The organism is Croceibacter sp., from assembly GCF_002716225.1.
GTDB classification, from domain to species: Bacteria; Bacteroidota; Bacteroidia; order Flavobacteriales; family Flavobacteriaceae; genus Croceibacter; species Croceibacter atlanticus.
Genome location: NZ_PAZX01000004.1, coordinates 115,343 through 173,013, shown reverse-complemented (window position 1 = coordinate 173,013; position 57,671 = coordinate 115,343). Strand labels below are relative to the sequence as shown.

Annotated in this window: 55 protein-coding genes and 1 pseudogene (2 of these 56 running past the window's edge); 32 read left to right on the top strand and 24 right to left on the bottom strand. The window is 33.6% G+C overall.

What is annotated here, in order from left to right:
- The 5 genes from CL818_RS01845 to CL818_RS01825 all read left to right on the top strand — a co-directional run.
- A protein-coding gene (locus tag CL818_RS01845; protein WP_013187600.1) for a stage II sporulation protein M crosses the window boundary here: on the top strand, positions 1-267 show its 3' portion. The gene continues 708 nt to the left of window position 1, outside the view; 267 of the gene's 975 nt are visible here — the last part of the coding sequence; its start codon lies beyond the left edge, outside the window; its stop codon occupies positions 265-267.
- Positions 242-1,132 carry a hypothetical protein gene (locus tag CL818_RS01840; protein WP_272974221.1) on the top strand — a complete coding sequence of 297 codons (891 nt, stop codon included), beginning with the start codon at positions 242-244 and terminating at the stop codon, positions 1,130-1,132. The genes CL818_RS01845 and CL818_RS01840 overlap by 26 nt, the downstream gene beginning before the upstream one ends.
- Positions 1,133-1,218: 86 nt before the next feature.
- Positions 1,219-1,866: a DUF4129 domain-containing protein gene (locus CL818_RS01835; protein ID WP_272974222.1), complete on the top strand. Its 648-nt coding sequence runs from the start codon at positions 1,219-1,221 to the stop codon at positions 1,864-1,866.
- Complete coding sequence (locus tag CL818_RS01830; protein ID WP_286971277.1) at positions 1,863-3,065, top strand: DUF4350 domain-containing protein; 1,203 nt, start codon at positions 1,863-1,865, stop codon at positions 3,063-3,065. The genes CL818_RS01835 and CL818_RS01830 overlap by 4 nt, the downstream gene beginning before the upstream one ends.
- Positions 3,066-3,075: 10 nt before the next feature.
- The gene (locus tag CL818_RS01825) at positions 3,076-3,732 is read left to right on the top strand and encodes an endonuclease III domain-containing protein (protein WP_013187596.1); all 657 of its coding nucleotides are present in this window, start codon (positions 3,076-3,078) and stop codon (positions 3,730-3,732) included.
- Between the two features lie 263 nt (positions 3,733-3,995).
- On the opposite strand, the gene CL818_RS01820 is transcribed toward CL818_RS01825, so the two are convergent.
- Positions 3,996-4,583, bottom strand: coding sequence for an RNA polymerase sigma factor (locus CL818_RS01820; protein ID WP_013187594.1), 588 nt, complete (start codon positions 4,581-4,583; stop codon positions 3,996-3,998).
- Between the two features lie 224 nt (positions 4,584-4,807).
- Here CL818_RS01820 and uvrA point away from each other — a divergent pair, with 224 nt between their 5' ends.
- On the top strand, positions 4,808-7,591 hold the full coding sequence (gene uvrA / locus CL818_RS01815) for an excinuclease ABC subunit UvrA (RefSeq protein ID WP_286971274.1): 2,784 nt from the start codon (positions 4,808-4,810) through the stop codon (positions 7,589-7,591).
- Between the two features lie 77 nt (positions 7,592-7,668).
- Here uvrA and CL818_RS01810 read toward each other — a convergent pair whose 3' ends face one another.
- Both CL818_RS01810 and fahA read right to left on the bottom strand, forming a co-directional pair.
- Positions 7,669-10,764, bottom strand: coding sequence for a T9SS type A sorting domain-containing protein (locus tag CL818_RS01810; protein WP_272974225.1), 3,096 nt, complete (start codon positions 10,762-10,764; stop codon positions 7,669-7,671).
- A 157-nt stretch (positions 10,765-10,921) separates the two neighbouring features.
- Complete coding sequence (fahA, locus tag CL818_RS01805) at positions 10,922-12,205, bottom strand: fumarylacetoacetase (RefSeq protein WP_219359531.1); 1,284 nt, start codon at positions 12,203-12,205, stop codon at positions 10,922-10,924.
- Between the two features lie 112 nt (positions 12,206-12,317).
- Here fahA and glyA point away from each other — a divergent pair, with 112 nt between their 5' ends.
- Both glyA and CL818_RS01795 read left to right on the top strand, forming a co-directional pair.
- Positions 12,318-13,592 (top strand): serine hydroxymethyltransferase, encoded by a 1,275-nt coding sequence (glyA, locus tag CL818_RS01800; RefSeq protein WP_219359532.1) that lies wholly within the window; start codon positions 12,318-12,320, stop codon positions 13,590-13,592.
- A 172-nt stretch (positions 13,593-13,764) separates the two neighbouring features.
- On the top strand, positions 13,765-13,941 hold the full coding sequence (locus CL818_RS01795) for a hypothetical protein (protein ID WP_013187589.1): 177 nt from the start codon (positions 13,765-13,767) through the stop codon (positions 13,939-13,941).
- 81 nt (positions 13,942-14,022) lie between these two features.
- Here the strand turns inward: CL818_RS01795 and CL818_RS01790 are convergent, their stop codons facing one another.
- The 5 genes from CL818_RS01790 to prfB all read right to left on the bottom strand — a co-directional run bounded on the left by CL818_RS01790 (position 14,023) and on the right by prfB (position 18,929).
- Entirely contained in the window at positions 14,023-16,470 is a 2,448-nt protein-coding gene (locus tag CL818_RS01790) for a TonB-dependent receptor (RefSeq protein WP_013187588.1), read from the bottom strand.
- A gap of 125 nt (positions 16,471-16,595) precedes the next feature.
- Positions 16,596-16,943, bottom strand: coding sequence for a hypothetical protein (locus CL818_RS01785; RefSeq protein WP_013187587.1), 348 nt, complete (start codon positions 16,941-16,943; stop codon positions 16,596-16,598).
- Positions 16,944-16,995: 52 nt separating this feature from the next.
- The gene (arsC, locus tag CL818_RS01780) at positions 16,996-17,361 is read right to left on the bottom strand and encodes an arsenate reductase (glutaredoxin) (protein ID WP_219359533.1); all 366 of its coding nucleotides are present in this window, start codon (positions 17,359-17,361) and stop codon (positions 16,996-16,998) included.
- Positions 17,362-17,381: 20 nt separating this feature from the next.
- Positions 17,382-17,744, bottom strand: a complete 363-nt coding sequence (locus tag CL818_RS01775; RefSeq protein ID WP_272974227.1) for a hypothetical protein — start codon at positions 17,742-17,744, stop codon at positions 17,382-17,384.
- Between the two features lie 77 nt (positions 17,745-17,821).
- A protein-coding gene (prfB, locus tag CL818_RS01770; RefSeq protein ID WP_286971264.1) for a peptide chain release factor 2 occupies positions 17,822-18,929 on the bottom strand; the annotation gives its coding sequence in 2 pieces (ribosomal slippage) (positions 17,822-18,865 and positions 18,867-18,929; 1,107 coding nt in all).
- 160 nt (positions 18,930-19,089) lie between these two features.
- On the opposite strand from prfB, the gene CL818_RS01765 reads away from it, so the two are divergent.
- From CL818_RS01765 to CL818_RS01755, 3 genes are all read left to right on the top strand, one after another.
- A complete protein-coding gene (locus tag CL818_RS01765) occupies positions 19,090-20,931 on the top strand; it encodes a cytochrome-c peroxidase (RefSeq protein ID WP_286971262.1) in 1,842 nt (613 codons plus the stop codon).
- A gap of 118 nt (positions 20,932-21,049) precedes the next feature.
- Entirely contained in the window at positions 21,050-22,732 is a 1,683-nt protein-coding gene (locus tag CL818_RS01760; protein ID WP_286971260.1) for an alkaline phosphatase PhoX, read from the top strand.
- A 70-nt stretch (positions 22,733-22,802) separates the two neighbouring features.
- Positions 22,803-23,726: a leucine-rich repeat domain-containing protein gene (locus tag CL818_RS01755; RefSeq protein ID WP_272974231.1), complete on the top strand. Its 924-nt coding sequence runs from the start codon at positions 22,803-22,805 to the stop codon at positions 23,724-23,726.
- Between the two features lie 5 nt (positions 23,727-23,731).
- Here the strand turns inward: CL818_RS01755 and CL818_RS01750 are convergent, their stop codons facing one another.
- Together CL818_RS01750 and CL818_RS01745 are read right to left on the bottom strand one after the other, a co-directional pair.
- Positions 23,732-24,544: an MBL fold metallo-hydrolase gene (locus CL818_RS01750; RefSeq protein WP_272974232.1), complete on the bottom strand. Its 813-nt coding sequence runs from the start codon at positions 24,542-24,544 to the stop codon at positions 23,732-23,734.
- Positions 24,545-24,554: 10 nt separating this feature from the next.
- Positions 24,555-25,136 carry a hypothetical protein gene (locus tag CL818_RS01745; RefSeq protein ID WP_272974370.1) on the bottom strand — a complete coding sequence of 194 codons (582 nt, stop codon included), beginning with the start codon at positions 25,134-25,136 and terminating at the stop codon, positions 24,555-24,557.
- A 218-nt stretch (positions 25,137-25,354) separates the two neighbouring features.
- On the opposite strand from CL818_RS01745, the gene CL818_RS01740 reads away from it, so the two are divergent.
- The 3 genes from CL818_RS01740 to CL818_RS01730 are packed head-to-tail and all read left to right on the top strand — an operon-like array spanning position 25,355 to position 27,550.
- Positions 25,355-26,728: an MATE family efflux transporter gene (locus CL818_RS01740; RefSeq protein ID WP_272974233.1), complete on the top strand. Its 1,374-nt coding sequence runs from the start codon at positions 25,355-25,357 to the stop codon at positions 26,726-26,728.
- Positions 26,729-26,759: 31 nt separating this feature from the next.
- A complete protein-coding gene (locus tag CL818_RS01735) occupies positions 26,760-26,987 on the top strand; it encodes a DUF8828 family protein (RefSeq protein ID WP_013187577.1) in 228 nt (75 codons plus the stop codon).
- Positions 26,987-27,550 (top strand): phosphatase PAP2 family protein, encoded by a 564-nt coding sequence (locus CL818_RS01730; protein WP_272974234.1) that lies wholly within the window; start codon positions 26,987-26,989, stop codon positions 27,548-27,550. Before CL818_RS01735 ends, CL818_RS01730 begins: the two co-directional genes overlap by 1 nt.
- A gap of 1 nt (position 27,551) precedes the next feature.
- Here the strand turns inward: CL818_RS01730 and meaB are convergent, their stop codons facing one another.
- Positions 27,552-28,631, bottom strand: coding sequence for a methylmalonyl Co-A mutase-associated GTPase MeaB (gene meaB / locus CL818_RS01725; protein WP_272974235.1), 1,080 nt, complete (start codon positions 28,629-28,631; stop codon positions 27,552-27,554).
- 93 nt (positions 28,632-28,724) lie between these two features.
- Here meaB and CL818_RS01720 point away from each other — a divergent pair, with 93 nt between their 5' ends.
- Positions 28,725-29,150 (top strand): organic hydroperoxide resistance protein, encoded by a 426-nt coding sequence (locus CL818_RS01720; protein WP_272974236.1) that lies wholly within the window; start codon positions 28,725-28,727, stop codon positions 29,148-29,150.
- A 70-nt stretch (positions 29,151-29,220) separates the two neighbouring features.
- On the opposite strand, the gene CL818_RS01715 is transcribed toward CL818_RS01720, so the two are convergent.
- A complete protein-coding gene (locus tag CL818_RS01715; protein ID WP_013187573.1) occupies positions 29,221-29,784 on the bottom strand; it encodes a DUF2911 domain-containing protein in 564 nt (187 codons plus the stop codon).
- A 172-nt stretch (positions 29,785-29,956) separates the two neighbouring features.
- On the opposite strand from CL818_RS01715, the gene CL818_RS01710 reads away from it, so the two are divergent.
- Genes CL818_RS01710 through CL818_RS01695 form a run of 4 tightly spaced genes read left to right on the top strand, consistent with a single transcriptional unit; the run spans position 29,957 to position 33,229 of the window.
- A complete protein-coding gene (locus CL818_RS01710; RefSeq protein WP_272974371.1) occupies positions 29,957-30,451 on the top strand; it encodes an RNA polymerase sigma factor in 495 nt (164 codons plus the stop codon).
- Positions 30,432-31,067 (top strand): hypothetical protein, encoded by a 636-nt coding sequence (locus CL818_RS01705; RefSeq protein WP_272974237.1) that lies wholly within the window; start codon positions 30,432-30,434, stop codon positions 31,065-31,067. The genes CL818_RS01710 and CL818_RS01705 overlap by 20 nt, the downstream gene beginning before the upstream one ends.
- Positions 31,039-32,481, top strand: a complete 1,443-nt coding sequence (locus tag CL818_RS01700) for a hypothetical protein (RefSeq protein ID WP_272974238.1) — start codon at positions 31,039-31,041, stop codon at positions 32,479-32,481. The genes CL818_RS01705 and CL818_RS01700 overlap by 29 nt, the downstream gene beginning before the upstream one ends.
- A 52-nt stretch (positions 32,482-32,533) precedes the next feature.
- The gene (locus CL818_RS01695; protein WP_272974239.1) at positions 32,534-33,229 is read left to right on the top strand and encodes a peptidoglycan DD-metalloendopeptidase family protein; all 696 of its coding nucleotides are present in this window, start codon (positions 32,534-32,536) and stop codon (positions 33,227-33,229) included.
- Here CL818_RS01695 and CL818_RS01690 read toward each other — a convergent pair.
- The 6 genes from CL818_RS01690 to CL818_RS01665 all read right to left on the bottom strand — a co-directional run bounded on the left by CL818_RS01690 (position 33,213) and on the right by CL818_RS01665 (position 39,875).
- The gene (locus tag CL818_RS01690; RefSeq protein ID WP_013187568.1) at positions 33,213-33,698 is read right to left on the bottom strand and encodes a DUF4199 domain-containing protein; all 486 of its coding nucleotides are present in this window, start codon (positions 33,696-33,698) and stop codon (positions 33,213-33,215) included. The two genes, CL818_RS01695 and CL818_RS01690, sit on opposite strands and share 17 nt — an antisense overlap.
- A 34-nt stretch (positions 33,699-33,732) precedes the next feature.
- Positions 33,733-34,416 carry a DUF2490 domain-containing protein gene (locus CL818_RS01685; RefSeq protein ID WP_041240975.1) on the bottom strand — a complete coding sequence of 228 codons (684 nt, stop codon included), beginning with the start codon at positions 34,414-34,416 and terminating at the stop codon, positions 33,733-33,735.
- A gap of 68 nt (positions 34,417-34,484) precedes the next feature.
- The gene (locus CL818_RS01680) at positions 34,485-35,357 is read right to left on the bottom strand and encodes a cation diffusion facilitator family transporter (RefSeq protein ID WP_272974240.1); all 873 of its coding nucleotides are present in this window, start codon (positions 35,355-35,357) and stop codon (positions 34,485-34,487) included.
- Between the two features lie 108 nt (positions 35,358-35,465).
- Positions 35,466-38,819 carry a preprotein translocase subunit SecA gene (gene secA, locus CL818_RS01675; protein WP_013187565.1) on the bottom strand — a complete coding sequence of 1,118 codons (3,354 nt, stop codon included), beginning with the start codon at positions 38,817-38,819 and terminating at the stop codon, positions 35,466-35,468.
- A gap of 78 nt (positions 38,820-38,897) precedes the next feature.
- Positions 38,898-39,119 (bottom strand): DUF2795 domain-containing protein, encoded by a 222-nt coding sequence (locus CL818_RS01670; RefSeq protein ID WP_013187564.1) that lies wholly within the window; start codon positions 39,117-39,119, stop codon positions 38,898-38,900.
- Between the two features lie 183 nt (positions 39,120-39,302).
- Positions 39,303-39,875, bottom strand: a complete 573-nt coding sequence (locus tag CL818_RS01665) for a cob(I)yrinic acid a,c-diamide adenosyltransferase (protein ID WP_013187563.1) — start codon at positions 39,873-39,875, stop codon at positions 39,303-39,305.
- Positions 39,876-39,967: 92 nt separating this feature from the next.
- On the opposite strand from CL818_RS01665, the gene smpB reads away from it, so the two are divergent.
- Positions 39,968-40,426 carry an SsrA-binding protein SmpB gene (gene smpB / locus CL818_RS01660; RefSeq protein WP_013187562.1) on the top strand — a complete coding sequence of 153 codons (459 nt, stop codon included), beginning with the start codon at positions 39,968-39,970 and terminating at the stop codon, positions 40,424-40,426.
- Between the two features lies 1 nt (position 40,427).
- Here the strand turns inward: smpB and CL818_RS01655 are convergent, their stop codons facing one another.
- Positions 40,428-41,120 carry an alpha/beta hydrolase gene (locus tag CL818_RS01655; protein ID WP_272974242.1) on the bottom strand — a complete coding sequence of 231 codons (693 nt, stop codon included), beginning with the start codon at positions 41,118-41,120 and terminating at the stop codon, positions 40,428-40,430.
- A gap of 112 nt (positions 41,121-41,232) precedes the next feature.
- On the opposite strand from CL818_RS01655, the gene CL818_RS13515 reads away from it, so the two are divergent.
- From CL818_RS13515 to CL818_RS01645, 4 genes and pseudogenes are all read left to right on the top strand, one after another.
- Positions 41,233-41,400 carry a cupin domain-containing protein gene (locus CL818_RS13515; RefSeq protein ID WP_336380117.1) on the top strand — a complete coding sequence of 56 codons (168 nt, stop codon included), beginning with the start codon at positions 41,233-41,235 and terminating at the stop codon, positions 41,398-41,400.
- Between the two features lie 12 nt (positions 41,401-41,412).
- Positions 41,413-41,580, top strand: a pseudogene (locus CL818_RS13510) (pirin family protein); the annotation flags it as partial.
- Between the two features lie 93 nt (positions 41,581-41,673).
- On the top strand, positions 41,674-41,949 hold the full coding sequence (locus CL818_RS13505) for a pirin family protein (RefSeq protein WP_336380118.1): 276 nt from the start codon (positions 41,674-41,676) through the stop codon (positions 41,947-41,949).
- 14 nt (positions 41,950-41,963) lie between these two features.
- Positions 41,964-42,266, top strand: a complete 303-nt coding sequence (locus CL818_RS01645; protein ID WP_013187559.1) for a GNAT family N-acetyltransferase — start codon at positions 41,964-41,966, stop codon at positions 42,264-42,266.
- 55 nt (positions 42,267-42,321) lie between these two features.
- Here CL818_RS01645 and mtaB read toward each other — a convergent pair whose 3' ends face one another.
- Complete coding sequence (gene mtaB, locus CL818_RS01640; protein ID WP_272974243.1) at positions 42,322-43,698, bottom strand: tRNA (N(6)-L-threonylcarbamoyladenosine(37)-C(2))-methylthiotransferase MtaB; 1,377 nt, start codon at positions 43,696-43,698, stop codon at positions 42,322-42,324.
- Positions 43,699-43,806: 108 nt separating this feature from the next.
- Here mtaB and CL818_RS01635 point away from each other — a divergent pair, with 108 nt between their 5' ends.
- Positions 43,807-45,423, top strand: a complete 1,617-nt coding sequence (locus CL818_RS01635; protein WP_272974244.1) for an ABC transporter substrate-binding protein — start codon at positions 43,807-43,809, stop codon at positions 45,421-45,423.
- On the top strand, positions 45,420-46,058 hold the full coding sequence (locus tag CL818_RS01630) for a CPBP family glutamic-type intramembrane protease (RefSeq protein WP_286971248.1): 639 nt from the start codon (positions 45,420-45,422) through the stop codon (positions 46,056-46,058). The genes CL818_RS01635 and CL818_RS01630 overlap by 4 nt, the downstream gene beginning before the upstream one ends.
- A 50-nt stretch (positions 46,059-46,108) precedes the next feature.
- Here CL818_RS01630 and CL818_RS01625 read toward each other — a convergent pair whose 3' ends face one another.
- On the bottom strand, positions 46,109-48,958 hold the full coding sequence (locus CL818_RS01625; RefSeq protein WP_502692188.1) for a M4 family metallopeptidase: 2,850 nt from the start codon (positions 48,956-48,958) through the stop codon (positions 46,109-46,111).
- Positions 48,959-49,212: 254 nt separating this feature from the next.
- Positions 49,213-50,385 carry a trans-sulfuration enzyme family protein gene (locus CL818_RS01620; RefSeq protein WP_286971244.1) on the bottom strand — a complete coding sequence of 391 codons (1,173 nt, stop codon included), beginning with the start codon at positions 50,383-50,385 and terminating at the stop codon, positions 49,213-49,215.
- A gap of 96 nt (positions 50,386-50,481) precedes the next feature.
- On the opposite strand from CL818_RS01620, the gene hutI reads away from it, so the two are divergent.
- From hutI to CL818_RS01605, 3 genes are all read left to right on the top strand, one after another.
- Complete coding sequence (gene hutI / locus CL818_RS01615; protein ID WP_286971241.1) at positions 50,482-51,717, top strand: imidazolonepropionase; 1,236 nt, start codon at positions 50,482-50,484, stop codon at positions 51,715-51,717.
- Positions 51,717-52,706: a formimidoylglutamase gene (locus tag CL818_RS01610; protein ID WP_286971239.1), complete on the top strand. Its 990-nt coding sequence runs from the start codon at positions 51,717-51,719 to the stop codon at positions 52,704-52,706. Before hutI ends, CL818_RS01610 begins: the two co-directional genes overlap by 1 nt.
- Positions 52,703-53,158, top strand: a complete 456-nt coding sequence (locus CL818_RS01605) for a GNAT family N-acetyltransferase (protein ID WP_272974250.1) — start codon at positions 52,703-52,705, stop codon at positions 53,156-53,158. The genes CL818_RS01610 and CL818_RS01605 overlap by 4 nt, the downstream gene beginning before the upstream one ends.
- On the opposite strand, the gene CL818_RS01600 is transcribed toward CL818_RS01605, so the two are convergent.
- Positions 53,155-53,703, bottom strand: a complete 549-nt coding sequence (locus CL818_RS01600; RefSeq protein ID WP_272974251.1) for a helix-hairpin-helix domain-containing protein — start codon at positions 53,701-53,703, stop codon at positions 53,155-53,157. The two genes, CL818_RS01605 and CL818_RS01600, sit on opposite strands and share 4 nt — an antisense overlap.
- A 12-nt stretch (positions 53,704-53,715) precedes the next feature.
- Entirely contained in the window at positions 53,716-54,714 is a 999-nt protein-coding gene (locus CL818_RS01595) for an OmpA family protein (protein WP_286971236.1), read from the bottom strand.
- Between the two features lie 323 nt (positions 54,715-55,037).
- Between CL818_RS01595 and hisG the strand changes: the two genes are divergently transcribed.
- The 3 genes in view from hisG to hisC are tightly spaced (at most 2 nt apart) and all read left to right on the top strand, a layout consistent with a single transcriptional unit that may run on beyond the window.
- Positions 55,038-55,895 carry an ATP phosphoribosyltransferase gene (gene hisG, locus CL818_RS01590; RefSeq protein WP_272974253.1) on the top strand — a complete coding sequence of 286 codons (858 nt, stop codon included), beginning with the start codon at positions 55,038-55,040 and terminating at the stop codon, positions 55,893-55,895.
- A gap of 2 nt (positions 55,896-55,897) precedes the next feature.
- Positions 55,898-57,187 carry a histidinol dehydrogenase gene (gene hisD, locus CL818_RS01585; RefSeq protein ID WP_272974254.1) on the top strand — a complete coding sequence of 430 codons (1,290 nt, stop codon included), beginning with the start codon at positions 55,898-55,900 and terminating at the stop codon, positions 57,185-57,187.
- Positions 57,180-57,671 carry the start of a histidinol-phosphate transaminase gene (gene hisC, locus CL818_RS01580; RefSeq protein ID WP_272974255.1) on the top strand. It continues 558 nt past the right edge of the window, so 492 of the gene's 1,050 nt are visible here — the first part of the coding sequence; it begins with the start codon at positions 57,180-57,182; its stop codon lies off the right edge, out of view. The genes hisD and hisC overlap by 8 nt, the downstream gene beginning before the upstream one ends.

Here is a 57,671-nt window from a genome sequence, read left to right as displayed (position 1 = left end):
GGACAAGGTATTTTGTTTCCAAATACGTTTACCAGACTTACATCTTTTGTAAATGGAATTAAAGCAGGTTTAAAAATTGTAATTAGTACAATACCTTTTTTTATAATTGCTGGTTTTTTAGAAGGTTTTGTAACCCGACATACAGAAATGCCAGACTGGTTAGCTATATGCATAATAGTTATATCCTTAGCTCTAATTTTATTTTATTACGTTATTTATCCAATACAACTTCACAAAAAACATGAAAGACAACTCAATACAATTTAAGCGCCAGCGTGAGCTAGGAGAGATTATAACAGATACTTTTAAATTCTTCAGAGAAAACTATAAAGCTTTGTTTAAAGCATTAATAAAAAATGTGGGCCCTTTTTTCCTCATATTGGTAGCTGCTACAATTTATTACAACTACTCTACTCTAGGCTCTTTAGCTAGTGGCGAGTTGTTTAAAACATTTGATACCGGTATGGGCTTAGGAAATTTATTTGCCTCTATGGCATTTCTTATCGTTTCAATCCTTATTTATTATGCTTTACTCTACGGTACCATTTTAAATTTTATAAAAGATTATATACAAAATGACGGTACTATATCTCAAAGTAACATCTCGCATCAAGTAAAGTATACCTTTTGGGAACTAATTGGTCTTGGTGTAGTGTCTTCAATAATTTTATTTTTAGGTTTAGCGTTATGTGTAATTCCTGGCATTTATGTAATGGTTCCCCTAACGTTAGTTTTTGCCATACTTATTTTTGAAAAGAAAGACATATTAGGTAGCATAAGCCATAGCTTTCAACTCATTAAAAGTAATTGGTGGATGTCTTTTATTACGATTTTCATTTTTGGTATTCTGCTTTATATTATTGGTTTAGTGGTTCAAATACCAATGTTTATGTACACATTTGTGAAAGCCTTTACTATATCATCAGAAATTTCTCAAGGCGATCCTAGCTCAATGTTCGATTGGGTTTATGTTACATTAAGTGTTATAAGTAATGTGTTTCAATATCTACTATATATTTTTTATGCAATTATGACAGCATTTCTTTACTTCAACCTAAATGAACGCAAAAATTACACTGGTACTATTGAAACTATAGATAATTTAGGAAACCGCTCTAATTCAGAATTATAAAAACATTTCTTTACATATTAATATTCTGCTTTAGCTTAGTTACTAATGCCCAAGTAGACACTATTGCTAAACCCGATAGGCAAATCTTGATTGATGATACTGATGTAAATCCATTACAAATAAACAGGTCATTTATTAAAGACTTAAAAAAAGATTCAGACTTCAATTATGTAGAAATAGTTGAAGAAGTAACTTGGTGGCAAAAAATCAAACGCTGGCTTAATACAAAATGGATTCAATTTATGAATTGGCTATTTGGTGATTATGAAGGCAATGCAATTCTTCTATTTCTAGTAAATTATTTACCATATCTAATTCTTGTTGGCATAGTAGGGTTTATAGTCTGGCTTTTTATAAAATTAAATATTGGTAATCGTTTTTTAAAATCACCAGATTCTGGAGAGGTTTTAATGAGTGAAGATGAAGATATCATAAAGAGACAACACATACCATCTTTAATTGAAGATGCATTAAATAATAAACAGTATAGGTTAGCTATAAGGTACCATTACTTATTTGTTCTTAAGCAGTTGACAGATGCTGAACAGATAGACTATGAATTTGATAAGACTAATACAGATTACCTTAACGAGATCACCAATAAAAATCTTAAAAATGGGTTTACAAACATTACCAGAATCTATGATTTTATATGGTATGGTAACTTTAGTATTACTCAAAAAGACTATGTAAAAGCCAAGGCGCAGTTTAATGAAATTGAAACACTACTATGAGTAAGTCTTACAAAATAATGTTTGGCATTTTCATAGCATTTTTAGCGGGATTAGTTATCCTAGAGTCGCTAGAAAAAGAGCCCGTAAATTGGTTTGAGAGTTATATAAACCAAGATAAAATACCGTTTGGAAGCTATGTCTTATTCGAAAGTTTATCGCAAAATAAAAGTACCGATATAACCTTAGTTGATGTACCACCTTATGAATTTTTACAAGATACAGTTCACCAAGGCACCTACTTTTTTCTTAATAACAACGTCTATTTTGACAAAGATGAATTAAACACAATATTAAATTGGGTTTCAAAAGGCAACAACGTATTCTTATCTGCTAATAGCATAAGTAAACCTACGAAAGATTCACTAGGATTACAGACAGAAACGTTGCTGTCTACTAAGGATATGAGGCAAAGACCTCTTTTAAATCTTTCGAATCCTAAATTTAAGCAAGACAGCGCATACGACTTTGGGAGAACTAGTTATGTATCATATTTCAACGAAATAGACACGCTTAAAACTACAATTTTAGGTTATGCAGACTATCTTAATGAAAATAGAGCGATAAAGGAAAACTACGTGAATTTTATAAAATTACCATATGGTAAAGGCTCGCTTACTTTACATCTTTTTCCTAAAGCATTCACCAATTACTTTATGTTAATGGAAGACAACATAAGCTACACAGAACACGCTTTAGCTTATTTAAATACTAATGACAAAATATATTGGGATAGGCATTATAAAAGCGGTCAAACATTTCAAACCTCATTAATGTATGTGTTGTTTAGTAATAAGTATTTTAAATGGTCTTATTATTTATTGTTAATAACAGGAGTCTTATTTGTAATTTTTGAAGGCAAGCGAAAACAAAGAGCCATTAAAGTAATTACACCACTAAGCAACAAAACTTACGATTATACCAAAACTATTGCAGGCCTATATCTAGATAAAAAAGACCATAAAAGTATTATTAATAAACAAATTTCTTTGTTTATGGAATATATAAGGAATGAGTTAAGGTTACAAACCACTACTTTAAATGATAATTTTTACAGACAAGTAAGTGCAAGAAGTAATAATACTTTTGAAGACACTAAAGCATTATTTAATTTTTTAAAACAGATGGAAGCAACTAAACATCCTAAAAAAGAAGATGTTTTAAATGTTAATCTACACATTCAGAAGTTTAAATTGAAATAAACCTACAATTATGACCAAAGCTGAAAAAGTTCAATTTGTAATAGATAAACTCCAGGAATTATACCCAACCATACCTATACCATTAGATCATAAAGATCCTTATACGTTATTAATAGCAGTACTTATGTCTGCACAGAGCACAGATGTTAGGGTAAATAAAATTACACCACTCTTATTTGAGGTTGCAGACAATCCTTATAAAATGGTAAAATTATCTGTTGAAGAAATTAGAGATATAATTAAACCTGTAGGTCTTTCTCCTATGAAAGCCAAAGGTATACATGGTTTGAGTGAAATCTTAATAGATAAATATGATGGCAAAGTTCCTGCAGATTTTGAAGCTTTAGAAAGCTTACCAGCTGTAGGGCATAAAACAGCAAGTGTTGTAATGAGCCAAGCTTTTGGCATTCCAGCTTTCCCAGTAGATACTCATATACATAGGTTAATGTATCGTTGGAATTTAACCAATGGAAAAAATGTGGTGCAAACCGAAAAAGACGCAAAGCGATTATTCCCAAAAGAGCTTTGGAATGATCTTCATTTGCAAATAATCTGGTACGGCAGAGAATATTCTCCAGCAAGAGGTTGGGACTTAGACAAAGACATTATTACTAAAACCATAGGTAGAAAAACTGTATTAGCAGATTACTACAAAAAGAAAAAATAGAACATAAAAAAAACCCATTCGGCTAAGTAATGGGTTTGTTAGAACAATCTAGATGAGACTAGTTTAAAATTGTCTCAAACTTTAGTGGGTCACAATCAATAACTCGCAATGCCTTCGAATAATTCAACAAAAAGGCAATTGTTTCTTTTTTTGGTTTTAATTGAGAAACCTCTTCAGAAGATGTATTTGAGTAAAGTTTTGGCATGGTTTAAATTTATGCGTTAGTTATTCCTAAAAACGCCTAAAATTCAAACATATTGTATTTAGTAATTGGTTAATACAATATTATGCTCCTCTATAACTTTTCTTAAATTAATTAATGCATATCTCATACGCCCTAAAGCAGTATTAATACTCACATCTGTCTGTTCTGCAATATCTTTAAAGCTCATGTCTTTATAAATACGCATTATTAAAACTTCTTTTTGATCTTCTGGCAATTCATGTATTAATTCCCGTACATCGCTTTCTATTTGCTCTTTAATGAGCATCTTTTCAGCATTTAATGTATCTTCTTTTAAAACATCAAAAATGCTAAAGTCACCTTTGCCTTCAAACTTAGGCATGCGACTGTTTTTTCTAAAGTGGTCTATAACAAGATTATGAGAAATACGCATAACCCAAGGTAAAAACTTACCTTCTTCATTATATTTTCCTCGCTTAAGAGTTCTTATAACCTTAATAAAAGTGTCTTGAAAAACATCTTCTGTTATGGTACGGTCAAAAACCTTAGAATAAATAAAACTATAAAGTTTTTGTTGGTGTCTATTTATTAGAGTGCTTAGTGCTGTTTCGTCACCATCCATATATTTACGGACAAGAGCTGCATCTGAAGTTGAATATTGCATCATACATGTTACTTTTAGGTGCCTCGAGAGAAGCGATCATAAATTTTTTAAAGTAACTGTATGCTATAGGCAATATGATTTAGTGTGATACGTTGGGCGTAAATATAACAACATTCAAATCAATTATGCAAAATTAAACTTAAAACTTTAACATTTAATGTTTTAAAACCTCAGGATTAAAGCAAAAATGCTTTGCTTATCTTTGCAAAAATTGCAGTTTACTACATATGAAAGTCCAAGATATAGATGTTAATCCTAAGAAAAACATCATCATAAAAGGCGCAAGTCTTCATAATTTAAAAAATATAAATGTTGTTATACCAAGAAATAAATTGGTGGTCATCACAGGACTTTCTGGTTCTGGAAAATCCAGCTTGGCTTTTGACACGTTGTATGCAGAAGGCCAACGCCGTTACGTAGAAAGTCTTTCCTCCTATGCCAGGCAGTTTCTTGGCAGATTAGACAAGCCTAAAGTAGAAAGTATTAAAGGAATAGCTCCAGCAATTGCTATTGAACAAAAGGTTAATAGTACAAATCCTAGAAGTACTGTAGGCACATCGACCGAGGTATATGATTATTTAAAACTTTTATTTGCTCGAATAGGACGAACATATTCCCCTAAATCTGGTCAAGAAGTAAAAAAAGATACAGTAGCAGATGTTGTAAAGCATATCTCCAACTATGAGGAACGTACAAAACTCCTACTATTAGCTCCTTTTTTAATTGAAAAAGGAAGAACCCTAGAAGAAAAACTAAACGTATTATTACAACAAGGATACAGCAGAATTTTGGTAGATGGTGATGTACAACGAATAGATGAAGCCAATCTTCCAAAAAAACCTAAAGATTTGTTTTTAGTGGTTGATAGAATTATTACAAAAAATGACGAAGATTATCTAAATAGACTGGCAGACTCCATACAAACTTCTTTTTATGAAGGTAAAGGCGAGCTTTTTATTGAAGAACTAGATACTAATAAACGTTATCATTTTAGTAATAAATTTGAGTTGGACGGCATTTCATTTTTAGAGCCAAATCCGCATCTTTTTAGTTTTAATAATCCCTATGGTGCGTGCCCTAAATGTGAAGGTTACGGAGATGTAATTGGTATAGATGAAGATTTGGTATTACCTAACACAGGACTATCAATTTATGAGAATGCTATATTTCCTTGGCGTGGTGAAAGCATGAGTTGGTATAGAGATCAATTAGTTAACAACTCACATAAATTCGACTTTCCTATTCACAAACCTTATTTTGAGTTATCTCAAGAGCATAAAGACTTAGTGTGGACAGGCAACAAATACTTTACTGGCTTAAATGACTTTTTTGCTGAGCTAGAATCTAAAGCCTATAAAATTCAAAACAGAGTAATGCTATCTAGGTATAGAGGCAAAACTAGATGTACAGTATGTAAAGGAAAAAGACTTAGACCCGAAGCCAATTACGTTAAGGTTGGCAATGCAACTATTACAGATTTGGTTGAGCTTCCTCTAAATAAAGTAAGAGATTTCTTTACATCTCTAACTTTAAATGAATATGATGTAGTTATAGCAAAGCGGCTTTTAAAAGAAATTACGAGCAGGTTGGAGTTCTTATCTAATGTTGGTTTAGATTATTTAACACTAAATAGAAAAAGTAACACACTTTCTGGTGGAGAATCCCAACGTATTAACCTCGCAACATCTTTAGGTAGTAGTTTAGTAGGATCTATGTATATTTTAGATGAACCGTCCATTGGTTTACATCCTAAAGACACAGAGCGTCTTATTGGTGTTTTAAAAGATTTGAGAGACTTAGGTAATACCGTGATTGTAGTAGAGCATGACGAAGATATCATGAAAGCTGCAGACGAAATTATAGATATTGGTCCAGAAGCAGGAACACATGGTGGTCACGTAGTCGCTACCGGAACCTATAACGATATTTTAAAATCCAACTCTTTAACCGCAGATTATTTAAATGGCACTAAGGAAATTCCCTTACCCGACAAAAGAAGAAGTTGGAAGTATGAAGCTACAATAGTTGGTGCTAGAGAAAATAATTTAAAAAATATTGATGTTACGTTTCCTTTAGGTGTTTTTACTGCTATTACTGGAGTTTCAGGTAGTGGAAAAAGTACTTTGATTAAAAAATTACTGTATCCAGCAATGTTAAAAGAAGTTGGCGGTTATGGTGAAAAGGCTGGACAATTTTCTGAACTTAAAGGTAAATTTGGAAATGTAAAAGCTATCGAGTTTGTAGATCAAAACCCTATAGGTCGCTCTTCTAGAAGTAATCCAGTAACGTATATAAAAGCCTATGATGATATACGAAGTTTATTTGCTTCTCAGAAATTATCTAAAATTAGAAATTACCAAGCAAAACACTTTAGCTTTAATGTTGATGGTGGCAGATGCGAAACTTGTAAAGGCGAAGGAGAAGTTACTATAGAGATGCAATTTATGGCAGATGTTCACTTACAGTGTGAAACTTGCCAAGGAAAGCGTTTCAAAAAAGAAGTGTTAGAAGTTAAATATGGTGATAAATCTATACATGATATCTTAACTATGACTATAGATGATGCCATATCATTTTTTGATGAGCAAGCAGAACTTAAAGTTACTCGAAAACTAAAACCCTTACAAGATGTTGGTCTTGGTTATGTACAATTAGGCCAAAGCTCTTCTACACTATCTGGTGGCGAGGCTCAACGTATTAAGCTTGCTTCTTTCTTAGTTAAAAGCACATCAAAAGACAAGGTATTATTTATTTTTGACGAGCCTACAACTGGATTACATTTTCACGATATTAATAAGCTTTTAAAATCGTTTAATGCACTTATTGAAAAAGGACATTCTGTAATAGTTATAGAGCATAATATGGACCTTGTAAAATGTGCAGATTACATCATAGATCTTGGTTTGGAAGGTGGTGAAACTGGTGGTCAATTATTAGCATATGGCACTCCAGAAGAAGTTGTGAAGAATAAAAAAAGTTACACCGCTAAATTCCTAAAAGACAAGGTTTAAATTCACATTCTAATGTATAATAAAAAAACGCTGGTAATTAAATTACCAGCGTTTTGCATATTAATTGAATTTAAAACTTATTCTTTTAAAATAGATTTTACCACAGTTTTACCATCTATTTGTGCTCTTAAGAAATATTGTCCTGCACTTAACGTAGTTAAGTCTAAAGTATAATCTTGGCTATTAGGCTTCTGTTTAATTAATTGCTGTCCTAATAGATTAATTACTTCAACAGAGTCAATAGTTTCTTTAGAATTAATAGTTAAATATCCAGTGCTAGGATTTGGATAATATGTAAAGTTAGTTGCACTAAACTCATCCACAGATAATGTAGCACAAGTTACGTCTGCTAACCAACCTGTCTCTTCAACTGAACTATCTGAAGTAAAAACAATAGTTAATGCACCTGAAGGATCTGTTGATGTAAATGCATCTCCAACAGATAGTAAACTTGTATCTACAGAAGGTGCACCACCATCTCCACTCTCTTCACCACAAAGTGTTTGTGCTAAAACTGGGAATGTGGTATCTGGGCCATTATAAATGGTCATAAAATCCCAACAACCATCTTGACTTCCTGCAGCTGTAGCTGTTTCAATATCTACGTAAGTAAACGTAATAGTAACAGCATCTCCAGCGTTGTCTGGTGTAATTGTAGTTGTAGTAACCTCACTAGAAGAATAATTACCATCTACTCCACCACTATCGCTAAAAGTGCCATCACAAGCTGGTGGCGTTATTAAGGTTTCAAACTCTATGTCTGTAGTTTCTGATATACCATCTGTATCACAATCTGAATAAATATAAGCAGTAAACATTGAGTTAGTGTCTAATCCTGTAGCTGTTGCTGTTAAAGTTCCAGATGCAACAGTTTCTGTATAAACAGGCGTTCCAGATCCTGGACTATCACCAAAACTATAAACTTCTAAAACATATCCATTCGTTGCATTAGTTTCTTCATCCCAAGTAAATGTAGCTGATGTATCTGTAATTGCTGAAACATCAAAATTAAGTGGTTGTAAACAAGCCGCTGGTAAATCACAAGTGATATCTGCTTCCCAACCTGCATTTTCAACTACACCTGAAGATGTAAATTGAAATGTTAAGCTACCATCTGATGCAAATGAAGTATATGAGATTGGAGTGCCTCCCATTGGTATTTCTGGTACTACTTGAGGGCCACTACCATCACCAGTATCTACAGTAAGTACATCAAATTCTGTATTGTTTACAAAGGTAAATGTTGCAGTAACTACATCTCCTGCATCATCTGGAGCAATTATAGTTGTGTAGTCTTCGTTATTTTCAAAGTCACCATTTGGTCCACCAGTATCATAAAATTTGCCACCACAAGCAGGATCTGGAAAATTGGTTTCAAATGTCACCGAGTCTGATGCAGACAAACCGTCGGCATCACAATCTGCAGTGATGTATGCGTCATATATAGTAGTATCTGATAAACCTGTTGCTGTAGCTGTAAGCGTTCCTGCAGGTATATTTTCTGTATAAACAGGAGTTGCTGTTGTAGGGTCTGCTCCTTCGCTAAATACAGAGAAGATATACCCATTATTAGCATTTGCAACTTCACTCCAACTAAATTCTGCAGTGTCTGTAGTAACATTATCAAGTACTAAATCTGGTGCCATACAAACAGGAGGCACATCGCAAGAGATAACGGCTTCAAATCCACCAAAGTTAAAGACTTCATCAGATGTAAATACAATTGTTAATGCTCCAGACATATCTGTTGATGTGAATGAATCACCTATTTCAAGATTACTTGTATCAACAGATGGTGTTGCTCCAGAACCACTAGCCTCACCACAAAGAGTTTGTGCTAATACAGGAGACGTCGTATCTGGTCCATTATAAATGGTTAGGAAATCCCAACAACCATCTTGAGTTCCTGCGCCTGTAGTATTTACTTCAATATCAACAAACGTAAAAGTTAAGGTTACAACATCTCCATCATTTTCAGGAAAAATTGTAGTTGTGATTAGCTCACTGTCCTGGTAATTGTTATCTCTTCCTCCAGAATCTAAATAACTGTTACCACAAACAGGATCTTCAATAGTAGTTGAAAAACTTAATGTGTTTTGAGCAGAAATTGTACCACCACAATCTGAACTTATATACGCATCGTAAGGTGTAGTTGTAGATAAGCCTGTAGCTGTTGCCATAGTTGTTCCCGCACCATAATTAGCGCTAAATACAGCAGTTGCAGTAGTAGGATCTGCGCCAGCTTCAAAAACTGATAGTGTATAACCATCAACAGCACCTGGAACATTATCCCAAGTAAAATCTGCATTTTCTCCAGTTGGGCTTACTACAAAGTTTTCAGGTGCTAAACAGCCTGAAACTTGTATACAATTACCGCTTATAGTAATTACACTATCTAAGCCGCCATCATTTAAAAGCCATTCATTAGTTGCATTTCCATCATTATCAAATACAGATAACTCTCCTATTACACCTACAGAAGTTGACTCTATACCAACACTTGTTCCTGCAGTATTTGGGTTTCCTTCTAATTGAACCCAATATCTTACAGCTTCTGTACCTGTGCCTGCAAAAGAAATTGTGCTTGGTAAATCTAAAACAACATCGTGTACATCAAATCCAAAAGCTGTCCCTATAACATCTTGAGATGTTGGGACTAAACTAACTATTGAAGCACCTATTTGTGTACCAGGTAAACCAGCATCATCTTCATAAAATGTAATATTGACACTTTCTAAACCACCTTGTGTTAGTATGTTAGCACTAATTTGGTTAACATCAAACGTGTCTGTATTTATTGAAACAAAAAAATCATCTGCAACTTTTTGACCGCCAGCTTCAATAAATAATCCATTTTCAAAATTATTACTTACCTGCTCTTGGCTACAGCTTAAATCGCCTTGAAGGTTAAAACCAGATTGTACGTGTGAGGATTGAATTTCTGTAGACCTCTGTAAAGAATTACTAGACATCTTAAGAGCTTTAGGTGATTGTTGCTGTGCAGAGATATTTACACGCCTTTCAAAAACTTCTTTTTCCAAACCAAATAGGGTTTGAAGTTTTGCTTCAATTTCTTGTTCTTGTGCTGTTGTTTGTCGCTTTTCTTGCGCTTCCAAAGATGTTAAGGAAATTGTAAATATTAACAAAAAAAGCCAATAAGTAATTTTTTTCATAAGAGGAAATTTAAAATTTGTTAAATAAATTTATACAATTAACATTATATCTATTAATAATATCTTGTTAAAGTTTATTCCTACAAATGAATTTAACAAAAAACACCTACAGCGTTAACTGTAGGTGTTTTTGTTATTAAATTAAAAACTTAAGCTTTTATTGTTTTTTAAAAACAGGCAATAATTTTGTGGAAACTTCACCAAAACCTAACCTTATGTCTTTATTCTCACAGTAACCTCTAATAATTACTGTATCATTATCTTCTATAAATTTACGATCACCACCTTCTTTTAATTTCACTGGCTTCTCTCCTCTCCAAGATAACTCTAACATAGATCCGTAAGAATCTGGTGTTGGACCAGATATAGTACCACTACCCATCATATCTCCAGAATTTACAGGACAACCATTAATAGTATGGTGTGCTAGCTGCTGGCTCATATTCCAATACATGTATTTAAAGTTTGTATTAGCAACAACAGTTTCTACTTTATCTTCTGGTTGTATTGCAACTTGAAGTTTAATATCAAAACTCTTTTTCCCTTTGTATTGAAGGTACTCCAACTGTTTCTTTAGTGGTTTTGGGCTTTCTGTTCTAAAAGGTTCCAAAGCGTCCAGAGTAACAATCCAAGGTGATATTGATGAGGCAAAACTTTTTGCTAAGAAAGGTCCTAATGGCACATATTCCCATTTTTGAATATCTCTAGCACTCCAGTCATTAAATAATACTAGTCCAAAAATATAGTCTTCAGCTTCATCTATAGGAATTGGTTCTCCTAAATGATTAGCATCTGTTGTTATAAAAGCCATCTCAAGCTCAAAATCGACTAAACGAGATGGTCCTAATTTAGGGTTATCTGCACCTTTTGGTAATTTTTGACCTAATGGTCTATGTACTGGAATACCACTTGGTATTATAGAAGAACTACGACCGTGATATCCAACTGGTATGTGCAACCAATTTGGTAATAACGCATTATCTGGATCTCTAAACATTGTACCTACATTGGTAGCATGTTCAATAGAGGAATAAAAATCTGTATAATCACCAACTTGTACTGGCAATTGCATTTCTATTTCATCCATTGCAAAGAGAACACGTTCTTTATGCTCATCGTGATTTTGTAAAGATTTATCTTTAACATCAAAAAGCTCTGCGATTCTATTTCTTACTAAACGCCAAGTTTTCTTTCCATCGGAAATAAAGTCGTTTAGCGTATCCTGTAAAAAAATATCATCTGTTAAAGGAATACCCTCAAAGTATCCTAATTGGTGCAATGCTCCAAGATCTATAGCGGTATCTCCAATTCGTGTTCCAATAGTAATGACATCGTCACGTGTAAGGAATACACCAAATGGAATATTTTGAATTGGAAAATCAGATTTATCGGGAACCGGCAACCACGTTTGTCGTTTTGGGTCGTTAGCGGTTATTTTCATAGAGTTTATATGTTTATATGTTGTGCAATAAAGTAATCAAATATATACATTAAAGACAATTTTACACTTGCTTTTTGTTATTTTTGGGCTTTCAATTAAAGATTTACCTCCTATGCAACGTGATACTGAAATATTCGATTTAATTTCTAAAGAAAAAGAACGCCAAACAAATGGTTTAGAGCTTATAGCAAGTGAAAATTTTGTTAGTGACCAAGTTATGGAAGCTGTTGGGTCTGTACTTACAAATAAATATGCCGAAGGTTATCCTGGCAAGCGTTACTATGGTGGTTGTGAAGTTGTAGATGTTGTCGAGCAAATTGCAATAGATAGAGCAAAGGAACTTTTTGGAGCTTCTTGGGCAAACGTACAACCTCATTCTGGATCTCAAGCTAACACTGCAGTTTTTGCAGCTTGCTTAAATGCAGGTGACAAATTTTTAGGTTTTGATTTATCTCATGGCGGTCACCTTACACATGGTTCTCCAGTAAACTTCTCTGGTAAATTATACAATCCTGTTCATTATGGTGTAGAACGTGAAACAGGACGATTAGATTATGATAATATTCAGAAAATTGCAGAGCGCGAACAGCCTAAGCTTATCATTGCAGGAGCTTCTGCCTATTCAAGAGAGATAGATTATAAGTGTTTTAGAGAAATTGCAGATAGCGTAGGCGCACTTTTAATGGCAGATATTGCGCATCCTGCTGGTTTAATTGCAAAGGGCTTACTATCTGATCCTATTCCTCACTGTCACGTTTGTACAACAACTACTCATAAAACATTACGCGGTCCTCGTGGTGGTATGATTTTAATGGGTGAAGATTTTGACAATCCATTTGGATTAACATTTAAGAGTGGTAAACCTAAAAAGATGTCTTCTTTATTTGATAGCGGTATTTTCCCTGGAAACCAAGGTGGTCCTTTAGAGCATGTAATTGCAGGAAAGGCTATTGCTTTTGGCGAAGCGCTTACAGATGAATTTTTACATTATATGGTTCAGGTTAAGAAGAATGCTCACGTTATGGCAGAAGCTTTTGTTGAAAGAGGTTATGATGTGATTTCTGGCGGAACAGACAACCACATGATGCTTATTGACCTTAGAAATAAAAATGTAACAGGTAAACTTGCTGAAGAAACTTTAGGTAAAGCAGAAATTACTGTAAATAAAAATATGGTTCCTTTTGATACTGAGTCGCCATTTGTAACATCAGGAATACGTATTGGTACTGCTGCAGTTACTACTCGAGGTTTGGTTGAAGATGATATGAAAACTATTGTAGAGTATATTGATCGTGTAATTAATAATATTGAAAATGATAGTGAGTTAGATGCTGTTAAAAATAGCATTCATGATATGATGAACGGCAAACCTTTATTTGTTGTTTAATATAATTTTATAGATATTTTAAAAAGCCTGTCTTCTTAAAAAGGCAGGCTTTTTTACTTTAAAGGCATAAAAAAGTATTCTTGTTAATTTCTATGTTGAAAAAAATGCCTTATCACTTGCATAACATTTACCAGCTTTAGTATCTTTGACAAACTTTACGAAAAAAACTGTTATGTTCGATTTTGACCAATACTTAGGCTTTTTAGCATTCTTAACTATTTTAACCATCGGTTTTTGGTTAATGATATTTTTAGCATCTTTTATTCCTTATTGGATTGGTGGTGCAATTATGGAAATGGTAAAAGAAAAACAAGCTGAGCGTAAAGCTAAAAAACAGGCAAATAGCTAAAATCTTATTTAGCTTTATTTTATAAAAAAACCCTTCTAAATAATTTTAGAAGGGTTTTTCTGTTGTAGAGAGCTAGCTTTACTAACCTTCAAACTCTCCACCTTCATCATCTCCTCCATCGTATCCTCTTTCTCTTTTCTTTTTCTGATTAAATCTATACGTTAAAGAAAGTGTAGCTTGGCGTTGTCTCCATTGGAATTCACTTTCGTTAAAAAATGTATCTGTAAAGGTTTCAGAGCGTCTTTTTCTACTATTAAAAACATCGCTTACATTAAAGCTAATAGTAGCTTGTTCTTTAAATATATCTTTACTTAATGCTACGTTGGTAGAAAATACACCTTCGCTTTTAGACTGTGCATCTTCACTAGGACCACTATAAAACATACGTGTCTGGAAATCTATATTTGCAGGTAACGTAACTTTACTATTTAATCTTACAAAATAACTTGTGTTGTCTGCTCCAAAATCTTGGCCATTAAACGTACCTTCTGTCTTAGAGTTAAATAAGTTGAAGTCAGAATTTAAGGTCCACCATTTTGCAGGCTTGTACATTAATGTTAATTCAAAACCATAACGGTCATTACTGCTTAAGTTTACAGGAAAACGTCTTACTACAGCATCTCCATTATTGGTAACTTGGCCAGTATCTTCACTTATAAATTCAAAAACATCTGTACTTCTTGTATAATAAATAGATGTATTTAGAGTAAAGCCTTTCCAACGTTTAAGGTATCCTAAGTCTACACCATCAGAAAATACAGGATCTAAGTCTGGATTACCTTGAAATAAGTTTGTTTCACTACTTCTTGATGGAAACGGATTAATAAAACGACTACGAGGTCTTCTTATTCTTCTATTATATCCTAAAGTTGCACTACTACTTTCAGTAAACTCATATCCTAAGTTTACAGTTGGGAATAAGTTTGTGTAATTTTTCTTAGCTAAATTATTTGTGGTTATCTGGTCTATAGTAATTTGAGTATTCTCTAAACGTAATCCCAATAGTACAGAAAACTTATTAATCTTTTTACCATATTGAGAGTATAACGCATTTACACGCTCTCCATAAAATAACACATTACTTAAAGAGTCATTTCTTATAAAGTTATTATTATCATCTATAGCAGATACTGTATAATCTGTAGTTAAGTCATTAAAGGTTCCTCTATAACCTGCTTCAAACTGAGTGTTTTCATCTATTGGCCAAACGTAGTCTGCCTGTAGTAAAATTTCATTTTGATCTTCCAAAGTTTGTACTCGCTCTTGGTCTGTCACTAGCTCGGCAGGAAATGTGTCTGTATCTGTAATGTTAGAAAATTCGTCTTCACTACTTTTTTCATATTGAAAATCGAATGTTAGCTTGTGGCCATCATCATTAAAATCTTTCACATAGTTTAATGAATATTGAAATGTTTGGTCATCTTCTGTTTCTGTATCAAAACGTCTGGAAGCGTTAGACAACGCATCTCTTGTATCCTCATAACGGTTTGTAATTGTATTATTTTCTGAAGAGTTGTCTTGGTTTCTTATAAAGAATGAATTTGTAAGAGTAGAGCTTTCATTAATAAACCACTCTAAACCAATATTGCTATTAAATCCTTTTCTAAGTCTTTCAAAATCTCTGTCTTCATCTACAAACCTGTATTGTAAATCCTCATTAAAACTTTCTCTATTATTAAAGCCACCACCATTAGATTTTCTGTAAGAATATCCAGTATTGGTAAATAGGTTTATATCCTTAGTTCTATAATTTACACTTGCAGAAGCTGTATTGTTTGCAGGATCTCCTACTGTCACATTTACGCTACCATTAAATCCTACAAGTTTATCCTTTTTAAGAATTATATTTAAGATACCACCAGTACCTTCTGCATCATACCTAGCAGAAGGAGATGTAATAACCTCAACACGCTCAATAGCCTCACTAGGTATTTGTCTAAGACCATCACTACCACTAATACCTACTAGTCCAGATGGTTTACCGTTAATAAGAATACGTACGTTATCATTTCCTCTTAACGCCACATTACCTTCAACATCTACAGATACACTAGGAACATTATCCAATACATCACTCACCGAACCACCACGAACTAGCAAATCTTTACCTACATTGTAAATTTTCTTATCTAGTCTTATATCTACTTGAGTTGTTTCTGCTCTAATAACAACCTCATCTAAACTGTCTGAAGCAAAATCTAAACTTACAGTACCTAAGCTGGTAGACTCTGTTATTGATTTTTCTGAAATTATATAAGGCTCAAAAGAAATATACTCGATTGTAATTTTATATGTGCCTACAGGAACCTGGATTGAATACTTACCATTTGCATCTGTTACGCCACCAGTTAATTTTGTAGCATCATTAATACTCTGGAATGAAATTGTAGCATACTCCAACGGTATGTTTGCAGATTTATCTACAACAGTTCCTGTTACAGTAACTTCATCTCCAGAAGACTGTTGTGCTAAAATTGAATTAGAAAAAGTTAGTATGCTTATTAAAGCAACTAGAAGGTTTTTAGTCATTACATTAATTTTGTGTGTTTGACTACCTAAGTGTAGAGATGTAAAATCTATAAGAGTTAAGATTGTGTTAAAAGAAAAAAGACCGCAAAATTGCGGCCTTTTAAAATTTAATATGTTGTAAAAAATTACTTTTTACCCAATAGTGCTACATATTGGTTATACTGGTCATTAGTTAGAATTTGCTTTACAGACTCTAATCTATAAGTTTCCATTTTTGCAATTTTTTCAGATTTTGCTGTTGCAGAAATATCTGCATCCATAACCTGTTTTTTGTGAGCTTCAAATTGAGATAGATTTTGCTCCATCAATTTAACCTGCTTTACATCTAAATCTAAAGTGCTTTTAAGTGTTGCAACCTTAGCTTTAGCAGCTTGCTCAATAGCCACATCTGCTTTTTTAGTGCTTGCAGATTGGGCTTGTGTTGTAAATGTAAACCCTACAACAAGGGCTAATACTAGTAATAAGCGTTTCATAAGTTTAGTTTTAAGATTTTAAATATACAAGGATTATATGAAATTCCTAAACTTAAATTGGTTCTTGATTAGGTTTATCTAATAATTCTTCAATTTTTTCTGAAGGTCTTCCTATAACGGCACCATAATCTGTAACAACAATAGGACGCTCTATAAGTTTAGGGTTATTAACCATGGCATTTACAATATCTGTTTTGCTCAGGTCTTTACCCTTATAGTCTTCTTTCCAAATCTTTTCATTTTTCCTTACAAGATCAATTGGTTGTATTCCAATCTTACCAATTAATTCTGTTAGTTCTTGAAAAGAAAGGTTGTCATCTAAATACTTAACAGTTTTAAATTCTTTCCCAGATTCTTCTAAAACTTTTACGCCATCTCTAGATTTACTACATCTTGGATTGTGATATATTGTTATCATGTTGTGTTAAATTGGTTAATCTATTTGTTATCGTCTTTGATACTTAGCATCTTTAAATATAAGTCGTATTGTGGTTTTGTAAGTATATTTCTAGTTGCTCTTATACGTTGTTCTTCTAAAACATTAATTTGAAATGTCTTGTTTTTCTTAGGGATGTCTTTTTGTAAGACCTCATCTATTTTTAGGGAATACTTTATTGTATTTCGTTCAAATTCTTTAGCCTGCTTATCTGTTAACCCTAATTCTGAAGCTAGTTGTTCAGTTTGTTGTCTTACCTCTTTTTCAAGTTCTTCACTGGTACGTTCTTGCGTAATACTTTGGGCGTTAAAAGCCACTGTATTAGCTATTAATATGGTAAGTATTATAAGTATACGTTTCATCATTATATATTTTAAATTCTTAAATAATATAATGCTAAGTATATGGACCATCAAAAAAATGCTCTTAAACTTTTCTAAAACTATAGGGTATCTTCTTCTTGTTTTTGTCCTGAAGCCATAAGAAAAGCTTTAAGAAATGCATCTATATCACCGTTCATAACTGCATCTACGTTACCAGTTTCGTGAGCCGTTCTTACATCTTTAACTAACTTATAAGGATGCATAACATAATTCCTAATTTGAGAACCCCATTCAATTTTCATTTTAGAGGATTCTATTTCATCACGTTGTGTTTGTTGTTTGCGCAACTCTATCTCATACAATTGCGATTTAAGCATTTGCATAGCCTTTTCCCTATTTTCTAGTTGTGAGCGTGTTTCAGAATTATGTATCACAATTCCAGACGGATGGTGAGTAAGTATAGCTTTGGTTTCTACCTTATTTACGTTTTGGCCACCTGCACCACTACTTCTTGCAAAGTCCCAAGAAATATCTGCAGGGTTTATATCTATCTCAATAGAGTCATCTGCTAATGGGTACACATAAACCGAAGCAAATGAGGTATGCCTTTTTGCGTTACTATCAAAAGGTGAGATTCTTACAAGCCTATGCACTCCATTTTCGCCTTTTAACCAACCAAAGGCAAAGTTCCCTTCAATTTCTANNGATACTGTCTTAATTCCTGCAACATCGCCATTTTGTAGGTTTAGCTCTTTAATTTTAAATCCGCGCTTTTCTGCCCACATTAAATACATACGCATAAGCATTTCTGCCCAGTCGCAACTTTCTGTTCCTCCAGCACCAGCAGTAATTTGAAGTACCGCACTTAAATCGTCTCCTTCTTCGCTTAGCATATTTTTAAACTCTAAATCTTCAATAAGATCTTTAGCTTTTGCATAGCGTTCTTTCACGTTGGTTTCTTCTGCTTCGCCTTCTTTGTAAAATTCAAAAATAACTTCTAAATCTTCAACAAATGTAATGGCTTGTTCGTAATCTTCAACCCAAGTTTTCTTTACGTTTAGCTCTTTCATTACAGCTTGAGCTGCACGAGGATTATCCCAAAATTCTGGGGCAAATGTTTGTTCTTCTTCGTTGGTTATCTGTATGCGCTTTGCATCTATGTCAAAGATATCTCCTCAAGCTTTCCACGCGCTTTTGGAGTGATTTTATGTGGTCTGTGGTTATCACGGTTGCTAGTAGTTTAAATATTTAGCTCAAAAGTAAGGTTAATGATATGTTGTACCAAATTAAACGGTTTCTATGAATATCTCAATAACGTAATCTTTACATAACGCTCCCATAACGANCTTTTTTATATCTGCACATATTTTTGTTGCAAATAAGATATATGCAATTCAAGCTTTACACACTGTACTTCTTAATATGTACCATTGTTTTTGGCACCTCACTAAATTATAACTCAACTAGTGTAAATAACGACTACTACTCTACTCAGATAATTGAGGACAGTAACGCGTTCTTAAATGCGACTAAAACTTTGGATAGTNTAGCTCAACAATTTAGTGCTTCTAAAAGCTCTGTGTCTAACTTAAAGGAGCAATTAGCTACCGCAAGACATTCTTTTAAACGCATAGAGTTTTATACCGCTTTTAAATATGCAGAGTTTATAGAGTCTCATATAAATGGTGCNCCATTACANAAAGTATCTTACGTAAAGAACCGTTCTGAAATTAAGCCNCCAGAAGGATTGCAAATTTTAGATGAGCTAATTTANAGTGANGATGTTCACAAAGAAGCCATTAACATTGCCTCTCTTACTAAAAAACTTTATTTCTCCAGCTTAAGGTTACATAAGAANGTACAACAACAACATCCTACACATTCTGAACTAATAACAGCANTAAGAATTGAACTTATTAGAATTTTNACNTTGGGTGTTAGTGGTTTTGATACGCCAGGATCTTTAAATGGTATAAGCGAGACTAAGGTTGTATTAGATAATATGTCANTTCATCTTAATAAGATTGATAANCAATCACATCATAAGGCGATAACACATTCATTGTCGATATTAAATAGAGGTGCTACTTACTTTAATGAAATTAATTTTGAAAATTTTGACAGACTTGGTTTTTTGAAAGAAATTATAGATCCTTTATATAAAACATTGGGAGAATTTCCTTTAGATGATGAAAGCTACAGCTATATCATAAAATCACTACCCTTGAATTTAAATACAACGTCATTATTTGATGATACGTTGTTAGATCCTTATTTCTATACAGACCTTACAGAAAAAGAAGATTCTGAATTATTAACGTCTTTAGGTAAAAGCTTATTTTACGATACCAAGTTAAGTACAACAAATACNGTAAGTTGCGCAACCTGCCATAATCCTAAATTGGCTTTTACAGATGGCTTNCCAAAACCTATAAGCTTTAAAAATGGAGATACCTTACAAAGAAATACACCTACATTATTAAATGCAGTATATGCTAATCGATTTTTCTATGACTTAAGAGCTTTTAATTTAGAACAACAAGCTGAGCATGTTATCTTCAATGAAAACGAATTCAACTCCAGTTATACAGCAATTCTTAATAGCCTATCAAAAAATGAAGCCTACACTTCTAAATTTAAAAACACATTTGGCGACACTTTAATATCTAGAGAACGTGTTTTAAAAGCCTTGGCATCTTATACAAGTTCTCTCAGATCTTTTAATAGTAGTTTTGATCGTTATNTTAAAGGAGAATCTCAAACCATTCCAGAATCTGTTGCTAATGGATTTAATCTGTTTATGGGNAAAGCCAATTGTGCTACCTGTCATTTTGCTCCTACTTTTGCAGGGTTAGTACCACCTTACTATAAAGATTCAGAAAGCGAAGTGCTTGGTGTTTTAAAAAACCCAAGAACAACACACAAAGAANTAGATGATGATAAAGGTAGAATTACAAACGGCATACATACTGAAAGTGCTTGGATGTATGTAAATGCTTTTAAAACAACCACTGTAAGAAATATAGAAGTTACTGCTCCGTATTTTCATAATGGCGCTTATAAAACTTTAGAAGAGGTCATNGATTTTTACAACAATGGTGGTGGCAATGGCGTAGGCTTAAACGTAACTAACCAAACACTTTCTGAAGACTCACTAAACCTTTCTGAAGCGGAAAAACAAGACCTCATCGCATTTCTAAAATCTCTAACAGATACTGCTTCATTTTGAATTAACATACTTTATCTACAATTAAACTTGAGGTAACAAAAGGGTAAGATTTACTTAGTTTCATTACAAGTTCATCAATGTATTTTTATTGAAAATTAACCAACCAAAAANNATTCAAATGAAAAGACATTTACACCTTATAAGAACACTTATAGTATGTTCTTTATTTGTTAGCTACAACCAAAGCAANGCACAAGATGCAAANAATTGTATTTCTTGTTTTACTTCTTTAGCTCCAACAGGACAAGCAGAAACTTTAGATATTCCTAGCACGCATAGGTTTCAACTTATTTTTAAGCAAGGTGAATCTTACACCGTACAAAATGACGTGATTGCTAACAATACCGTACCAGGTAATCACGATTTTACAGGTTATGTTCCNATTTCNGGNAGTAGTACTTTAGGATATGTNNCTGTAAATCACGAAACCAATCCTGGNGGCGTNTCTNTNTTAGATGTNAGNTTTNATACAGANGANAATTTATGGANTGTANATGCTACNGAAGCTGTAGATTTTTATGANGAAAANCTNGTTACAACNATNAGAAANTGNTCTGGTGGCGTNACACCAATGGGNACAATTATNACNGCNGAAGANTCTTCNAGTGATGACTCNAANAATGATGGNTACCTTGATGTNGGCTGGNTNGTNGANATAGATCCTGTNACNAAACANGTTATGGANTATGATAACGATGGCATNAAAGACAAACTTTGGGCTATGGGNAAAATGAANCANGAAAANGTNGTNGTTTCTAATGATGGNACTGTAGCNTATTANGGNGAAGATGGTGGNACACAATGTNTNTANAANTTTGTNCCAGACACNCCTTTCGATTTATCTTCTGGAGACGTATTTGTATTAGTTGCAGACATNAACGATTTNCCANNTNTNGGTANTGGAGAAGTTANTNATCCTANTGCNNCTTGGGTACAAGTTCCTAACGANACNCAAGANGAGCGCAACAATATAAGAGATACGGCAGCATCTTTAGGAGGTACAAATTTTAATGGTGTAGAAGACGCCGAAATAAGTGTGGTAGATGGTCACGTTTATTTTGCATCAAAAGGATATAGTAGGATATACAGATTTACAGATGATGGTTCAACTACTGCAGATTTAGAAACTTTTGTTGGTGGTGTTACAACAATGTATACGCTACAGACAGAATCTGGACCAAGCGTAGCGCCTTGGGCAAACGGAAACGATAATATCACCATAGACAATGATGGTAATGTATGGGTATTACAAGATGGCGGTAATAATTATTTATGGGTTGTGGGTGTAAACCATACACAACTTAATCCAGATGTAAGAATATTTTCAAGAACACCTACTGGAGCAGAGCCAACTGGTTTAACTTTCACTCCAGATAACAAATATGGTTTTTACTCTATACAACATCCATCTGGTACAAATGGTACACAAACAGATGCTACAGGAAACGATGTTAGTTTTAACGGTTCTGCAACTGTCGTATTTGCTTTAGAAGAAAATTTAGGCGCAGAAGTACTTTCTACTACAGAGTTTCAATCTTTAGAAGGTGTAAGCATATACCCTAACCCAACAACAGGTATTGTAAATATTGAGCTTAATAATATACCAGAAAAAGCTTCAGTAAATGTGTTTGATATGTTAGGAAGACAAGTATTAGCAATTTCTTCAGATGACTTAACAATAAATCAAAATACTATAACTGTGGATTTATCTCAAGTAAATTCTGCTAATGGTATGTTGCTTTTACAAGTAACTGCAGATAATAAACGTTTTGAATACAAGGTGTTAAAGACTACAAAGTAGGTAATTTAAGTAGATTAATGAAAAGGCTGGCAACATTTATATGTCCAGCCTTTTTTAGTTACAAACTATTATGTTTAAAGTATTAAAATTTAGATTCTGTATTGGTTTATTTTGTTTGGCAGCAATACCATTTACAAAAGCACAACAACTTAGTCCACTAAAAAATAAGGTGTATTACTCTGTAGAAGATGCATTAGCTGAAAATTTACAAGCAAGACAACTTAATTTAAGAGATCAGGAGTTATTACACATCCCAAATAATGTAGAATTACTTGAACACCTTCAGTTTTTAAACCTAATGCGAAATGATATCACGTTTTGTTCTGAAGCCTTATTTAAACTATCTAATTTAGAAACGCTTAACCTAAAGTTAAATGGGATAACAGTATTACCGGACAACATAGGTAATCTTAAAAAGTTAATTCATTTAAATTTTTCGGCAAATAAATTAAAATCTCTGCCTAATACAATTGGTAACCTTAAAGACTTGAAGGTGCTATACCTTTCTTTAAACGCTTTAACTACGCTTCCTACAAGCATAGGACAATGTAAAAACCTTACAGATTTAGATTTACAGAACAACCATATTAGCTACCTTCCAAGTAGTTTTAAAGAGTTACAAAATTTGAAACTACTAGACTTGTCTCATAACCAACTTTATGAACTAGATAATTCTTGGATAGCATCAGCTCAACTTGAACGGCTTAATTTAGAAGATAATGTATTAAACTGGCTACCAGAATCATTTGGAAATTTAACAGGCTTAAAGACACTTAATTTGTCAAACAATAAATTAAAAGTCTTACCAGAATCTTTAGTACACTGTGAACAGCTTGAGCTTTTAATACTATCAAACAATAAACTTACACACTTGCCTAAACACCTTAACAGGTTAAAATCTCTTTCTACACTTACTGCGTTACACAATAATTTTTCTGAAAAAGAAAAGCAGCGCATTAAGAATGCACTGCCTAACTGTAATGTTTATTTTTAAAATTATTATTGGTTTGGATACCAATCTAACTGTATAACGTTAATTGAAGCATCGCCTTCGTTTACTAGTGATTTAAATTTGGAAACATCACTCAAACCTTCGGTACCTCTATAATGGTATGGATAAACTTTGTTTGGTTTAAAGTCTAAAACAGCGCTTGCAGCATTTTCAACTGTCATAGTATATGGTAAGTTCATGCATACAAAAGCAATGTCTATATCTTGCAGGTTTCTCATTTCAGGAATATCTTCTGTATCTCCGGAGATGTATACTCGTTTGTCATTTTTTTCAATTACATAACCATTACCACGACCCTTTTCGTGAAACTTTTTAGCTTCTTCGCGCAGGTTATACATAGCAATCCCTTTAATATTAAAATCGCCAATATTGGTATCTTGATCATTGTTTAAAACAGTAACCTTGTCTTGCCATTCTTTCGGTAACTTATCCTTTACCGCTTTAGGAGCAATTATTTTTATATTTGGTTGGTAAACAGCTGCAACAGTTTCGGCATTAAGATGGTCTCCATGAATATCTGTAATTAAAATAACATCAGGTTGTTTTTGGTCTTTATATGCTTCTGCTCCACCTACAGGATCCACATACATTACAGTATTATCCCAGTTTAAAATTAAGGATGCATGGGATATAGGTGTAATACCTATACCGTTTTCTGTAAGTGTTGTGGTACTCACTTTTGTTTCTGTTATTTCTTTATCTACTTCTGCAGTTTCAGAATTAGGCTCTGTTTCTTTAGTCTCTGTCTTACAACTTATAGCTATAAGTGATAATAGTGTAATAAATGCTATTTTTTTCATTGTTATTAATTTAGTTAAGTACTTTTTCTATTTCTTCTTCTGTATTGTTATTAGAGTTTACCAATTCCATGATTTCTTCTGGAGACATATAAAACTTCATTATTCGCTTTTTGTATTTAGGAGATATTGATGCGTGATTAAGTATAAAGTTTTTTGTTGCTAAAATATACTCATGCATACCGTAATTTACAGCATATGTATCTGCAGAACGCTCTACTTCTTGTATATGAGATTTAGAATATAGATACTTTAATCCAAAAAATATCATGCCTAAATTAGTACGTTCTCTATAATCCATAACATGACCAAGCTCATGACCTAGCCAACCTATAAGGACATCTTCATCTACATTATGAATATCAAACTCTTCTTCTTCAATATGAAACTTCTCACTAATAAGTATAATGTATCCTCTATCTTCTTTAGATCTAAAAAAACTAGCCCAAGTAGGTTGTGCCTGCATGGTAGACTTTTTTATTGCTTTCTTAAATTTAAACTCGATTGGAGTATCTTTTAATTCTGGATAAAAGGATAAAGCTTTTAGTGCTTCTTTTTCTATACTCTTAGGTATAATTTTATTTTGATATTTCATTAAGGGTTGTGTAGTAGTTTGAGCCTTTACATAGCTAGCCGCTAATAATAGGCTTAGTATGACAAGGCAATGTTTCATAACACTTTCAAGATAATAGAAAAAGCATCAGTTTGTGTTAAAATTTAGGTAAATGAGTATTAAAATTATACTATCAAAACTGTGAAAAATGTACTATAAACTAAATATAGCATAGTATCTTTGTACACTAATAAACGCTTGTGATCCTTTCTAACTATACCAAAGAATTTAGTACCAATCTTAAAATTGCATATCCAGTAATGCTAGGACAGTTAGGTCACGTACTTGTTGCGTTGGCAGATAACTTAATGGTAGGGCAATTAGGTGCTGCAGAATTGGCTGCCGTATCTTTAGGTAATAGTTTAATATTTATAGCCTTATCTTTAGGTATAGGATTTTCCTTTGCAATAACACCTTTAATTGCTGAAGCAGATGGCGCAAATGATATTGATGCTGGAAGAGATTACTTTCAACATGGTGTTATTATGTGCACCTTAAACGGAATCCTTCTATTTTTTTTATTGTTGTTGGCAAAGCCCATATTATATGCATTAAACCAGCCGCCAGAGGTTGTTGCTTTGGCTATTCCTTATATGGAGATTGTGGCATTTTCATTAATTCCATTAATGACGTTTCAAGCATTTAAGCAATTTGCAGATGGTTTATCACAAACCAAATATGCAATGTATGCTACATTGGTTTCTAATATTGTAAATATAATCTTCAACTATTTACTTATTTACGGATTTTGGATTTTCCCAAGACTTGAGCTAGAAGGCGCAGCAATTGGGACATTAATTTCAAGATTTTTTATGCTTTGGTTTTTATGGTTTATCCTTAAACGCAAAACAAAATTTGCTCAATATTTTACCACATTTAAAAGGGATCATTTAAACAAAAATGTATTTAAACGATTATTTGCTTTGGGATTTCCTACAGCATTACAAATGTTTTTTGAAGTTGCCATTTTTACTGCTACTATTTTTCTTGCAGGTATTCTGGGAACCAATCCTCAAGCTGCAAATCAGATTGCATTAAACTTATCCTCTATGACGTTTATGATTGCGGTTGGGTTAGGTGTAACTGCAACAATACGCGTGGGCAACCAAAAAGGTATGCATAATTATAAAGAGCTAAGACGTATAGCACTGTCTACATTTCTCCTAATTTTCATAATACAATCTATTTTTGCTTTAATGTTTATTCTAACTAAAGATATACTCCCTACTTTTTATTTAGATAATGTTGAAGTTATCGTCTTAGCATCTCAGTTGTTAAACGTTTCTGCTATCTTTCAATTAAGCGATGGAATTCAAGTTGTGGTATTAGGCGCATTAAGAGGTCTTCAAGATGTAAAAGTTCCTACAATTATATGTTTTATTGCCTATTGGATAATTGGTTTCCCTATATCCTATTACTTTGGTAAAGCAGAGCAGTTAGGAAGTATGGGCATATGGTTAGGTTTATTGGCTGGTTTAACGGCTAGTGCTATTATGTTATACATCAGGTTTAATTATTTATCGAAAAAGTTGATTTTGACTAAAACTAAAATTCCTAATTTTGAAACCCATTAGGTTAACCACTTAATTTATAAAAGCTTTTTTTATGACACTTCCTAAATTTATTCTTGGAGACAATACAGATCACCCAAATGCCATTTATGTAATACATACAGACTTTCCAAGGTTTATTATTAATCTTGAAGATGATGAGGTTGAATGGCTTGAGGAATTTGATGACCAAGACCAGAAAATAATAGAAGAAGAAATGGAAAACTTCATAAATGAAGCTACTGCGTTTTATGATCGTGAAGTAGAACGTTACCAAGACTAATGGAAGAGTTATTAGACTACGATAAAGATTTATTTTTATACCTGAACAGTTTAGGTTCAGAACAATGGGATATCCTTTGGCTTACTATTACCAACAAATGGATGTCTATCCCAATTTATATTTTGTTATTAGTCTTGCTGTTTAAAAAATTTGGTTGGAAACCAACTCTACTCACACTAGTACTTGTTGCAGCAATGATTACTTGTACAGATCAATTAGCAAACCTATTTAAACATGGGTTTGAGCGCGCCAGACCTTGCCAAGCTCATGCCTTAGGAGATTATGCTCGTGTAATTGCTGTACGCTGTGGCCGCTTTGGGTTTTTCTCTGCACACTCTGCTAGCTCTATGGCATTAGCATTGTTTATAGGCTTTCTATTAAAATCTAGGTACAAATTTATACTACCTTTTATGTTATTTTGGGCTTTATTAGTTGGTTATAGCCGTATATACGTAGGTGTACACTATCCTTTTGATGTACTTGTAGGATTTAGTATAGGAGGCTTAATAGGGTTTGGGTTTTACAAACTTCATGTATTCTTACACAAAACCTATATAAAATAAATTACTTTAAGTTGAGTAAGTAGGACGCAGCTTCAAAAGCTGTGGTTTTATGATCCTCAATAGCTTTTAGCTGTTCCTGTAATGCAGTTTTAATATTAGGCTTAGAAAAGAAATCTGCTTTTAAGCGATCTTGTATGGTTTGCAACAACCAAAATTTATTTTGTTCTTGGCGTCTAAATTCAAAATAACTAGATGCTTTAGTTGAAGTTTTGTAATCCTCAATCATCTCCCAAACTTTAGAAATACCTTCTTGTTTTAAAGCACTTGCCAATAATACCTTTGGTTGCCATTGGCTTTCTTTTTCTGGGTATAGATGTAGTGCTTTTCTAAATTCAGACTTAGCTTGTTTAGCTGCTTTTATATTCTCTCCATCTGCCTTGTTTATAACAATAGCATCTGCCATTTCAATAATACCACGTTTTATGCCTTGCAACTCATCTCCAGCACCGGCTAGTTTTAGTAACAAAAAGAAATCTGTCATACTATGTACAGTTGTTTCACTTTGCCCTACACCAACAGTTTCTATTAAAATAACATCAAAACCAGCAGCTTCACATAAAATTATAGACTCTCGTGTTTTTCGAGCTACACCGCCAAGAGAATCGCCACTTGGTGATGGTCTTATAAATGCATTGTCTTCTTTTACCAAATCTTCCATTCTGGTTTTATCTCCCAAAATACTACCATGTGTAACACCGCTTGAAGGATCAACTGCTAAAACTGCAACTTTGTATCCTTTTGATATTAATGATGTTCCAAAGGCTTCAATAAAAGTACTCTTCCCTACTCCAGGCACTCCAGTAATCCCTATACGTATAGAAGGTTTTACATGAGACAAGCAGGCTTCAATTAATTGTTTCGCTTTTTCTTGATGGGTGCTTTGTTGACTTTCAATTAAAGTTATGCCTTGGCTTAAAGCAACTTTATCGCCTTTTAATATTGCTGCTGCTAACTCACTAACTGATTTTTGCTTTTTACGATGCTTTCTTATACGTTCTGCAGCAGATTTACTTAAGTAATCTGGTTGTTGTATGCCATCTTGCTCTGATAATGCAGATTTATGTTGATTTGTGTTAGCCACGTTTATATAAGATTTAGCACAAATTTAGGAATTCCCTTTTTGTTGTAGTAACTGTTAGTTCTTATATTAGTTGAATAACATAAAAATAGAACAATGAAAACATTATATACAGCAACAGCAATAGCAGAAGGTGGTCGTTCAGGTCATGTAAGTGTAGATGATGGTCCTATAGATTTAGATCTTAGCGTACCAAAATCTATGGGTGGCGATGGTGGAGAAGGCACCAACCCAGAACAATTATTTGGTTCTGCTTATGCAGCTTGTTTTGGCGGTGCTATACAAGCGATTGCAGATAAGAAAAAAATTGAGCTTGATGAGATTAGTGTAACCGCACACATCTCTTTTAATAAAGACGAAGATGGTGGCTTTTTATTAAGTGCCGTTTTAGATGCTTATTTACCTGGTGTAGATCAAGAAACAGGTGAAGATCTTATAAATAGCGCTCACGAAATTTGCCCATTCTCAAAAGCAACTAGAGATAATATAGATGTAGAGCTTAACTTGTTAATGGACGAGTAACCTTATACTATCTATAATAAGTAAGCCCTATCAAGTATTTGATAGGGCTTACTTATTAAATTATACATGTTTATTTAGCAGAAGTTATTGGTAAAGACACCACAACATCGTCCCAAGAAAACAGAACAAGTATTAAGTTTTCAGATTCTTTAAAATCTATTGTAAACTGCTCTGTAACTTTAAAATTCTTATTAACTGGCACTTCAACAACTAGTTCATCAAACTTTTCTATTCTTGGAGCCTTACCTGTTTGCCAGTCTGCTCCCCAAGAATATGCCCTGTTATTAAAAACTATTTCCCACGATTCTTCTTTTGGTACGGTGAATAATGAATATTCACCAGCCTCAAGCAAAGAACCATCTACCAAAATATTTTTATTTGTAGTAAATGTAGTTTGTTCATTAGCTCCAGTTCGCCAAGTTTCATTATAAGGAACAAGATCTCCAAATATCGTTCTACCCTTTTTATATGGTCTGTTATAAAATATCTCTAAATTTAAGTGGCCGTTGTCATAAACTACGGTATCTTCGGGACTAAGCTTCTTAGTTTGGTATTGCATAACCTGAAGACCTATATATCCCAATACCAATACAGTAGCTACACCAATTATAATCCACTTTAAAGATTTGTTCATCGCAATTAATTTTTTTTATAAAGATATTCAATATTTAAAAAATATTTGCAACATTACAAACTCTAGTTCGTAATTATAAAAGAACAGCAACACCACACTAACCAAAGTTAATGGCATATTGTTACAAACTGAACTCATAGAAAAAGTCAGGAATAACGACCGTAAAGCGCAGATGACTTTATATAATAAGTACTGCGATGGGATGTTCTACGTGGCACTAAGGTATATGAAGAATTCTCATGATGCCGAAGAAGCTATGCAAGAAGGTTTCATTAATGCATTCACAAAACTGCATCAATTTACAGGAGAAGTAACATTTGGCGCTTGGCTTAAACGTATTGTAATTAATAAGTGCCTAGATATGATTAAGGCACGAAAACTTGAAACTGTCGCTATTAACGAGCAAATCTTATCTGTTGTAGATGATGATGATTCGGGTTGGCATGTTGCAGATCACGTAACCTTAGATCATGTTAAAGCTGCTATAGATGAGCTGCCAGAGCGTTATAAATACGCTGTGCAATTATTTTTGGTAGAAGGATATGATCACGAAGAGGTTTCAGAAATATTAAATATTACACCAGTAGCATCTAGAACCCTAGTACATAGAGGTAAAAAGAAGCTTCAAGATTTATTAAAAGACATCTATGATGGCACAGGATATTAGAGAATTATTTAAAAACGACAACAGTATTCCTAAAGGAAAGTTGTCACAAGGACATCAAGACCGCTTTGCTGCACGTCTTAATGCACTTCATCAAGACCTAGAAGACAAGTCTGTGGTTACAATGAACACCACTAAGTCTAAATTTCCTTGGATGAAAATTGCAGCTATTTTTATTGTAGCATTAAGCATTGGTATATTAGGATATAATCAACTTAGTGCGCCAACAAATGAAGCCACTACTGTTGTTAATTTAAATAAGGTAGATACAAATAATACACCTACCGATGTTGTTCCGGTGTATTTAAGTGAAGTATCTCCACAGTTTAAGGAGGTTGAAGATTATTACTTAGCAAGCATTAATTTGGAGATTGCCAAACTTCAAGTTAACGATGAGAACAAAGAGCTTATTGATGCATTTATGACCCAATTGGCAGAACTTGATGAGGAGTATGCACAGTTAAACCGTGAGCTTAAAGAAGCTGGCGTTAACGAGCAAACTGTAAATACACTTATCGCTAATTTACAATTACGTTTGGAGTTGCTGTTCAAACTAAAGAGTAAGTTAAATCAATTAAAGAACAATCAAAATGAAACTATTCAAGGTGCGAGAGCATAAATTATTAGTTGTACTGTTGTTAGGTTGCATAGGGCTAAGTTATGCGCAGAAAAAAGAACCAGTACTTAAGGAACGTTTTAACGTTAAAGATGATGTAACCATTAAAGTGGATACACGCTATACTAATGTAATATTTGAAACTTGGGATAAGAACGAAGTTTCTGTAGAAGCATTTGTTGAAACCACAGATGATGTTACCAAAGATGAAATTAAAAAAATTGCAGATAATTGGAAGATTAATGCAAATGGCAATAGTGGTGAGATAACTATTACTTCTGCCGGAAACCTTAATTGGAATGGTGATATGAATTTAGATTTGGCAGCTCTACAAAGTTTGCAAAATTTACCTCTAGATTTTATAGGACCTATGGTTGAAGGTATTATAGTCCCAATGACCGAAAGTATTGCAACAGAAATGCCAAAAGACTTTTATAAGAATATGCGCGACATAGACTTTGATTACAAAGCCTATAAGGAAAATCCAGACGCATATATGAAATCTTATGAAAAGCAGATGAAAGAGCATTTTGGAGATGATTATGAAGGTGATCTAGAAGCTTGGGGTGAAGATTTTGGGAAAAAGATGGAAGCTTGGGGAAAACAGTTTGAGGAAAACCTAGGTGATGACATGGAAAAATGGGGAGAAAATTTTGAAAAAGAATATGGCCCTAAGTTACAAGCTTGGGCTCAACAAATGGCAGAACAGTATGGTGGTGAATATGCCACAACAAAATCTACCAACCCAAATGGTAGCTCTACAACCACAATTGTAAAGTATAACACAGTTAAACCAGGTAACTTTACCAATGATAATGTTAAACGTACAATTATCATTAAAATGCCAAAGGAATCTAGGTTAAGATTAGATGTGCGCCACGGAGAAATTAAGCTTGCAGAACGTATTAAAAACATACAGGCCAAGTTGTCTCATACAAGATTAGCTGCAAATATTATAGATGGAGGGCAAACCTCCATCTCTGCAGCTTATTCACCTGTGTTAGTAAAGCAATGGAACTATGGTGAACTTAATACAAACTATGTAAAGGAATGTGTTATAGATAATGCCAAGAATATTAAATTGGTATCTAAGTCTAGTGATGTTGTAATAAAAAACCTAGAGGAGATTGGTGTAATATCTGGTACCTTTAGCAGGATTGCCATCCCAGAGATTAATCAAAGTATTACAAACTTAGACGTTGTGCTTGAAAATAGTGACTTTATTGTCTCATTGCCTAGTAGTGCATTCAACTTTACATTTAATGGTAACAGGAGTGGCTTAAAATATCCTCCAAGCTTGCAAGTACAAACTGTAAAGAATGCAAATAACGACCGCGTTACAGGATTTCACAGATCAAGAAATACTAGTGCAAATCTTGCTATCTCTGCACGTTTCAGTAATGTTATTTTAAAATAATTAATTTATAAATTTTATAAAATCATTTTAATTTCCTTCCTATTTTTGTGTGATGAACACATCACAATTTAAAGAGTTTCTTAACTCTATATCTTCTGAATTTATACCGATTATAGATTCTAAATACACTAAGGACGACTATATACACATAGATCTTTCAACAACTAATGAAGACTTAAAATCTATTGACGTTTCTTCTTCTTCACAATTTGAAATTTATATAAAAGACTATCTTAAAAAGCATGATAAAAAGGTAGCATATGGAGGCTATATTGAAACAAGAGGTATTTATAACAGAAGCTCACACTTTAACCAACAAGACCCTAATACAGAACGGAATATACACTTAGGATTAGATGTTTGGGTACCTGCATACACTAACGTTTTAGCACCTTTAAAAGGAACTGTACACAGCTTTAAAAACAATACAAATTTTGGTGATTATGGACCAACCATTATCCTAGAACACCATCTAGAATCTATTGTATTTTATACGTTATATGGACACCTAAGCACTAATTCATTGAAAAATATAGACATAGGACAAGTAGTTGAAAAAGGTGATTGCATTGCACAGTTAGGAACTGCAGAAATAAATGGTGATTATGCACCACACCTTCACTTTCAAATTATAAAAGATATGGGGCGATATTCTGGAGATTATCCTGGCGTTACTTCTAAGCTTAAACTTAAAGAGTTAATGGCTAATGGAGAAGATCCAAAACTATTACTTAATCTACCTTCTTAGACCTGAAGAATAATGCAACAATTGCAGAGGTTACAACACCCATAGCCAAAGCTCCAAATGCAGCTTGAGCCATATAAGAGTATAAGCTAAAGTATGCTTCTGCAGCCTCTTGTTTCATAACTCCTTTTTCTACAGTGTAAGCAATTACATTCTCAAAATAATTAGGAGTGATAAACTCGTGTGTAAGGTATTGGGCTAATGGAGATAAGATTGCTACAACTACACTTAATATAGTTCCAGATATAAAGCCTTGTGTCCAAGTCATATTACCATTATAAAAGTTTTGCTTTTTGTCTTTCATAAACAAGACATAGACAGCAATGGCAACTATGGCGAAAATATTTGTATAAATGGCATGTTTAGAAATTAACTCATCATGCCATCCAAGTGCTTTTTCTACATACATCCATGCTAGGGCTGCTATAGTAAAGTAAACACCCCATTTTAATTCAATCTTAAATTTATTCATTGTTGTATGTAATTGGTTAGCGCACTAAAATTAGTTAATTTTTAGATGTTCTAAAGTCTGTTTTAAGATTAAGAGATAGTACTAACCTATCAAACGACTGGTTCTCTAAGCTAATTTTTTGATATCCTGCTCTAAACCTTAAATCTTTATTGATGGCATAAGTTAGTCCAGCACCTAACCAGTTTTGAGCAAATACTGGTGAGGTAGTATTTAAGAATATTTCATCATAAACATCTACGCTTAACTTTTCTGTAATAGGGTGACTTAACTTTAGCATATAGCGTAACCATAAATTATCATCATTTGTGGTCTCATCATTAAAAAGACGTTGTTCTGCTCTATATCTGTGCGTTATATTCAAGGATTTTAAAGCATCTTTATAAAATACATCTAACACTAATCTATGTTCTGTGAACTTTTGAGGAGTTTCTGCTAAATAGCTAGGGTCTGTTCTAAAATAAGCATATCCTAAAGCACCAGAAACTTTATCTGTAAACTGATAGTTTAAGCTTGTTCGAATTTTAAACTGCTCAATCTCACTGGCTAGTTCGTATGTTCTTACTTGAGATTGTAAATTAAAAGTAAGATTATCTGTCATTTTATTATTTGTAGACAGGATATACCAAGTCCCAAATTCATCTTCTGCAGTATTTTGAGCTGAAGCTATTGTTACTATAAATAATAAAACGATGGTAGTTAGTGTGCTTAAATTTTTCAAAATTCTAATTTTTGGCAAATATATTTGTTGTGTTGGTAATCACCAAGGTAAATTGAGGTTGTATTATACTACAAATCGTCAGGTTCTATATGAATAAGTACTTGGCCTAAATCTGGTATATCCTGTAGTAATCTATCTTTAAGTTCATGAGAGAGCCTATGTCCTTCTTTTACTGTAATGTGAGCATTTACCATGGCATGCAAATCTACATGGTAGGTCATACCAGATTTTCTAATCATGCATTTTTCTGTTCCTGTAATGCCTTCTACTTTTAAAGATGTTTCTCTTACTTTTTCAATGACATCATCATACATATGCTCATCCATTATTTCTGCTAAAGCAGGTCTAAAGATGAGGTAACTATTATACAAAATTATGAATGATGCTAAAAGCGCTGCCCAATCGTCTGCAGTTTCATATCCTTCTCCAAAGTAAAGTGCAATAGTTATACCTATAAATGCCATTATAGAGGTTATTGCATCGCTTCTATGGTGCCAGGCATCTGCTTTAAGAGAACTGCTATTTGTTTGCTTACTACGCTTTAAAACCCATCTAAAAGATATCTCTTTCCATAAAATAATAGCACCTAATACCCAAAGTGTCCAAGCTTTTGGAGTTTCATGAGGTGTTTGTATGTTTTGTATGCTCTCATAAGCAATGATAGTTGCAGATGTCACTAAAAAAGCTACTACCAAAAATGTAATAAGTGGCTCTATCCTACCGTGACCATAAGGATGGTTTTCATCTGCAGGCCGTTTTGCATATTTAAGCCCTAGCAATACTAATAACGAAGAGCAAATATCTGTTGTAGACTCGATAGCATCTGCTATTAATGCATAAGAATTACCGAAAAAACCAGCTAAGCCTTTTATTAAAGCTAGTAGTGTATTCCCAAGAATACTAAAGTATGTGGTTTTTATTGCGGTATCTACTTTTTTCATCAAGCAATCTTTGGTAACTAAAATTAGAACAAACTTAAAGAATTGTTTAAAAGAAAACTCCCAAGCATACATACTTGGGAGTTTTTTATAATAACTGAGTAAGATGACTTAGTCTTCAACTAATACCCAATCGCCTTTATCTAATAAAGGAATAGCTTGTTTATATTTCATTGATTTGTTTTCTCCACTCATCACATTCTTTATAGTCACTTTATCATTACGGCCAATTTTAGGACGCTCTCTTATTATAGTTTCTATAACGTCTTGCTTAGATTGTGTTTGACCAGCTTTACGAGCTTCTGCTGCACGCTCATCCATATTTTGGATTTCTTCTTTTTGCGTCTCTACTTTTTCTCTTTTTTGTTGCTTAGCCTCACTAATCTGTGCATTTTGCTGTGGTATTTCACCTTTAAATAAAAATGAGATTACATCTCTATTTACTTGATCAATCATAACCTTGAATAGCTCAAATGCTTCAAACTTATAGATAAGTAATGGATCTTTTTGCTCGTGAACGGCTAATTGCACACTTTGCTTTAATTCATCCATTTTACGAAGGTGAGTTTTCCAAGCATCATCTATAATTGCAAGAGAAATATTTTTCTCGAAATCATTTATAAGTTGCTTTCCTTCTGTTTCATATGCTTTCTCTAAATCTGTAGCAACTTGCAATGTTTTGGTTCCATCTGTAAATGGTACTGCAATACGCTCAAACTTATTATCTGGACGTTCGTAAACTTGCTTTATTACAGGGAATGCTTGCTCTGCTGCAATCTCCATTTTTTGCTGATAATGCTTATATGCAGCTTCGTAAACTTGCTGTGCAATCTTTTTAGAATCTTTTTTCTCAAATTCTGCTTGTGTTACTGGAGAACTCATAGAGAAGTAACGAATAAGCTCAAACTCAAAATTCTTAAAGTCGTTTGCCATTTTGTTACTTTCTGTAATACTTTCAGAAGTATCAAAGATCATGTTTGCAATATCTACCTTTAAACGCTCTCCATAAAGTGCGTGGTAACGACGCTTGTAAACCACCTCACGTTGTGCATTCATTATATCATCATACTCTAATAAACGCTTACGTGTACCAAAGTTGTTTTCTTCTACTTTTTTCTGCGCGCGCTCAATAGATTTAGAAATCATAGAATGCTGAATTACTTCACCTTCTTCCAGACCCATTCTGTCCATTAGTTTAGCAATACGCTCAGAACCAAATAAACGCATTAGGTTATCTTCTAGAGAAACATAGAATTGAGAGCTTCCTGGATCTCCTTGACGACCAGAACGACCACGTAATTGTCTATCTACACGTCTTGAATCATGACGTTCTGTACCAATAATGGCTAAACCACCTGCATCTTTAACTTCTTTACTTAACTTAATATCTGTACCACGACCTGCCATGTTTGTAGCAATGGTTACTTGTCCTGCCTTACCTGCTTCTTCTACTACATCTGCCTCCTTCTTATGTAACTTTGCGTTAAGAACGTTGTGAGGTACTTGACGAATTTTAAGCATTCTACTTAATAATTCTGAAATCTCAACAGAAGTAGTACCAATTAACACTGGTCTTCCTGCTCGAGAAAGGTCTGTAACATGATCTATTACAGCATTATATTTTTCACGCTTAGTTTTATAAACCATATCTTCTTGGTCATGGCGTGCAATTGGTCTGTTTGTAGGAATCTCTACAACATCTAATTCATAAATTTCCCAGAATTCACCAGCTTCTGTTACAGCAGTACCTGTCATACCAGAAAGCTTGCTGTACATTCTAAAGAAGTTTTGTAATGTAATAGTAGCAAAGGTTTGCGTGGCATCTTCAATTTTCACACTTTCCTTAGCTTCAATTGCTTGGTGAAGACCATCGCTATAACGACGCCCATCCATAATACGACCTGTTTGTTCATCGACAATTTTTACTTTATTGTCCATCACTACATACTCCGTATCTTTTTCAAACAATGTATACGCCTTTAATAACTGGCGCATAGTGTGTATACGTTCAGATTTTACTGAAAATTCTCTGAATAATTCTTCTTTCTTCTCTGCCTCTTCTTCTTTAGATAATCCTAATGCTTCGATTTTAGAAATCTCCATTCCCATTTCTGGCATTACAAAGAAGTCTGGATTTTCTTTACCACTTAAAAAGTCTACACCTTTATCTGTAAGCTCTATCTGGTTGTTTTTTTCTTCAATTACAAAATACAACTCTGCGTCTACCTTAGGCATCTCGCGGTTGTTATCTTGCATGTATTGGTTTTCTGTTTTCTGTAGAAGTTGTTTAATTCCTTCTTCACTCAAATACTTGATTAGAGCTTTGTTTTTAGGAAGACCTCTGTAAACACGTAGTAATTTAAAACCACCTTCTTTTAAATCGCCTTCTGCAATTAGTTTCTTAGCTTCTGCCAATACGCCTACTAAATACTTGCGTTGTACTTCTACAACACTAGATATTTGAGGTTTTAACTCTTCAAACTCGTGAATATCTCCTTTAGGAATTGGTCCAGAAATAATTAATGGTGTACGGGCATCATCGACCAAAACAGAATCTACCTCATCTACAATCGCATAATTGTGTTTACGTTGTACTAAATCATTTGGTGAATGACTCATATTGTCACGCAGGTAGTCAAAACCAAACTCATTATTTGTACCGTAAGTAATATCTGCATTATAAGCTTTGCGTCTTGCTGCAGAATTTGGTCTGTGGTAATCTATACAGTCTACACTCATCCCATGAAACTGAAAAATAGGCGCCATCCAAGCGCTATCTCGTTTTGCCAGGTAATCGTTAACTGTTACAAGGTGTACACCTTTACCACTTAAGGCATTAAGGTATACAGGAAGTGTTGCTACTAATGTTTTACCTTCACCAGTTTGCATTTCTGCAATTTTACCTTGGTGCATAGCCACACCACCAATAAGTTGTACATCATAGTGAATCATATCCCAAGTTACCTGCTTTCCAGCTGCATCCCAAGAGTTTTTCCAAATAGCTTTTTCTTCTCCACTAAGTGTTACGTAATCTTTCTCTGCAGAAAGCTCTCTGTCAAAAGGAGTTGCTGTAACTTCAATTTCTTCATTATGGCAAAAGCGTTTTGCTGTTTCTTTAACTACTGCAAAAGCTTCTGGTAAGATATCATTTAATATACCTTCTGTTATTTGGTAAGCTTTCTCATCTAATGCATCAATCTGAGCATAGATATCTTCATTTCTATCTATATCTGTTGAGGCATCTGCTTCACTCTTTAAAGATTCTTTTTCTGCATTTATGTCTTTAAGTGCATCTTCTATTTTAGCTTTAAACGCTACAGTCTTGTTCCTAAGTTCATCTATAGAAAGAGCTTCCATAGCTTTTTCATGAGACTTTACCTGTTCTACAATTGGCATTATAGCCTTTACGTCTTGTTTGGCTTTATCGCCCACAAATACTTTTAATACGGAATCTAAAAAACCCATAATAGTCGGTTTATAAAATGTTGTTAAGTGCAAAAAAAAAGTCTCTTGGTAGAGACTTTTTTTGAGCGTTATATGTTATTAATATTCATCCTCATTCCAGAGGTAATCGTCGTCTGTTGGATAATCTGGCCAGATCTCTTCGATAGAGTCATAAGAATCTCCTTCATCTTCAATAGATTGTAAGTTTTCAACAACTTCTAAAGGTGCGCCAGTTCTAATAGCGTAATCTATTAATTCATCCTTTGTTGCTGGCCAAGGTGCATCACTTAAATACGATGCTAATTCTAAAGTCCAATACATGTGATACTAATTTTCTGCAAAAATAAATTTTTAGTTCAAAAAGTCAAGTAAAATCGTAATTATTTTAAAGAACGTGTGTTATTTATTTTCAACTTACTAATTTTCATAGCATTAATTACTGAAATTTAAATAACTAAATGAACGGTTAATATACAGCTCTTATGGTAAAGGAATGCAATCTTACTACATCTTCTCGGGTATCCACTTTACCTCATCTGCTTGTAAATCATAGGACAACTTTCGTGCCAGCACAAAAAGGTAGTCAGAAAGACGGTTTAAATACTTAAGCGTTGCTTCTTGAAAAGGCTCTATTTCATAAAGTGCTGTTGCTAAACGTTCTGCACGGCGACATACGCATCTTGCTATGTGACAATATGACACCGTAGTGTGACCGCCTGGAAGTACAAAATGCGTCATTTCAGGAAGATTTTCATTCATTTTATCCATCTCTTCTTCCAACTGCTTTATGTCTTCTTCAGTAATTTTAGGAATATTTAATCGCTCCTTGCCACTTTTTAGCATTGCTTTTTCAGGGTCTGTTGCTAATATTGCACCAACTGTAAAAAGTTTATTCTGTATAATTACTAAAATATCTTTACTGTGCGTATCTATTTCTTGATCTCGTACTAAACCAATGTGAGAGTTTAACTCATCTACAGTTCCATAAGAGTCTATACGGATATGATGTTTTGGTACACGAGTACCGCCAAATAAAGCTGTAGTTCCTTTATCTCCTGTTTTTGTGTAAATTTTCATTTGTATTTACTCATTTATTTATCTTACGAAGTTAGTGAAAGCACTTACAAACACCTTACATGTGTTGCGAAGTTTGTATTTTTGATGTGTCTATGAAAAACAATATTAACATAAAGAACCGTAAAGCAAAGTTTGACTACGAGATTCTTGACACCTACACTGCTGGAATTAAACTGGTTGGTACAGAAATTAAAGCTATTAGAGACGGAAAAGCATCAATTGCAGAGAGCTTTTGTGAATTTAACGACGCAGAAGAATTATTTGTAATAAACATGACCATTCAGGAATATTCTCATGCTACTCATTTTAACCACAATCCTAAAAGCGAGCGTAAACTTTTATTAAATAGAAGTGAGCTTAAAAAACTGCACAAAGAGGTTAGAAATTCGGGTTTAACTATTATTCCGCTTAAAGTGTTTATAAACGATCGTGGTTTTGCAAAGATGAATATAGGTCTTGCAAAAGGTAAAAAACTTTATGACAAGCGTGATGCTATAAAAGATAGAGAAAATAAAAAGCGTTTAGACAGAATACAAAAGGCTTACAAATAATTTAATCTAAACAGCCATTTTCTATAAGCTTAGGTAAGTTTTTATTTAACCATTTATATTTATTAATAATCATAGCGTGAGTTCCGCCAGGTAACACAATAGGATTTTCTATATGTTCAATAGGAAATACTATATCTTGATCTCCATTAATTTGTATAATCTCAGTTAAGGGTTCTTCTTGATCCCAACACACCATTTGTTTAATAGCCCAATCTAAATAGCGCTTATCCTTTACAGATAGATAAGTTCTATATAATCTTGCTCGTTTTTTAACCATGTTGCCTACTGGCAAATCTTCTAACTTGTGTACATAGTTTACCAAACTTGTAGGTAGCAACTTATAAATACCTGTTTTACGTGCCATTTTCATACGCTTAGGTAATTCATGTTTACTTTTTACACTGGAAATTATAATAAGCCTCTTAACATCTATATGTTTGGCCATTTCTTGTACTACTACACCGCCAAAAGACACACCAACTAATGTAATGTTATCGTGCTTAATTTTTTCGCAAAGCCGCTTAGCGTAGTCCTGTAAGGTTTCTTGCGCATTTGGAATCATCCATTCTAAAAAATGGACGCTATAAAATTCTTCTGAAAGTTTAATGTTCTCAAAAATTGAAATATTTGCAGCTAGTCCAGGTACAAAATAAACGTGTTGCAAAGCAGATGTATTCTTAGAAGTATTAGGCATTTTAACAGTGATATAACAATAACTCTAACGGTTTACTTTTATCTTTGTAGATAACATACGACCAAAAGTACTGGAATGACCTTTTATTAATGGGTCTAATGACGTTAAATAAATGAAAAAAGTACATCATCCTTCTCAAACACGTGGAAAAGCTGACTTTGGTTGGCTTAAAGCAAATTACTCTTTTAGCTTTGCAAGTTACTTTAATCCAGAACGTGTACAGTTTGGTATGTTAAGAGTTTTAAATGATGATACCATAGGTCCTGGACAAGGTTTTTGAACACATCCTCATGACAATATGGAAATTGTGACAATACCACTTTCTGGTTCATTAGCACATAAAGACTCTATGAATCATGAAGAAGTAATTCATTCTGGTGAAATTCAGGTTATGAGTGCTGGTACTGGTGTAACTCATAGTGAGTATAATGCTAGCCAAACAGAAGCTACCAACCTATTACAACTTTGGGTATTTCCCGAACGTAAAAATGTAGAGCCTCGTTACGATCAAAAAGCATTTGATTTTAAAAGTCGTAAGAATGAGTTAGTCACTGTGGTATCTCCAAAAGATGCAGATTTAAATGAAGCACTTTGGCTAAACCAACAAACCTATTTTAATTTAGGCGAATTTGACAACAACCAAACCATTGACTACAAGCTACATAAGAAAAACCACGGCGTTTATATTTTCGTAATTAAAGGTAGTGCTATATGTGATGACACAGCATTAAAAACCAAGGATGCGTTAGGCATTTGGGAGACAGAAAGCGTGTCTATAACAACAACTTCTGAAGCCAAGATTTTGGTAATAGAGGTTCCTATGAATTAAAAATTGATATTATGATGACAGAAGGATCACTAGAGATTAAAGACAACGAGTTTTTAAGACAGTTTGAGCTAGATATAGAAGGAGATATCGCTAAAATTGAATATGCACAACAGGAACGTAAAATTTTCCTAACTAAGCTTGTCATGAGTGACGCTCTTAGAGAAAAAGAAATGGTAGAGCCATTTTTAAAAGCAGTTTTTGATATTATTGCAGAGCGCAATACTCGTATTGTACCTAGTAGTCCAGAGATTGCAAAATTTATGAAGAAACACAAACGAAAATATAGAGATTTATTACCTATTGGTATTAATATCTAAAACACAAAAAAACGCCTAAATGGCGTTTTTTTTTATATCTAAAATATCAAGACTGCTATAAAACAGAAGCAATCGAAGGTTCTTTAGTTGTACTTAAGTCTTCTCCAGCAATAGCTACTTTAACCAAACCATCTTCATCTATTTCAGTTAGGGTTACATCTTGTAACGTATTAACCAAATTAGGATTCCAAGGTGCTTTAATCTTTACATAGTTTTCAGTAAAACCGTGTATATATCCTTCTTTATTTTCTCCTTCAAACAGTACAGTTAAAGAGTTGTTTATTTGAGTTTCATAAAATGCTCGTCTTTTCTTAGCAGATAAGCCTCTTAACATCTTGCTACGTTTCTTTCTAACTTTTATAGGTACAACACCATCCATTTCTGCAGCAAGTGTGTTATCACGCTCAGAATACGTAAAAACGTGTAGGTATGAGATGTCTAAATCATTTAAAAAATTATAAGTCTCTAAAAACAATTCTTCTGTTTCTCCTGGAAAACCAACTATAACATCTACTCCTATACAAGCATTAGGCATAACACTTTTAATACGCGATACTCTATCTACATACAACTCTCTATTATATCGCCTACGCATAAGTTTTAAAAGCGCATTGCTTCCGCTTTGTAGTGGAATATGAAAATGCGGCACAAACTTATCACTATTCGAAACAAAATCTATAGTTTCATTTTTAAGCAGGTTAGGTTCAATTGAAGAAATACGCAAACGCTCTATACCTTCAACCTTATCTAAATTTTCAACTAATTCTAAAAATGTGTGTTCGTGACGTTTGTTTCCAAACTCACCTTTTCCGTAGTCACCTATATTAACACCTGTTAATACAATTTCCTTAATATCCTGTTCGGCTATTTCTTTTGCATTCTGTAATACATTTTCCATAGTATCACTTCGAGAGATACCACGTGCTAAAGGAATTGTACAGTACGTACATTTATAATCACAACCATCTTGAACTTTTAAGAATGCTCTGGTCCTATCTCCTATTGAGTAGGATCCTACATAAAAATCGGCATCCTCTATTTCACAAGAATGTACCTCACCAAGATCATTTTTAGTAAGATCGTTTAGGTAATTGGTTATATTAAACTTTTCTGTGGCACCAAGTACAAGATCTACACCATGAACATCTGCTAGTTCTTCAGGCTTTAATTGCGCATAACAACCAATTGCAATCACGAAGGCATCTTCATTTATCTTCTGTGCCTTTTTTACAATATCCTTAAAGCGTTTATCTGCATTTTCTGTTACACTACACGTATTGATAACATATATGTCTGCGTGCTCATGAAACTCTACACGGTTAAAGCCTTCGTGTTCAAAAGAGCGTGCAATCGTGCTAGTCTCAGAAAAATTGAGCTTGCAACCTAACGTATAGAATGCAACGTTTTTGGTATGTGTTTGTGCGTTGTTCAAGACTTGTTTTTTATCTTAGCTGAAATATCTTTATTTGTAGTGATAGCTAGCAATTTGCTAGTCGAAATTCGGACTGCAAAATTACATCAAATTACTTAGTTGAAAAAATTGAAAAACATCAAATACGTTTCAGTATTTTTATCAGTATCAATTAGTTGCTTATTTCTTACTGCTTGTAAGGAGCAAGATTCCGAAAATAAAGACCATTTAGTCTTTAGGTATAATGAACATGCAAATATTACATCTTTAGATCCAGCATTTGCAAAAGACCAGCGCAATATTTGGGCTTGCCACCAATTATTTAATAGTTTGGTTGCTTTAGATGATTCTCTAAATGTTACACCAGATATAGCGAAATCTTGGACGGTAAGCGATGACGCCCTAACATATACATTTACTTTAAGAAATAATGTTTACTTTCATAAAGATGAAAGGTTTGGCAAAGATTCCACAAGAACTGTAAAAGCAGAAGATGTTACCTATAGTTTAAAACGTTTACTGGATAATAGCATTGCCTCACCAGGACGATTTGTTATGCAAAATGTAACGCAAATGTCTACTCCAAACGACACAACTGTTATCCTGAGATTACAAAAGCCTTTTCCAGCTTTTTTAGGCTTACTTTCTACAAAGTATTGTTCTGTTTTACCAAAAGACATTGTTGAAGCCGATACCAATTTTAGATCTCATCCTATTGGCACAGGACCTTTTAAGTTTAAGCGTTGGGAAGAAAATGAAAAATTAGTATTTAGAAAGAATAATTTATTTTACCAAAAAGATAGCCTAGGTAACCAACTGCCATATTTAGAAGCAGTTGCCATAACGTTTTTACCAGATAAACAGAGTGAATTTCTTCAGTTTGCACAAGGAAATATAGATTTATTAAACGCTTTAGATCCTTCCTATAAAGATGAATTACTTTCTGGTAACGGAACTCTTAAAAATGCTTATAAAAACGAAGTTAATATACTTACTGGGCCATTTTTAAATACTGAATATCTAGGTATTTATTTAGACTCTGAAACTTCTGAAATTTCAAATTTAAATCTTAGGAAAGCTATTAATTTTGGCTTTGACAGGCACGCCATGATTACTTACTTAAGAAATGGAATTGGAACGCCAGCCGAACAAGGGTTTATCCCAAAAGGATTGCCTGGTTTTTCTAAACAACGTTATTACTCCTACCAACCAGAAAAGGCGAAAGCCTTTGTAGAAGCTTATAAAGCAGAAACCGGAAACCAAAACCCTGAAATAACAATATCTACAAATGCAAATTATTTAGATTTAGTAGAATACATACAGCGTGAATTAGGTAAAACTGGTATTAAAGTAAATGTAGATGTTATGCCGCCTAGCACAATTAGACAACAACGCAGTGCAGGAAAATTAGATGTATTTAGAGCCAGTTGGATTGCAGATTATCCCGATGCAGAAAATTACCTTTCTTTATTTTACAGTAAAAACCACTCGCCTAACGGACCTAATTATACGCATTATAAGAATGAAAAGTTCGATCTTTTGTTTGAAAAAGCCATTATTACCTCTAAGACTGAAGAACGTATTAAAATGTACAGCAAACTTGATTCCCTAGTAATGTCTCAAGCGCCCATAGTACCTTTATATTATGATGAAGTTGTAAGATTTACCCGCAAGAATATTTCTGGTATGCAGATAAATGCACTAAACCTTTTAGATTTAAGAACAGTAAGAAAAACCATTAAATGATATATTCAAAATCTTATAAATTAGTTGAGTTAGTCTTATTGTTTGTACTACTACCTTTAAGTTTTTTATTAGACTATGATTTTAAAGTTAAAGCTGGTCTAGTCATTCTTGGCTTTATTTATATACTTACAATTCTATTTAAGTTTACAGATGCTTCATTTAAAATTAAATCTTCATTAAACTGGTCTAAGTTCTTTAAAATAACGGCCATAAAATTTATTGTAATTGCCCTAATTACTACGTGTTATGTCCTTTATATTGATAGTAGCTTATTATTTTATGTGCCTTTAAACAACCCTAAACTCTTTGTAGTAATATTAGGCGTTTATACATTTTTATCGGTTTGGCCTCAGGAAATAATTTACAGAAGCTTTTTTTGTAAACGCTATCAGGACTTATGTTCTTCTAAAATTGTGTTTATGGTTTTGAATGCGGTAATATTTAGCTTGGCTCACGTNTTTCTAAAAAATNTATTGGTNCTAATCTTAACATTTATAGGNGGCTTATTATTTATTTACACTTATACTAAGACTAAATCTACAACCTTAGTAAGCATTGAGCACGCGTTGTATGGAAACTGGTTGTTTACCGTTGGTATGGGACAAATGTTAGCATTTCCTGGAATGGAAGCATAAAAAAAGCGGCTTATTTAAGCCGCTTTAAANATTAGTNTGTNATTGAATAATTATTTTCTAATAACCTGCTTAACAGATCTATAATTTTCATTTTCAATAAGTAAGAAATAACTACCAGAAGCTAACTGCTCCATATTAACTTGCAATACATTACCATTAAATACAGACGCATTGTTAGAAATTACTCTTCCGCTTAAATCGATTACTGAAACTTTAGCATCTTTAAGATCTTGTCCAGAAATATTTANAATAGTATTTGTAGGGTTNGGATATANAGACAATCCTTTAAACTCATTATTTGNAGTAGCAAGTACAATCTGGTCTGCTTCAACTACAAAATTATCTACTATTACACCTTCTTCATTTACAGCAGCGTCAGACTGAAATACAAACCTAAACACCATACTAGTTTCGGCACTACCATCATTATCAAAAGCACTAAGACTNTAACTATATTCGTGCATGGTAGCGTTTAAACCTCCACCTGAGTGTGCGTCTTCTCCTTCACCTGTCCACTGNGAACCAATACAATTAAAGCAATCTGTACCGTCTGGAAGCCTATCGTTATTATACCAATTAGCATCTGATGCTGTTCCTAAAGTTTGCCAAGTTGAACCACCATCTGTAGTATATTGCATATACATAATATCCCAATTTTCNTCAAGATCGAAAGCCATATCAAATTTTAATATAGCATTTTCTACAGAAGATAAATCATAACATTGTGAAACAAGATAAGCTATAGTNCCATCTGGATGGTTTCCATCTAAATTAGTTCCNTAAACATCAGATCCTCCAGCAACTGCATCACTTAAAAGCGTTCCTTGAGCTACTCCTCTTTCCCATAAGCTTGANATAACACCATCATTATAAGAGATTAAAGACTCTTCAACAGTATCAAAAGTATTTACTACGTCTATTTCAGCAGCATCGTTTACAACTACTAATACTGTTCCTGTATTGTTTTCTGGACGACCATCGTTTGTTGTAGTTACATCTACGTTTAAAATATTNGCNCCACGAGTTAAAGAACCAATATCTAAAGTTAGAGTTGTAGACTCACAAGTTCCCAAGTTAACTGTTTCTGTAACTGTTGTAGTAGCTGCACCATTTACTGAAAAAGAAATGTCTACATCTCCCAACATATTTGTACCTCCATTAGAAACTACAATTTGANGGNTAAATGTACCTGCGTCACACCCAACTTCTGTATTGTTTGTAATAGACATTAACGACACATCATCTGCTGCTTCTGNAAATTCTTCGCCTACGTTAACGGCATACCAAGCATTAGTTACAGAAATAACTTCTGGACTATTTGCGCAATATATAGAGCTAGCTACAGCAATAGTTGCATTACGAGCATCAAAATATGTTGCATTTGGAGTTAANTAATCACGTTCTGCCAAATAAGCNATCTCTGCAGATTTAACCATACCTATTCCTGCAACATCATAAGTATCTGGTGTTGGCGCATTATTTGTATCTGCAGCACCTTCTGTCAAGATATAAAACCAGTGATTTAAAACACCACTATTGGTGTGAACACCACAATAATCATTTGTTGTTGCATCTGGCACACANGTACCTTCATCTCCAGTNGANACCCANTTATCTCCTAAATAAGTATCTGGATCATTTCTTGAATTAGGATCACTCATAGAGCGTAATGGTGGTGAATTAAGGTCTTCACCTATTAACCACACATTAGGATCAATAGCACCATCTATAGAACCTGTTCTTCCGAAATGCTCTACACAAGCACCCCAAATGTCTGANTACCCTTCATTCATACCTCCAGATTGATTTTGATAAGCTAGATCTGCAGTAAATGTACATACAGCATGACCTATTTCGTGACCACATACATCTGCCGCTGTAAGAATATCAAAAGTGTTACCGTCTCCATATGTCATTACAGATCCATTCCAAAAGGCGTTATCATAACCTGTATCTAAAAACAAAGGTTCGTCTGCATCATCGTAATGTACGTAGCTTATAATTTGAGCTCCTTCATCATCAAAACTATTTCTGTTAAATATATCTTGCCAGAAATCATAGGTTACTTCTGCTCCCCAATGGGCATCTAATGCACCATTATCTTTTTCATCGTTATCATATTCTGCAGCTGTCCAAGCGTTATCATTATCAGAAAAATGTAAATCTTGATATGCATTAAAACCTTCACAATTGTAAGTAACAATTCCGTCACCTCTTGTTGTATCTAACANNATAAATTCAGATCCTTCAGNAGTTGTTTCAATTGGCCTTGTACCACTGTAACGAGTATCTGCAGTTCCTTCAACAAGCGCAGAGTTTAACGTATTCTCAAGTTCTTTTGCCTTTGCTGAAATTTCATTATTAGAAATTAAACGGTCTGCGTGTTTTATAATTGGGTTCTTAAATAAAATATCTCCAGAGTGTGCATCTACATAAANTTCATTACGAGATATAGGTGAAGTAGAATANACATCATACATATACGCTAAATGAACAATACCTTTATTTACATCTGGAAATATTACCAACTCACCTACGGGTTTTGAGTAACCCATAAGAGCNGCTTGTGAAGCGTCTTCCCACANGTAAGCGTTAGCATTAGTATGCTCAATTGCACGTTGTAAACCTACTTCTTTAGNGAGGCTCGGTACAGTATTAATAGTTTTTGGACTGTATAATTCTCCATTTATCAAAGAGACGCTACCTTGTTTGTTGTGAACTATCATTACACCAAACTGTACCTTAATACCATTATAATATTGCTGATATCTACTATGAGTATTTCCTAANTTGTCTGTTGTAGTTCTGTACTCTTGAAAAGTTGAGTTTTCATCAAGTTCATAAGATTTGGCAAAATTAGCTATGGCTTCTTGCTGGGACTGGTGGCCACTAACTGTCATCATAGTTTGATGAGCCACATTATCCCTTAATTTGTTTTTATCCTGTGCATTAGCAACCAGAGTTCCTAAGGCTANAACAAAAGTTAAGGCGTAATTTAGTTTCATAATTTTATTTTGAAGAAAGAGTTATTTCTCGCAAAGTAGAACTAGAAAAACTAAATGTGTAACATTTTATAATTGATTAACACACTATATGTAGTGATTAGGTGAAATACATATTTATCCGACAAAGCACAATAGCCTTTTAAGATAAATTATACAATTACTTTAGATAATTTTGAAGCTAATTTAAGTGCNTGCTCAATATCTGCTTTAAGATCTGAGACCTCTTCTATTCCCACAGAAAATCTTAATAATCCATTTTTTATGCCTTGTTCTTCTCTTTCTTCTTCAGAAAGTAGGCCGTGAGANGTAAGGTGTGGACTTAGTATTGTACTTTCTACACCAGCTAAACTCATAGAAGATTTTATTAAATTTAAACTGTCTTGAAATTGTTTTGAGCATAAATCATCTTTTAATTCAAAAGACAACATGCCTCCAAAGCCATTCATTTGCTCTTTTGCCAATTTGTAATTAGGGTGCGACTTTAATCCAGGATAATACACTTTGGTTACTTGAGTGTTTTTTTCTAACCATTTTGCCAACTTACGTGCATTTCTGTTTTGGCGCTTAACTCTTAAAGCCATAGTTTTTAGGCTACGCTCTAATAACCAAACAGTAAAATCACTCAATGTGCCTCCAAAGTTTTTACCAGCATTAAATATGCGCTCTATGTTGGTGTGGCTAGATACTACTGCACCAGCTAAGATATCACTATGACCACTCATGTATTTAGTAGCAGAATGTAATACAACATCAATCCCAAAATCTATTGGAGTTTGATTTATAGGAGATGCAAACGTATTATCTATCATAGATATAAGCTTATGNTTTTTTGCTAANTCAGCAATAGCTTTAATATCTGTTATTTCTAATAATGGGTTACTAGGAGTTTCTATATAAATAACCTTTGTGTTATGTGCAATCGCTTTTTCGTAACTAGCAATATCATTACTTTCTACATAAGAATACTCAATACCAAACTTTTTAAACTCCTCATTAATTAAGTTTCGAGTTCCTCCATAAATAGCATTTTGNAATACCACNTGATCACCACTCTGTAAGAANGCTAAAAGTGAAGTCATTATAGCCGCCATACCACTTCCAAAAATAAGACCTGCTTCACCATGTTCTAATGCAGCAACTTTTTTNGATAAGCCTTGTTGGTTAGGTGTGTTAAAATATCTTGGATATCGCTTTTCTTCTACGTCTTGAAAAGGGTAAGATGTAGACATATATAACGGAGAAACTGCTCCACCAAATTGGTGATCCTCCAGTTGTCCTGCGTGTGTACAAATTGTNTTTTTTCCGTAGCTCTTAGATTCCATGATAAAAATTAAATTAGNCCCTAAAATTAACCAAGTTATCCTGCATTTGCTAACATACGCGTTATTATTTCGTTAAAGCTTTTCTATCTTTACACTATGGCAATATTACTTAAAAACATAAAGCAACTTTTACAAGTTAGAGAGGCAACTGTTGATAAAGTTTCTGGGAAAGACATGAAGCATTTACCTAAAATTGANAATGCATTTCTTTTAATGGAAAATGGGNTGATTTCAGATTTTGGACCAATGTCCCAACTCCCAGAATCTAAGAATTTTGAAGAAATAGATTGTACAGGTAGGTTTGTTTTGCCAAGTTGGTGTGATAGCCATACACATATTGTATATGCAGGAAACAGAGAGCAAGAATTTGTAGATCGTATAAATGGCTTGTCTTATGAAGAAATTGCCAATAAAGGTGGCGGAATTGTAAACAGTGCAGAAAAGCTTCAGCAAACCTCTATTGAAGATTTATACCAACAATCTGCTAAACGTTTAGAACAAGTTATGGCATTAGGCACAGGCGCTGTTGAAATTAAGTCTGGATATGGCCTGACTACAGAAGCTGAGCTTAAAATGCTTAAGGTTATTAAACAACTTAAAGACAAATATAACATTCCTATAAAAGCTACTTTTTTAGGAGCTCACGCNGTNCCNAAAGAATTTAAAGNAAATAAGAAAGGGTATCTTANATTAATTGCCGAGGAAATGCTTCCGAAGATAGCAGAGNTACAGCTTGCAGACTATATAGATATTTTTTGTGAAAAAGGATATTTTGATCTAGATGACACCAACTATATACTTTCTGCAGGAAAATCTCACGGCCTTACTCCTAAAGTACACGTAAANCAATTTAATTCAATNGGTGGNGTAAAGGCTTCTGTTGAGCAAGGTGCGTTAAGTGTAGATCACTTAGAGGTTATGACTGCTGAAGATATTGATGCATTAAAGAANGCNACTACTATGCCAGTAGCTTTACCTTCTTGTTCATTGTTTTTAAGTATCCCTTATACTCCTGCACGCAAATTAATTGATGCCGGCTTACCATTAGCTTTAGCAACAGATTTTAATCCTGGCAGCACACCAAGCGGAAATATGAATTTGGTGGTAAGCCTTGCTAGTATTAAAATGAATATGACACCAGAAGAAGCTATAAATGCAGCAACTATTAATGGTGCTTATGCTATGGGATTAAGTAACGAAGTAGGCAGTATTACAAAAGGAAAAAAAGCTAATATAATTCTTACAAACCCAATTCCAAGTTACGGGTATTTACCATATAGTTTTGGTGAAAATTGTATTGCTTCAGTATTTGTTAACGGAAAGATCTTATAGTGAAACACTTAAAAATATTTAGCACAGACGATCTAAAAATATACACCTCACCACGAAAAGGTGAAATTAAATTTGGTGAGCGTATTGGTACAGTAAACTCTTTAGAAACATTGAAAGAAAGCACTGCCAAATNCGTAATCTTTGGCATNCCAGAAGATATTGGTGTACGTGCTAATTTAGGTAAAAGTGGTACTAAAAAGGCTTTCAATTCATTTTTAAATGCTTTCTTAAATATACAAGTTAACCAATTTAACACACCAGAAAATGTTTTGTTACTTGGCGAAATAGATTGTAAAAACTGGCTTATAAAAGCTTCGCATATCGAAGATAATGACCCGAACATTTNAGCTAAATTACATGATATTTTAATTGAGATAGATGCAGANGTTTCTCAGTTGGTCAAGACANTTATAAGCTTAGGGAAAATCCCTATCATAATTGGTGGCGGTCATAATAATGCCTACGGAAATATTAAAGGTGCTTCAGAAGCTATTTCTAATCCTATTAATGTTATTAATATAGATGCTCATACAGATTTAAGAACTACAAATTATAGACATAGTGGTAACGGATTTAGTTATGCTCAAGAACAAGGCTATTTAAATTTTTATCACATTTTTGGATTGCACAAAAATTATACGCCAGACTATATATTTAAATCTATGAATGCTTCAAAATTTATAGACTACACGTTGTTTGATGATATTTTGAGTGATTCTATTGCTATACAAGCTTATAAAGAAGCTTTAAACCAAATTTCTAAATCAGCTTTTGGATTAGAAATAGATTGTGATGCCATTTCGGGGTTTCCTAGCAGTGCACAAACTCCAAGTGGTATGTCTTTAGAAACTATTAGGCAATGTATTGCCGAAAGTATTACACATAATACGTGTCACTATTTACATATTTGCGAGGCAAAACCATCTGAGTACTACCCTACAGGAAAAGCCATTAGTTATATGGTTTCAGATTTTATTAGACAACAATGATTATAGACTACAACCCTAAATACGCTCAAGATTTTAAAGCGCTAAATATTGAGTGGCTAGAGACATTTTTTTATGTTGAAGATTATGACAATGAAGTGCTCTCTAATCCAGATAAATATATTTTAGATAAAGGCGGAAAAATTTTCTTTAGCTTACACAATAATAATGTTGCAGGAACTGTAGCTCTTATGAAAGTAACCGACACCGTTTTTGAACTTACTAAAATGGCTGTAAACACTAATTTAAGAGGTCTTAAAATTGGGCAGAAATTAATGACACACTGCTTAAACGAGGCAAAAGTAATGGGCTTAGAGAAAGTAATCCTATACTCCAACACTAAACTAGAAAATGCCATTTATATTTATAGAAAATTTGGCTTTAAAGAAGTGCCTTTAGAAGAAGGTGTTGCTTATGAAAGAGCAAATATTAAAATGGAATATATAATTAACTAGGCATTTTTATGTAATGCCTCTGCTTGTCCTTTCCAATTATCACGTTCTATACGACCTGGAAAAAACTCAATTAATGCGGTTACATTTTCTATATCTTCCTTTCTAAATTTACTTATCTGTTCATACGTATATATACCTATGCTATTAAGCTTTTCTTCAATAAATGGTCCTACACCACTTATTTTTTTAAGATCATCTTTGTCTGCGATATCTGCTTGACCTATTACAGAAAAATCTAATTCTGGTTTCTCCAGTGGTGCAGCTCTATTAACTACTGCTGCTCCAGAGCGCTCTCTAGTTTTTATTGCTTTTATATTTCCTGGTGTAATTATATCTGTATCGTAGTTTTCAACCTTACTTGCAGTATTAGCAGTGTTTATTTGCCTGTCTGCTGTAGCGTTATAAGAATAATTCGAGGCTTCATCAATTTTTTTCTTGTAATACCAACGTGCAAAAAGATACCCAATAAGAAAGGCAACAAACATTAGTATAAATATCTCTAACCAAGCAGTAGATCTTGCTAAAGGGTTTAACTGTTCAAACATGGGCTTATTTAATTAATTCACTTTTATTTCTATACGTCTGTTCTTTGCTCTATTAGCATCTGTTGTATTAGGAAACTTAGGATCAGATTCTCCTTTGGAGCTTGCTGTCATTTTATTAGCATCTATACCTATTGATATTAGATATTTCATTACTAATTTAGCTCGTTGTTCTCCAATCCATAAATTATCTTCCTCTTCTCCAACAAAATCTGTATGCCCTACAATGCTTACTCGCTTATTTGGGTGTTTCTGTAAGTAAGACTTTAATTCAAGCGCATAACTTTTTAGTGTTGTATCTGGTTTAAAATTCTGTTGTGCAAATGAGGAATATAGCGTTTTATTGGTCACACTTTCCTCTATAGCTTCAATCTTGGCTGAAGAAAGTTGTTTAAACTCCACAACAATGGCTTCATAATTTCTGCCACGAGTATCAAACTCTAATGGGCGTTCAATAGCTTTCGTAGATATTCTATGCTCATTTAAACCATACCTTAAAATTCTATTTTTTAAGAAATTGGCTCTTGCTATTCCTAAAGAATCGCTTGTTTGCTCTGTCTTAGGACTGTATGCGCCATAAACAACCATCTCTGTATTAGGATTGGTATTCATGTAATTTACAGCTTTAGTTATAAACCCTAAATTTGGTTGTGGAACGTAAATGTTGGCTTTGTTTTTATAAGCCGTTAATGGGTTAGGATAATAAAATATAGTATCACCACTTGGCTGTAGTGTTCCCAGAAAGTTAGCATTTGTGAACTTATTTTTTAGCCTATCAGTTTCGATTGCGAGTTGCTTTAATGAGTCTTGCCTAACCCTTTCTAAACTATCATTATAAAGTTTAAGCTTAGCTTCTTCTTGGGATTTTAATTCTTCAGCTGTCTGTTCTGTAGTTTTAGTTTCATTAAAGAAACTAATATCGTTACACAATCCTTTTATAACACAGCTGTAATACCACATTCCAAAAATTGCCCAAATACAAAAGAATAAGAATGCCGTAAAAAAGTTTTTCATGTAGTATGACTATGTTCTGCTTATAAATTTATAAAAAGTCTTCAAATTGTATATTAACATTTGGATAAATGTGATAAAAGACAAATTATTCTGATAAACGAATGTGAAAATTATGTTATAAGCTATAATTAATCAGTAATATATATTACTTTTGTTGCCATAATGAGAAACACACATACACATCACCATTTTTCTAGCAACGCTCAAGCGATGTAGATTTGGTATGTGAAAAACTATAAATCTAAAACCCGTTTGAGACATTCAAACGGGTTTTTTGTTTTTATCCGTTTGCCAAAATTGTTCTCAAACATAAACTGTAACCAATGAGTACTATTAAAATTGCCATTCAGAAAAGTGGCAGATTAAATGAAGATTCTCTTCAAATTCTTAAAGATTGTGGCATATCTATAGATAATGGTAAAGACCAACTTAAAGCTAGCGCCCGTAATTTTCCCTTAGAAGTTTTTTATTTACGTAATGGTGATATCCCACAATATCTAAGAGATGGCGTTGTAGATGTAGCTATCATCGGAGAGAATGTATTAATAGAAAAAGGTGAAGACATTGCAATTGCAGAAAAGTTAGGCTTTTCTAAATGTAAAGTATCTCTGGCAATTCCTAAGGAGAAAGATTACAATGGTATTTCAGATTTTCAAGGCAAACGCATTGCTACTTCTTATCCAAATACCGTTCAACAGTATTTAAACAAACATAATATAGAAGCAGATTTGCACATAATTAACGGGTCTGTTGAAATTGCTCCAAATATAGGTCTTGCAGATGCTATTTGTGATATCGTTTCTAGTGGAAGTACCTTGTTTAAAAATAACTTGAAAGAAGTTGAAGTCATGTTAAAAAGTGAAGCAGTGTTAGCTGTCTCACCTAAAATAACAAATGAAGCTAAAGAGACGTTAGAAAAGTTACAGTTTAGAATGCGTGCGGTTTTAAACGGCAAAAATTCTAAATATGTATTGCTAAATGCTCCAAATGATAAGATTGAAACTATTATAGGTATCCTGCCAGGTATGAACAGTCCAACTGTTTTACCACTTGCAAAAGAAGGTTGGAGTTCTTTACACTCTGTTGTTAAGGATAATGAATTTTGGCAAGTAATTGATGATCTTAAGGAAGCTGGAGCAGAGAGCATTTTAGTTGCACCAATTGAAAAAATGGTTTTGTAATTATGAAGTTTGTATCCTATCCTAAAATAGAAGATTGGCAAGACCTGTTAAAACGCCCTACTCAAACGGTTGAAGATATTGAAGACACCGTAAAACAAATCTTTTCTGAGGTTGACTCTAAAGGTGATGAAGCCATTAAAAAGTATACCGAACTTTTTGACGGCATTAAACTAAATCAATTAGAAGTTTCAAACTTAGAAATTAAGGAATCAGAATCTCTTGTTTCAGAAGAGTTAAAACAAGCCATTACATTGGCAAAGTCTAACATAGAGGTATTTCACAAAGCACAGCGTACCCAAAAAATAGAAGTTGAAACCACGCAAGGTGTACGTTGTTGGCAAGAAAAAAGACCTATTCAAAAAGTAGGCTTATATATTCCTGGTGGTACAGCACCACTCTTTTCAACCATTTTAATGTTGGCTGTTCCTGCCTTAATTGCAGGTTGTGAGGAGATTGTGCTGTGCACGCCACCAGATAAAGAAGGAAAAATTAATCCCGCTATTTTATACACCGCAAATCTTTGTGGCATTTCTAAAATTTATAAAGTTGGTGGCATTCAAGCTATTGCAGGTATGACTTTCGGTACAAAGTCTATCTCAAAAGTTTATAAAATATTTGGTCCAGGAAATCAATTTGTAACAGTCGCAAAACAATTGGCTACCAAGTTTAATGTAGCTATAGATATGCCTGCAGGCCCAAGTGAATTGTTAGTTGTTGCAGATGATACTGCAAATGCTGCTTTTGTAGCTTCAGACTTATTAAGTCAAGCAGAACACGGCAAAGACAGCCAGGTTATTTTAGTGAGTACCTCTATGGATCTTATAAAAGATGTTGAGGCAGAAATATCAAATCAACTTAAAGAACTCCCAAGAAAAGATATTGCAGAAGTTGCTATAAAACATTCAAAATCTATCTTAGTTAAAGATAATGTAGAAGCATTAGATCTCATTAACACTTATGGTCCTGAGCACTTTATAGTATGTACAAAAGACAATGACTTTTTTGTAGATGGTATTCAAAATGCAGGCTCAGTATTTATTGGAAATTACACACCAGAAAGTGCAGGAGATTACGCAAGTGGCACCAATCATACGTTACCTACAAATGGTTACGCCAAACAATATAGTGGTGTAAACCTAGACAGTTTTATGAAGAGTATGACGTTTCAGGAAATTTCTAAAACCGGTATCCAAAACATTGGGAATGCTATTGAGCTTATGGCAGAAGCAGAAGGCTTACAGGCACACAAAAATGCGGTAACATTACGATTAAAATCTCTAGACAATGAATAAAGATTTTAACTTAGATACTTTAGTTCGTGAGAATATAAAAGCGATGAGCGCCTACTCTTCTGCTCGCGATGAGTTTACAGATTTTGAAGATGATATGGTATTTTTAGATGCCAATGAGAATCCCTTTGAGACCAAAGTAAATAGGTATCCAGACCCACAACAATTAAATTTGAAGACTCAGCTATCTTCTGTTAAGCGTGTTCCTATAAATCAGATTCTATTAGGTAATGGTAGTGATGAAGTTTTAGATTTAATCTTTAGAGCATTTTGTGAACCAAATCGTGATAACATCATCACATTGCCACCTACTTACGGTATGTATAAAGTGTTGGCAAATACCAACGCAATAGAAAATAAAGAGGTGTTACTTGTAGATGATTTTCAGTTAGATGTTAATGCTATTTTGGCTGAAGTAGATGCAAATACAAAACTTATCTTCATCTGCTCTCCTAATAATCCGACTGGAAACTTAATCGCTTCAAAA

Excerpts from the sequence above, each read along its gene's own strand:
- CL818_RS01595 (WP_286971236.1), bottom strand. The coding sequence starts at position 54,714 with ATGAAAAACTTTTTTACGGCATTCTTATTCTTTTGTATTTGGGCAATT.
- CL818_RS01795 (WP_013187589.1), top strand. The coding sequence starts at position 13,765 with ATGTTCGATTTTGACCAATACTTAGGCTTTTTAGCATTCTTAACTATT.
- CL818_RS01830 (WP_286971277.1), top strand. The coding sequence starts at position 1,863 with ATGAGTAAGTCTTACAAAATAATGTTTGGCATTTTCATAGCATTTTTA.
- CL818_RS01775 (WP_272974227.1), bottom strand. The coding sequence starts at position 17,744 with ATGATGAAACGTATACTTATAATACTTACCATATTAATAGCTAATACA.
- CL818_RS01785 (WP_013187587.1), bottom strand. The coding sequence starts at position 16,943 with ATGAAACGCTTATTACTAGTATTAGCCCTTGTTGTAGGGTTTACATTT.
- CL818_RS01750 (WP_272974232.1), bottom strand. The coding sequence starts at position 24,544 with ATGAAAAAAATAGCATTTATTACACTATTATCACTTATAGCTATAAGT.
- CL818_RS01645 (WP_013187559.1), top strand. The coding sequence starts at position 41,964 with ATGACAGAAGGATCACTAGAGATTAAAGACAACGAGTTTTTAAGACAG.
- CL818_RS01600 (WP_272974251.1), bottom strand. The coding sequence starts at position 53,703 with ATGTTTGAACAGTTAAACCCTTTAGCAAGATCTACTGCTTGGTTAGAG.
- hisD (WP_272974254.1), top strand. The coding sequence starts at position 55,898 with ATGAAGTTTGTATCCTATCCTAAAATAGAAGATTGGCAAGACCTGTTA.
- CL818_RS01710 (WP_272974371.1), top strand. The coding sequence starts at position 29,957 with ATGACTTTATATAATAAGTACTGCGATGGGATGTTCTACGTGGCACTA.
- CL818_RS01655 (WP_272974242.1), bottom strand. The coding sequence starts at position 41,120 with ATGCCTAATACTTCTAAGAATACATCTGCTTTGCAACACGTTTATTTT.
- arsC (WP_219359533.1), bottom strand. The coding sequence starts at position 17,361 with ATGATAACAATATATCACAATCCAAGATGTAGTAAATCTAGAGATGGC.
- CL818_RS01705 (WP_272974237.1), top strand. The coding sequence starts at position 30,432 with ATGATGGCACAGGATATTAGAGAATTATTTAAAAACGACAACAGTATT.
- CL818_RS01700 (WP_272974238.1), top strand. The coding sequence starts at position 31,039 with ATGAAACTATTCAAGGTGCGAGAGCATAAATTATTAGTTGTACTGTTG.
- CL818_RS01680 (WP_272974240.1), bottom strand. The coding sequence starts at position 35,357 with ATGAAAAAAGTAGATACCGCAATAAAAACCACATACTTTAGTATTCTT.
- hisG (WP_272974253.1), top strand. The coding sequence starts at position 55,038 with ATGAGTACTATTAAAATTGCCATTCAGAAAAGTGGCAGATTAAATGAA.
- glyA (WP_219359532.1), top strand. The coding sequence starts at position 12,318 with ATGCAACGTGATACTGAAATATTCGATTTAATTTCTAAAGAAAAAGAA.
- CL818_RS01810 (WP_272974225.1), bottom strand. The coding sequence starts at position 10,764 with ATGAAAAAAATTACTTATTGGCTTTTTTTGTTAATATTTACAATTTCC.
- CL818_RS01665 (WP_013187563.1), bottom strand. The coding sequence starts at position 39,875 with ATGAAAATTTACACAAAAACAGGAGATAAAGGAACTACAGCTTTATTT.
- CL818_RS01755 (WP_272974231.1), top strand. The coding sequence starts at position 22,803 with ATGTTTAAAGTATTAAAATTTAGATTCTGTATTGGTTTATTTTGTTTG.
- CL818_RS01825 (WP_013187596.1), top strand. The coding sequence starts at position 3,076 with ATGACCAAAGCTGAAAAAGTTCAATTTGTAATAGATAAACTCCAGGAA.
- uvrA (WP_286971274.1), top strand. The coding sequence starts at position 4,808 with ATGAAAGTCCAAGATATAGATGTTAATCCTAAGAAAAACATCATCATA.
- fahA (WP_219359531.1), bottom strand. The coding sequence starts at position 12,205 with ATGAAAATAACCGCTAACGACCCAAAACGACAAACGTGGTTGCCGGTT.
- CL818_RS01820 (WP_013187594.1), bottom strand. The coding sequence starts at position 4,583 with ATGATGCAATATTCAACTTCAGATGCAGCTCTTGTCCGTAAATATATG.
- CL818_RS01840 (WP_272974221.1), top strand. The coding sequence starts at position 242 with ATGAAAGACAACTCAATACAATTTAAGCGCCAGCGTGAGCTAGGAGAG.
- CL818_RS01790 (WP_013187588.1), bottom strand. The coding sequence starts at position 16,470 with ATGACTAAAAACCTTCTAGTTGCTTTAATAAGCATACTAACTTTTTCT.
- CL818_RS01730 (WP_272974234.1), top strand. The coding sequence starts at position 26,987 with ATGGAAGAGTTATTAGACTACGATAAAGATTTATTTTTATACCTGAAC.
- CL818_RS01695 (WP_272974239.1), top strand. The coding sequence starts at position 32,534 with ATGAACACATCACAATTTAAAGAGTTTCTTAACTCTATATCTTCTGAA.
- secA (WP_013187565.1), bottom strand. The coding sequence starts at position 38,819 with ATGGGTTTTTTAGATTCCGTATTAAAAGTATTTGTGGGCGATAAAGCC.
- CL818_RS01745 (WP_272974370.1), bottom strand. The coding sequence starts at position 25,136 with ATGAAATATCAAAATAAAATTATACCTAAGAGTATAGAAAAAGAAGCA.
- CL818_RS01690 (WP_013187568.1), bottom strand. The coding sequence starts at position 33,698 with ATGAATAAATTTAAGATTGAATTAAAATGGGGTGTTTACTTTACTATA.
- CL818_RS13515 (WP_336380117.1), top strand. The coding sequence starts at position 41,233 with ATGAAAAAAGTACATCATCCTTCTCAAACACGTGGAAAAGCTGACTTT.
- CL818_RS01670 (WP_013187564.1), bottom strand. The coding sequence starts at position 39,119 with ATGTATTGGACTTTAGAATTAGCATCGTATTTAAGTGATGCACCTTGG.
- CL818_RS01605 (WP_272974250.1), top strand. The coding sequence starts at position 52,703 with ATGATTATAGACTACAACCCTAAATACGCTCAAGATTTTAAAGCGCTA.
- CL818_RS01720 (WP_272974236.1), top strand. The coding sequence starts at position 28,725 with ATGAAAACATTATATACAGCAACAGCAATAGCAGAAGGTGGTCGTTCA.
- smpB (WP_013187562.1), top strand. The coding sequence starts at position 39,968 with ATGAAAAACAATATTAACATAAAGAACCGTAAAGCAAAGTTTGACTAC.
- CL818_RS01735 (WP_013187577.1), top strand. The coding sequence starts at position 26,760 with ATGACACTTCCTAAATTTATTCTTGGAGACAATACAGATCACCCAAAT.
- CL818_RS01715 (WP_013187573.1), bottom strand. The coding sequence starts at position 29,784 with ATGAACAAATCTTTAAAGTGGATTATAATTGGTGTAGCTACTGTATTG.